Consider the following 55,554-nt stretch of genomic DNA (forward strand, 5'->3'; position numbering starts at 1 on the left):
TCCGCAGAACAAGTACGTGCTCTCCGGTCACCTGTGTGCGGCAGCCCAGGAACTGCCGTTGCGCAGTGAAGAACTGGAAATGTTTGGCCCCACCTCGGAGGAGCTGCTCGATTCCCTGGTGGCCCGTGGTTACCTGCGCCGCCGCCCGGCAGGCTGGTTTTGGACCCACGCCCAGCACGCGGCGGCCATGTTCTCCATCCGCGCCGATGGCGGGGGCCCGGTAAACATCATCGACGCGGAATCCGGCGCGATCCTTGGCACCATGGACTCACCGCAAACCCACTACCAGGCCCACCCCGGCGCGATTTACGTCCACCAGGGTTCCAGCTACTTTGTTGAAGAGCTCGACGAACAGAACCATACCGTCGTTGTCACCCGCGTCAACCCGGACTATTACACCACCGCGCGGGACATCACCACGGTCGCCGTGCAGGGAACCGAGCGCAGCAGCGAGCACCGCGACCTGGCCATCCACTTTGGAGAAGTCATCGTCACCACCCAGGTGGTGTCCTTCCAGCGCAAGTCCGTCTCCTCCAACGAGGTACTCTCCGAGGAGCCGCTGGATCTGGAAGCACGCGAGCTGCACACCAAGTCCATCTGGTTCACGCTCACCGAACAGCGGCTGATCAATGCGGGAATCACCCCCGAATTTTTCCCCGGGGCCCTGCATGCGGCGGAGCACGCGATGATCGGTCTGCTGCCCTTGGTGGCCACCAGCGACCGGTGGGATATTGGAGGAGTCTCCACCGCCTTGCACGTGGACACTGGGCAGCCAACAATCTTCGTCTACGATGCCCAGCCCGGCGGTGCCGGATTCGCCGAGCGGGGTTTTGAACAATTCGTCCGTTGGGTGCGGGCCACCCGTGATGCCATCGACAGCTGCGAATGCACCAACGGCTGCCCCAGCTGCGTCCAGTCCCCCAAGTGCGGCAATAGGAACAATCCGCTAAACAAGGCCGGCGCAATCCTACTGCTCAGCGCAGTGCTGGATGACATCGAGCCGCGGCACTGGCGCTAGGAACTGATCAGTTCCACAGTGGCGGCGGCCCTGCCCGCGCGGTCGCTCGCGCCTGATACACATTCAGGCCTGCGAAGGTAAATCCCACCGGCACGCTCACCGATACCTGCACCACCTGACCGCCTTGCAGGGCGCAATGTTCCACGCCAGCCCCGTTGCTGCCGGCGATCTGCACAGCCACGGCGCACGGTTCACCCTCACGCAGCCCGCGGGCCGTATCCGCCGCGGCGAGCGCCGCTAGATCGGCGGCAGTTCCAGCCCGGGTGGCCGCATGCCCTGCCGATAGGATCAGCGCGATGGCCCCGCAAGCCAATATTCCCACCAGCAGCAGGGCCAAGCCCAGCACCGTGCCGCTGCCGCGTTCCGGATCCTGCCCGAGCGTTGCTGACCTGTTCATTTCTGCTCCCACGACGCATGGGCCTCGCCGCGCAGGGTAACCGTCCCGATCAGGGGCACCTGCAGGATTCGGCTCACCTTCACCTCAGCCAATGACCCGCCGGTGCTAATGCTGAACCGTGCCTTGCCTCCGGCCAGGCGGCTGCCGGTGGCCCGTGCCTGGGCAGGCTCTTCACCGCGCGCCAATTCCCGGGCAACCGCCGAGGCAGCCTGCTGCACCCGGATCTGCTGCATTCCCAGGACTCCCACGCCCAAAGTGAGGCTGAGCATCAGTGCAATGCCCGGCAGCAGCACCGCAAGTTCTGCGGTGCTGCTGCCCCGGTCATCTTTCAGCCCCATAGCTAGAGGCTCAGGGCCCTGCTGATCAGGCCCAGCAGCATGCCGCGCACATCCCCGCTGGACAGGATGCTGATCAATAAACCAGCGAAGGCAACCGCTGCCAGGGTCACCATGGCGAATTCGGCGGTCGTACTGCCGCTCTCATCGTCCCATTCAATCCCGGCAGGCACCCCGGGACGCTCTCGTAGACCCTTGGAACCCATTGCGTTCCTGATCCGTGATTTCATGTCGGTTCCTTTCGAGGGTAATTTTCCGAATCATTTCCGGTTGGTTGGACAAGGTTGGGGATCAACCCTGTCTGCCATCCACCATCACGGCATTACTCCCACCCCTGCAGGGGCGGGTGGCGGATTGGGGATTACCACTGGGGCAGCAACGCGACGATCAGCGGGATGACCCCCAAGGCGATGAACGCCGGTAAAGCGCACAAGCCCAGCGGCAGCACGAGTTTGGTCCCAAACTGGGCACCGACCCGCTGTGCGGTGGCGATCCGCTCGCGCCGTTGCAAGGCCGCCGAGTTGTGCAGCAGCTGGGAGGCGGACGCTCCGGAACTGCGGGTGAAATATAGCGCCCGGCGCAGCGGCGCCAGCCAGGAGGGTGTGCCGTTCCAAGCGTCGTTCCAGTCCATGTTCATCTCCAGGCAACGACACACGGCACGCAACGGCGCACAATCCGGAATGTTGGTGCCCAGGATCTGCAGCACGCGGTTCAACGGCAGCCCCGATTCCAAGAGGCTGGCCGCCAGGTCCAGCACCAGTTCCACCGGCGGATCCTGGGCCGACGGTTTCGTTCTTCGTTTCCCTTCCCGCCCACTGCCGGGCCGCTGCTGGCGGGCTGGCGGACGGAAGGCCAGCATTACGCTGATGGCCAGGGACAGCAGGAACAACGCTCTCACCCCCGGACCGCCTCACGGGTGGAACGCGTTAACAGCAGCCGGCACCAGAGCCGGTTGGCCGCCCAGAGCCCAAGACCCAGCAGGACCGCCACCCGGGCCAGCGCGGATTCTGCCAGCACGGTGAAAATGTCAATGCCAAAGAGCGCCCCGCTCAGCAAACCGAGCAGGGGCAGCCAGGTCAGCAGGCGGGTGGTGGCCCGGGGACCGGCCAGCGCGACATCCAGGGTTCGCCGTGCATCCTGCGCCGCTTCCAGGTCCTCGGCCAAACGCTCCAGCACTTCTGCCAGCGGGGCGCCGCTTTGCTCACAGATCTCAAAACACCAGTGCAGCTGGCGCAACAGGTGCCCGGCCTCCCCGTCCAGGCCGGCAACCGCGCCTGGGGGCTGTGTCCAGCGGGTCTGGCGTTGGACATACAGTGCCGATAGTGCCCGCGCTGCCGGGTTTGTCTCCCCTGCTTCGATCCGCAGCAGCAACTGCATGGCGGCGTCCAACTGTTTACCGCTGCGCAGCAGCCCTGCCAGTTCGCGCACCACCCGTACGCTGGACTCCGCATGCGCGTCCACCGCTGCACCCCGACCCGGGCCGATTCGTTGACCCGGCCAGAAGCGCCGGTGGAGTGTATCCCCGGAATGAAAGCTCGTTGCGTTGCGCAGCAGCGGCCGCCTTCCCAGGTTTGCATTGGGGCCGCCGCGCTGCTGCCGCCGGCGCGTAGGGGAACGCCACAGGGCGGCGGCCGCCACCAGCAGCAGTCCGAAAACCGAGAGCAGGGTCATGTTGCGCTCCCCGGTCGGCGGTACAGCGCCTGGAGGATCGTCTCCACGGTGGCAGAATCGAACCGCTCCTTTAGCCATGATTCCGTGCCAGGCAGCAGCGGGTCGTGCAAGGAGGCGTCAATCAGCGGTTGGGTGCGCATCTGCTGGGTCTCCCCCAGGAACAGGCGACTCAGCTTCACCGGAGCCCGACTCCCGTCAGGACCGCGTGCCATGTGGATGAGCAGGTCCAGTGCGCTGCTGGCCTGCAGCGCGGTGGCCTGCGGATCCCAGCCGGCCAGGGCCCCGAGCGCCGCCAACCGTGCCGGAACCGCCCCGGGTTCATTGGCGTGGATCGTCCCGGCTGCCCCCTGGTGCCCGGTATTCATGGCCGCCAGGAAGTCCCGCACCTCCGCACCGCGGCATTCTCCGACGATAAGCCGGTCCGGGCGCATCCGCAGGGCCTGGATCACCAGGTCGCTTAATCGCACCTCGCCACGGTGCTCCGCGTTTGGAAGGCGCGCCTGCAGCGACACCACATGCTCGTGCTCGACCTGCAATTCGTGGGTGTCCTCCACGATCACCAGCCGCTGGCCCGAATCCACCAGCCCAAGCATGGCCTGCAGCAGGGTCGTCTTTCCCGAGCCGGTGCCCCCGGAGACCAGGAAGTTCTGCTCGGTGCTCACCACCGCCTGAAGCAGCGGCTGCCACCACCGGTGGGCGGCCCCCAGCAATTGGTCCAGCCCACGCCCGGCGGCCTGCTTGACACGGATGGAGATCACCGGGCCCTGCACGGCAACAGGCGGCAGCACCGCGTGGATCCGGTACCCACGCACCGAGACATCCACGAAGGGCATCGCCTCGTCCAAACGTTTGCCGGCCAGGGACGCGAAGTGCACGGCCAGCCGGCGCACCTGCTCGGCGGAGCTGAAGCTGAACCCGGTGAGACGCAGTCCCTGCGCTGAATCGGTCCACACCTGGCCCCGCCCATCCACCAGCACGTCGCTGACACCGGGCAGGGTGGCAAACTGTTCCAGTACCGACAAACCCTGCACCTCATCACGCAGGTTCTGTAGGGTTTGTGCCGAACCGGTCGAACCCCAGGCCGTACCGGCTTCGGTGACCGCTTCGGCCAGCGCGATCGGGTCCAGGTTCCCTCCGCTTTGGATCGCCTTGCGCCGCACCGACTCCAGGATCCTTTGGTCCACCAGCCCCTGCCGGTAGCTGCCGCCCGGCCGCTGGGCGTGCCGCCCGCCGTTCACGATCCACTCTCCTTGAGCGGCAGCAGTGCGCAGTCGGCAATCGCCTGCCGCAGCCTACGTGAGCGCAGTGCCTGCAGCAGTTCACCGCGTTCCGCACAGCGCTGCACACCGCCGTGCTGGGGAAAGAACCCCAGCAGCCCCTCGGGCTGCCCCAGTGGACTCCTGCCGGTGCCGGCACACAGCACGTACCCGTATCCGGTTGCACGCTGGCGGCTTTGCCCCGAACCGGTTAGCACCATGCGGTCCTGAAACTGCCCCAACACCGGGGCCAACGGGTGGATGAATCGACCAGTGTCAATGACCACCAGGTCAAAGGCCTGTCGGGCGGCCGCCAAGACCCGTGCCGCCAGCGGCTCGTCAATCACGAACGTTCCGGGATCCTGCCGCCAGGACAGCACGGCAGTGCCCTCACAGCGCGGCAGCATTTCCCTAAATTGGTGCGGGGCCAGGTGTCCGCGGGATTCGCGCAGCTGCTCCCAGCCAATCCCGCTGACCGGTTGCCAGCTGAGCTTTGGCCACAGCGACCCGGAGTGGGGATCCAGGTCCAGCACCACCGATTCCAGTCCGCTCAGCGTGCCGGCATGGGCGCTGAGGCACGCCAGCGAACTGGTGCCGATCCCTCCGGCGAGCGCGGCGAAGGCCAGGGTGTGCCCGTGCCCGGCCCGCAGCGCCCACTGGCCCAGATACTCCCCCAGCCATCCGGCCGCCTGCGGCAGCACCGCCACCCGGGTTTGCGGCCACGCGCTGGCCGCCAACCACAGCTGCTGCGCGTGTTCATCCCTTCCCACCAGCACCTGGCCGGTCCCCGGCGCGTGCTGCCCAAGCCAACCGCACTGGTCCGCTCCCCACAGCACCGGTCCGTCCACCTTCATCTCCGGCAGCTGCTGCGGGTCTGGACAGTGGCGCAGACGCACGGCGCAGCTCAGGGCAATCATCGCCATCGCATCTATCAGTTCGCGGTCGTTGGTCACCAGCCAACAGCTTGGCTCCCCGGCAACGCTGGCCGCCGGCACCACCGCTGAGCGGCTGGGTGCGGCAGCGTCCCGGACCTGCACCTGCCCGGGGCCGGGGTCCGGAAGCATTTGGGGCGCCGCGATTGGCACAGCGCGGTCGGTGGCCAGCGGCGGGGGCGGGACCGCCACAAAACGCTGATCCACACCAGCCGGTTCACACCGTCGGAGGTTCTCTAGCCATCTCATGCCCCTACCGTGACCGGCCACCCCTGGCCTGGAGGGTCGTAGGCGGCCGAATGGGGAAATCTCGGGCACCAAGGCACAATTAAGCCATGCCCACACTCGCCTTCCTCGCCACCGGCACCGATGAGGCCTTCGCCGTCATTTTGCTGCGCGAGGAAGCCGATGGAAAGCAACTGGCTCCACCGATCACGGTGTCCCGGCAGGACTTTGCCGCCACCGTCCAGCGCCTGGAAGACCGGTACAGCCCACGCTGGGTCATCTCCCGCACCGCGAACTGGATGTCTGCGCTGCTGGAGGCCGACGTGCACCTGGCCAAGGCCCATGTCCTGGACCTGGCCCAGCGGATCCTGCACCGCAGCCCCTTCGTCTCCCAGCGCCTACCCGATGTGGAGCTGGACGAACGTGCCGCCCGTCCCGCCCAGCCGGGTCAGGACACGCTGTTCGCCGAACCCTCCCAGGGTGAGGACCTGCCCGGACTGGAGACCCGCTACCTGCAGCAGCGCCAGGCCCTGCCCATCGACGCGCAACAGCGTCACCGCCTGCAACTGCTGCTGCGTGCCGAGAGCATCGGCGCGGTCATTGCCGCGGAGATGGAGCACGCGGGGTTGGCCTGGGATGCGAACGCGCACCGGGCCCTGCTGCGAGAACAGCTGGGCGCCCGGGTCCCGGAGGGGATGCGAGAACCGAAACTGGCGGAACTGGCCACCGAACTCGGCCAGGCGCTGCACAGCCCGGGACTGAATCCGGATTCGCCCCAGGAGCTGCTGCGCGCCCTGCAGCGGGCCGGGTACCCGGTGGGTTCGGTGCGCGCCTGGGAACTGGAGCAGCACCGTGATCCGGTGATCAACCTGGTGCTGCACTACAAGCACCTCTCCCGGCTGGCCAGCACCCACGGGGATGCCTGGCTGGATCAATGGGTGCGCGACGCGCGCTTCCACCCGCATTACGTGTTGGGCACTGTCGCCTCCGGGCGCTGGGCCGCCACCGGCGGCGGGGCCCTGCAGCTGCCGCACGATATCCGCCAGGTGATCACCGCCCCTGCCGGACGGGTGTTCGTGGTGGCCGACGGACGCCAGCTGGAACCGCGGATCCTCGCAGCCATTTCCGGGGACACTGCACTGCAGCAAGCCGGGCAGGACGCTGACCTGTACCAGGCGTTCGTGGACACCGGGGTCGCCGCCAGCCGGGCGGATGCGAAGCTGGGCATGCTTTCGGCAATCTACGGGGGAAGCTCGGCAATGGCGGCCGGGGTGGTCTCCGCACTGGAGCGCAACTTCCCGCGCGCCATGGAGTATGTCAGCCAGGCCGCCCGGGCCGGGGAACAAGGCCAAGGGGTGCACAGCTGGCTGGGCCGTGGCTGCCCACCGGCCTCCGAGGAATGGGTGAACGCCCAGCGCCACACCGCCGACGCGGCCGCCCAGGCCGCCGCGGATGCCGCTGCCCGCTCCCGGGGCCGGTTCACCCGCAACTTCGTGGTGCAGTCCACCGCCGCCGAATGGGCGCTGGTATGGATGGCGCACACCCGGCATTTGATCTACTCCGCCGGGCTGCACACCCGCTGCCGGCAGGTCTTCTTCGTCCACGATGAGCTGGTCTTCGAGACCGAAGAGGCGCTCGCCGAAGGCTTGAGCCACGCGATCCGCCAGGGCGCCCGGCAGGCCGGGCAAACCCTCTTCGGGCAGCATTCCCCGGACTTCCCGGTCAGTGTGGCAACCGTCAAAAGCTACGCGGACGCCAAATAAGCGGTCCTTGGGGATGCTTAGGCCATCTTGATTTCGCGCGCGGTATCCCAGTGCCGGGTCCAACCCAGTTCATTGAACAGGCGGTCCAGCACGATCGCGGTGAACCCCCAGATGATGCGCCCCTCATAGTCGAACGCGGGGGCGCTGAAGCGCTGCCGGCCACGGCTGACCACGGCGCTGAGCCGGTTGTGCGGGTTGAGCAGTTCGGCCACCGGGGCGCGGAACACGTCCTGGGACTCCCCCGGGTCCACCGGGTAGACCTCGCTCTCCTGCTGCCACCAGCCGATGACGGGGGTGACCAAAAAATTGGTGATCGGCAGTTCGGCGTCCGACAGCTGGCCGAGCACCTGGATCCCGTCGGTGCGCACCCCGGTCTCCTCCTCGGCCTCACGCAGCGCGGCGGCTGCCGGCGAATCGTCTTCCGGGTCGATGCCGCCGCCGGGGAAGGCGATCTGCCCGGCATGGTTGCGCAATGTCGCGGCGCGGGTGACAAACAGCAGGTCCAGTTCATCGGCCGGGCTGTCATCGCGCAGCGGACCGGAATCGTGGTGCCCGAAGAGCATCAGCACCGCCGCGCGGCGGGCGGTCGGAGCGTCCACCTGCTGCATCACCCAGTCCCGGGGCATCGACTGCGGGGCCCCGGCCCGGGTGCGGTGCGTCTTGATGATGGCTTCCAGTTCAGTGCGTGCGCTCATGCTCCCAATCCATATCCCTGACTGCGCAGTTCGCGGCGGGTGGCTCCTGCCCGCATCTTCTCCAGCAGGTCCTCGCGTCCCGGCGCCAGCTCATACTTAAGTAACTTGCGCGCCTTGGCAGGTATTTCCTCCCCGATTCCGTAGGAGGGACACAGCTTGGCCAGCGGGCAGGCCCCGCAGGCGGGGGTGCGGGCGTGGCAGACGCGTCGGCCGTGGAACACCACGTGGTGGCTGAGCATGGTCCAGTCACGCTTTTCAAACAGCGCCCCCACCGCGTGCTCCAGTTTTACCGGGTCGGTTTCGCTGCTCCACCCAAAACGGTTGGCCAGCCTGATGAAGTGGGTGTCCACGGTGATCCCCGGGATCCCGAACGCGTTGCCCAACACCACGTTGGCGGTCTTGCGGCCCACCCCGGGCAGCTTGACCAGCTCCGCCAGTTTGCCCGGCACCTGCCCGTCATGCTGGTCCACCAAGGCGGCGGAAAGCCCCAGCAGGGATTCGGCCTTGGCCCTGAAAAACCCGGTGGGGCGGATCAGCTCCTCCAGTTCGGGCCGCTCGGCCTGGCTCATGGCCTCGGCATCCGGGTAGCGGGCGAACAGTGCCGGGGTGATGGAGTTGACCCGCACGTCGGTGGTCTGCGCGGAGAGCACCGTGGCCACCAGCAGCTCGAAGGGGTTCTCGAAATCAAGTTCCGCGACCGCGTACGGGTAGGTTTCGGCCAGGATCCGGTTCATCTTCCGCGCCCGGCGCTTCAGGGCCAGCGGGGACTCGGTGATACTTTTCATCGACACCCCCTGATCGTGTCACGGCCGGGCTGTTTTTCTGAAGATTACGCACGCTTCGGCGCAGGGCTGCGACCGTTCGGCGCACTTTTCGGGCCTCTGGCGTCCCAAATGGTGGCGCAGTTCACTTTAGCGGCCGCGAAAGGGGTAACTTGGATCACAGGAAACTTTTGTGAATGCCAAGCCGGAAGGGAAGCACACTGATGAGCGAAGCCAAGACCCTGGACAACCTCTCGAACGAGACCCGGTCCTTTGCCCCGAGTGTTGAGTTCGCCGCCAACGCCGTGGCCAACGCCGAACAGTACAAGAGCGCGGACGCGGACCGCCTGGGCTACTGGGCGGACCAGGCGCGCAAGGTGCTGACCTGGGACACCGACTTCACCGAAACCCTGGACTGGTCCGAGGCGCCGGTGGCCAAGTGGTTCGTGGGCGGGAAGCTGAACGCCGCCTACAACGCGCTGGACCGGCACGTGGAGAACGGCCTGGGCGACCGGGTTGCCATCTACTTCGAGGGCGAGCCGGGTGACACCCGCGCCTACACCTATGCGCAGCTGACCGAGGAAGTGAAGAAGGCCGCCAACGCATTTGAATCCCTGGGCGTGGCCAAGGGCGACCGGGTGGCGGTCTACCTGCCGATGATCCCCGAAGCCGTGATCACCATGCTGGCCTGCGCCCGCATCGGCGCGATCCATTCGGTGGTCTTCGGCGGCTTCTCCGCCGACGCGCTGCGCAGCCGCATCGATGATGCTGAGGCCAAGCTGGTGGTCACCGCCGACGGCACCTGGCGCCGCGGCAAGCCCAGCCCGCTGAAGCCGGCCGTGGACGAGGCCCTGGCCGCGCCGGGACACACCGTGCAGAACGTGCTGGTGGTCAAGCGCAACGGCGAAGACGTGGCCTTCGGCGAACTGGACAAGTGGTGGGATGACGTCGTGGGCGCCGCCAGCGCCGAGCACACCGCCCAGGCGCACGACGCCGAGCACCCGCTGTTCGTGCTGTACACCTCCGGCACCACCGGCAAGCCCAAGGGCATTGTGCACACCACCGGCGGCTATCTGGTCCAGGGAGCGGTCACCCACCGTGACACCTTTGACCTGCACCCCGAATCGGACGTGTTCTGGTGCACCGCCGACATCGGCTGGGTGACCGGGCACAGCTACGTCACCTACGCCCCACTGGTCAACGGTGCCACCCAGGTGATGTATGAGGGCACCCCGGACACCCCGCACCAGGGCCGCTGGTGGGAACTGGTGGAAAAGTACGGGGTCACGATCCTGTACACCGCCCCCACCGCGATCCGCACCTTCATGAAGTGGGGCCGGGAAATCCCGGACGGCTACGACCTGTCCTCGCTGCGCGTGCTCGGTTCGGTGGGCGAACCGATCAACCCCGAGGCCTGGATGTGGTACCGGGACGTGATCGGATCAAACAACGGCAAGAACGGGGAGAAGAAGGAACACCCCACCCCGATCGTGGACACCTGGTGGCAGACCGAGACCGGCGCGCACATGATCGCCCCGCTGCCCGGGGTGACCTCCACCAAGCCGGGTTCCGCCCAGGTGGCGGTGCCGGGCATCAGCGTGGACGTGGTCGATGAGGAAGGCAAGTCCGTCGGCAACGGGCAGGGCGGCTTCCTGGTCATTCGTGATCCGTGGCCGGCCATGCTGCGCGGCATCTGGGGCGACATGCAGCGCTACAAGGACACCTACTGGTCGCGCTTCCAGGACATGTACTTCGCCGGGGATGGGGCCAAGAAGGACGATGACGGGGACATTTGGCTGCTGGGCCGCGTGGATGACGTGATGAACGTGTCCGGCCACCGCCTGTCCACCACCGAAATCGAGTCCTCGCTGGTCGCCCACCCGCTGGTGGCCGAGGCTGCGGTGGTTGGCGCGAAGGATGACACCACCGGGGAGGCCGTGGTCGCGTTCGTGATCCTGCAGCGCGAACCGGAGGAAGGCCAGGACGTGGTGGCCACGCTGCGTGACCACGTGGGCAAGGACATCGGCCCGATCGCCAAGCCGCGCCACGTGCTGGTGGTCCCGGAACTGCCCAAGACCCGTTCGGGCAAGATCATGCGCCGCCTGCTCAAGGATGTGGCCGAGGGCCGTGAGGTCGGAGACGCCACCACGCTCTCCGATGCGACGGTGATGACCCAGATCGCGCAGTCAATGCGCAAGTAGCAGCCGAGTCCGGCGCCGCCTGGCGCCGGTGACCTGCCCGGCCCGGAAAGCCAGGAGGAGACATCCTTCCGGTTTTCCGGGCCGGGCGCTTTTTAACGCCGGGTGACCGCTCTTTGACGCCGCCGCAGGCTGGGCGGGACGCCGGTGCAGTAAATTTGGCTCCATGAGCGCAACCGAGAAGAACACCATCCTGCTGGTCAACGGCCCGAACCTGAACCTGTTAGGCACCCGGGAGCCAGCCATCTACGGCCATGACACGCTGGCCGACGTCCAGGCCCTGGCCCGCGACACGGCCGCGGCCCACCAGCTGGAGGTCAAGGCCGTGCAGTCCAACCACGAGGGCGTGCTGATCGATGCGATCCACGAGGCCCGGACGCAGGCAGCCGGGATCGTAATCAACCCGGCGGCGTTCACCCACACCTCGGTGGCCATCGCGGATGCGCTGGCGGGGGTGGATTTGCCGGTGATCGAGGTGCACATCTCCAACGTGCACCAGCGTGAAGCGTTCCGCCACCACTCCTATGTTTCCCCGGTGGCCAGCTCCATCATCATTGGTGCCGGGATCAATGGCTACCGGTTGGCCGTTGAGCAGCTCGCGCACCTGCTCGGCCGCTGACCCCGCGACGCTCCCCCGGGGCCTGCACCGTATGGGGCACCGCGTGCGGCGGTGTTAGTCCTGCAGGCAGCCGCCGGTCTTAATCGACTTGGTGCGGCCGGCCGCTTTGGCCATGGCCTCTTCCAGCTCGTCCAGGCTCTGGGCGAAACCGACCTCCTCGTCGCTGCGCGACTTGGCGAACACCATGCCCACGGCCTGCCCGTCCTCGTTGACCAGCGGCCCGCCCGAGTTGCCCTGGGACACTTCGGCGGTGAGCTGGTAGACGGACAGCGGCCCGGTCCTCTGCTCGTAGATGTCGGCAATGGTCACGGTCGCCTCGGAGGCGACCACCGCGCCACGGATCTGCAGCGGACCGCCGGCCGGGTGGCCAATGAAGGCCGCCTCGTCCCCGCGCACCAGATCCTGGCCGGCCATCGGCAGCGTCTCGGCCTGCAGTCCGGGAACGTTGAGCACCGCGATGTCCGCGGCCGGGTCAAAGTACACCACCTTGGCGCGCAGCAGCTCCTGGTCCGGCACCTCGACGGTCGCGGCGCTGACCCCGGCCACCACGTGGGCGTTGGTCATCACCATTTCCGGGGCCACCACGAAGCCGGAACCGGTCAGGTTCACGCCGCACTGGGCGGCGGTGCCGGAGATCTTCGCCACCGAATCCTCGACATCCAGCTGTGCCTGGCTGGGGGCCCAACCGGTCTCCTCCACCGGCTCCACGACCGGGGCGAAGGGCTCCATGATGGCCGGAAGGGTTTGGGCCATGACCGCTGAACGCGCCGAGGAGATGGCCGAGGTGACGAACTGCGGGGTGGCGTTGCGGATCGTGGCGATCATCGAGGACTGGGCGATCTCGGTGGACAGGCGCGGGATGCCCATTGAGGAGGTGGAAAAGGCCAGCGCGCCGATGACGGTCGCGGTGATCAGCACCGACAATGCGCCGCCCATGAGGCGGTCAAAGACCCGCACCACATCAAAGTTCAGCCGCCGCCGGATGCCAGTGGCAATCACCCGGCCCAGTGCCTGGCCCAGCAGGATCAGCACCGCGGCCGCGCCAACCATCAGGCCAACCCGGCCCCACGGGTTGGACACCCAGGTGGAAACCAGCGGGATGGCGAAGAACGCGGCAATACCGCCGGCCACCAGCCCCAGCATGTCCCCGACGGTGAGCATGAAGCCGCGCCGAACCCCGGCAATGAAAAAAGAAAGGAGAACGATGCAGATGGCAATGTCCAGCCAGTTGAAAGCTGCGAGCAACGAGACTCCACTTCGTTCTAATGATCCTTCGGCCTTTCCAAGGTACCCTTTTTACCTGATGGATTTCTGCGAGTTCTTTTGCTCCCTCAGCCGTATTCGGCGTGATTAATAGCATTTTCTTGGCAAAACCACGTGTGGAAACTGTCACATTGTTACCGGATGCGGCACAATGAAATTAGCGCTCACTACTGTTGACAGGAGATTTAATGGATATCGAGGTTTTGCGCCGCGCGCCGCTATTCGCATCTTTGGGTGATGACGTCTTCACCACCCTGACCGAAGAGCTGACCGAAGTTGATCTCTCTCGCGGTGCATCAGTGTTCCGTGAGGGCGACCAGGGCGACCAGCTGTACTTCATCGTTTCCGGCAAGATCAAGCTGGGGCGCACCTCGGCCGACGGCCGCGAGAACCTGATTGCAGTGCTCGGCCCGGGTGAACTCTTCGGCGAAATGGCCCTATTCGACCCCCACCCGCGCAACGCCACCGCCACCGCAGTCTCCGAGACCCGCCTGGCTGGTCTGCGCCACGAGAACCTGCGCAAGGCGATCCTGAACTCCCCCGAGGTTTCCATCCAGCTGCTCCAGGCCCTGGCTGCCCGCCTGCGCCGCACCAACGAGTCGCTGGCGGACCTGGTCTTCTCGGACGTTCCGGGTCGCGTTGCCAAGGCCCTGCTGGACCTGGCTGACCGTTTCGGCCGCCCGGCCACCGACGGCATCCTGGTCGCCCACGAGTTGACCCAGGAAGAGCTGGCCCAGCTGGTTGGCGCTTCGCGTGAGACCGTGAACAAGGCCCTGGCCGAGTTCGTGCAGCGTGGCTGGCTGCGCCTGGAAGCACGCGCCGTCGTGATTCTGGACATCCAGCGCCTGCGCCAGCGTTCGCGCTAAAACTGCGAAGCCCCGGACGGCCGGCCTCCACCGTGTGTGAAGACCGGCAGTCCGGGGCTTTTTGCTGTCCGAAATTAGACGGGGCAGGATCCAGCGCCTAGCGCCAGTCGTCCAGGTCCCCGTCATCGCTGGTGACCACTTCCAGCAGGTAGCGTTCCTCACGCTCCAGCAGGTTCGGGTGCTGGGCCTGCAGGGAACGCAGCCTTGCCAGATAGGCGATCGCCCCGTTCGATTCGGCCAGTTGCTCCATGATCATTTCCACGGCCGGGTAGGTGATCTGGCTGAACGGCAGCTCGCGGGTGTCGGGCTGGTCCACCAGGTCCCCCAACCAGCTGCCGTGGCGCTGGGCGATGACCTCCCGCGCATTGCACCATTGGGCCCACCGGCCCTTGGCCCGCAGCAGGCTGGCGCTCTGGCCCTGGGGCACGGCGGCACTGAAGTACCAGGTGTCAAAGCGGCGCAGCGCAAAGTTCGGGCTGACCCAGTGCGCGACCGGACGCAGCAGGTCGGTGCGCACCCCCAGGCCGCGACGGGCCAGGAAGCTGCTGAACTGCAGGTCCTGTCCGGCAATGGCCTCGCGCGCCGCCATCCATTCCTCGGATTCGCCGGCCTCGGCCACCGTTTGTTCATCGGCGCCGGCCAGCAGGATCCCGGTTTCCTCAAAAAGTTCACGAATCGCGCACACCACGTGCGCGCGGACCAGCCGCTGGTCCAGGACCCCCATCTTCGCCGACCACGCGCCCAGCGAGGGGCCAAACCACTGCAGCTCGCTGAAGTCATCGGCTTCAACACTGCCACCGGGGAACGCGACGGTTCCCAGGGGCGACTCCCCCGCACGGTAGCTGAGGTAGGTTTGCAACCCGTCGTTGTCGTCGCGGACCAGGCACACCGAGGAGGCGCGCCTGGCCTTGCGCGGGGTGCGGGAGCCGAAGGTCACCCAGTTCTCGGCCGCCGAGACCTGGGATGGCGGCAACGGGAAAACGCGTCGTTGCACGCCGGTGCGCGGGACGGGAGGAATCTTTCCCCCGACCCGCGCACCACGTTCCGGAATCCGGCTACTCAAATTCGGCGATAACCTCGACCTCGACCGGGGCATCCAGCGGCAAGGCGGCGACGCCGACCGCCGAGCGGGCGTGCAGCCCGGCATCCCCGAAGACCTCACCGAAGAATTCCGAGGCCCCGTTGATGACGCCCGGCTGAGCGGTGAATGCCGGGTCCGAGGACACGAAACCCACGACCTTCACGATGCGCTTGATGCGATCCAGGTCACCAATTTCCGCTTTGATGGCCGCCAATGCGTTCAGCGCGCAGACCTGTGCCTGCTGGGCAGCGACCTCGGTGGAAACCTCGGCGCCGACCTTTCCAGCAACTGTGAGTTCTCCCTTAATTAGCGGAAGCTGCCCTGAGGTGTAGACGTAGTTGCCGGAGGTCACAGCCGGCAGGTAAGCGGCCACCGGCTTGGCGACGGCGGGAAGCTCATGGCCCAGCTCGGCCAGCCGTGCTTCGACACGCGAAGAATTCGCTTCTTGCATGGGGTTTTGCTCCTTTATCGTTTAGGCTTTCGGACGCTTCATGTAGGCGACCGGAGAGGTTCCGTTGGGGCCTGGCACAACGGCGACCAGCTCCCAGCCGTCATCCCCCCACTGGTCCAAGATCTGCTTGGTCGCGTGGATTACTAGTGGCAATGTTGCGTACTCCCATTTAGTCATACTCGCTACGTTAGCGCGTCCTTGTAAACTAGTACGCATGGCAGCTAAGAAGTCCCCCTTTTTTGACACAGCTACCACTCTTGGCAAGATCGTTGCATTCCTTGGAATCAGTGCCTTGTGTGGTGTGCTCGCGGCCGGCATGTTAGTGCCCGCTGCGGCAATCGCGAAAACCGGTATGACCACCGGATCCAACATCGTTAACTCGCTTCCGGCGTCGTTTGAAAAGCTGCCGATTCCGCAGCCCTCCCAGATGTTGGACCGCAATGGGAAGGTCATTGCCACCTTCTACGAGCAGAACCGTGACCCGGTGAAGCTTGAGGACATCTCCCCGTACATGCGCAAGGCCATCGTCTCGGTTGAGGATGAGCGCTTCTACGAGCACAACGGTGTTGACCCCAAGGGCATGCTGCGCGCTGCTGTCTCGAACCTGACTTCTTCTTCGCGCCAGGGTGCCTCGACCCTGACCCAGCAGTACGTGAACAACCTGCTGGTGAACAACCAGTACCTGACCGGTGACAAGGACACCACCGTGTCGGGTCAGAAGGACTACGCGGACAAGATCCGCGAAGTCCGTTACTCGGTGGCAATCGAGAACGAGATGTCCAAGGACGAAATCCTCGAAGGCTACCTGAACCTGGTGCTCTTCTCCGGGCGTGAATACGGTGTGCAGGCTGCCGCACAGCGTTTCTTCTCGGTGGATGCCAAGGACCTGAACCTGCAGCAGTCCGCGATGCTCGCGGGCATGGTGCAGCTGCCTAACGTGTACAACCCGATTGACAATCCGGAACGGGCCAAGGACCGCCGCGACAAGGTCCTGGGCAACATGTACCGCACCGGGGCGATCACCAAGAAGGAATACGACAAGGCCGTGGCCTCCAAGCTGGAGACCAACCCGAGTTCTTCCAAATCAGGTTGCATGGCCGCCGGCGACAACGCCTATTTCTGCGACTACGCAACCCAGGTGCTCTCCAAGGACGAGGCGTTCGGTAAGACCAAGGAAGACCGCGTCAACCTGCTCTACCGTGGCGGGTTGACCATCAAGACCACCCTGGATGCGAGCCTGAACAAGAAGGCCGCCAAGGATGCCCGTAAGGCTATCGACCCGAAGGCAAAGTCCAACAAGGACATCTACTCCTCACTCGTGTCGATTGAGCCCGGTACCGGCGGCATCCTCACGATGGCTCAGAACACTACCTACACCCCTGAAAAGGGCCTTGGTCAAACTACGTTTAACTTCGCCGTTCCCCGTTCAATGGGCGGCGCCGGCGGCTTCCAGGGCGGTTCGACCATGAAGCCGTACACGACTCTGGCCTGGCTCCACGAGGGTCACCACATGTACGACAAAATCAATGCCAAGCGGCCCTACTACAGCCCAACCTCAAAGTGGCGGGCATCCTGCCTTCCCGGCGGAACGACCGTGACTGGCGGCAGTGAGCCTTGGTCACCTGCGAACGCCTCGAGGGGCTTTTACCGGACCATGACTGTTGATTACGGTTTGATGTGGTCCATTAACTCCGCGACCGTCGCAGAAGCCGCAAAGGTAGACCTATGCACGATTACGGACTACACGACCAAGCTAGGCGTACTGGACCAGGACGCAGGTGAAAACGGTGGCCCCGGGCCGATCAGCCCGAAAACTCCATCGTTCATCATCGGTTCGGCGAACATTACCCCCATGTCTCAGGCTGCAGCATTTGCTGCCTTCGCCAACAAGGGCGAATACTGCGAGCCCCGTGCGCTAACCTCCGTGGTGGACAGTGAAGGCAACAAGTACAACGTTCCGAAACAAGACTGCAAGCAGGTCGTCGACGAGCAGTACATCGCCGACTTGAACGGGACCCTGCAGAAAATCGCTACAAAGCGTGTCTCCAAGGGCCGAGTCTCCGGGCCGATTGCTGGCAAGACCGGTACCAACAACTACGCAAGCTCCACTTGGTTCGTGGGCTACAGCACCGGGATTTCCACTGCTGCTTGGGTTGGACGCCTGAACGGCAAGGCCGGTGAAAAGAAGAACTCGCTGCACGGGGCGCTCATCAACGATGTTCGTGCGCCACGGATGGTTGACTCCTCGACCTACGCCGCCCCGCTGTGGGTCGACTTCATGGAGGAAGCAGTCCACGAGTTCGACCAGGGCTCCTTCGGCTCGGCTCGTTCGGCTCCCAAGCCGAAGCCGCAGCCTAAGGAGGATTCGGATTCCAGCGATTCGAGCGACTCCAACGACTCGAGCGACTCGAGCGACTCGAGCGACTCGAACAAGTCGGATTCGGAAGATTCCAAGGATTCGAAGGACAAGAAGGAAAAGAGCGAGAACAAGTCCAAGGGCGAAAATAAGTCCAAGGACAAGGGCGAAGACAAGAAGGAAAAGAAGTCCAAGCCTGAACCGACAAAGTCGGGTTCGCCGAACGACTCCGACGAGGACTAAACTGAAGGCCGTGGCCACCTTGGTGGCCGCGGCCTTCCTTTATCCGCAACTACGATGGTTTCGCATTCCAACCAGCACTTTTCGTTGAAAGGACACTGACGGTCCACCTATGACTTCACAGAAGGATTTTTCAACGGCCTTGGCCTCAGCCGCTCGCCGCACCGCCTTGCTGGCAGGCGGCGCCCTGGCCCTGGGCACGGCGGCTATCGGTTATGGAATGTATGAAACTCAGCAGTTCCAGCTGCGCCGCGAAACCCTTCCGGTTCTGCCGGTGGGCGCCACCGACATTCGCATCCTGCATCTGTCGGACATCCACATGGTGCCTGGCCAGCAGCTCAAGCGGCGCTGGCTGCACCAGTTGGCCGAGTTGCGCCCCGACTTCGTGATCAACACCGGCGATAATCTTTCGCACCAGAATGGCGTGCCGGCCCTGATCGACGCGCTGGAGCCGCTGATGCAGTTCCCCGGCGCCTTCGTTCCCGGGTCCAACTGCTACTTTGCCCCGCAACTGAAAAACCCCCTGCGCTACCTCAAGCGCAGCCGCGGCGTGCCGAACAACTCCAGCCGCAACGCGCTGCCGCACGAGGAGATGCACCGGCACTTCGGCGCCGCTGGTTGGCTGAATATGGCCAACCGCAACCAGTCGGTTCCCATGAAGGGGATCCGCATGGATCTAAGCGGTGTGGATGACGCGCACATCAACCGCGACACCTTCGCCGGGTGGCCGGCCGGCTCGGTGAACTCGGCGCGCTCCCCGCACGTGAAGATCGCGTTGGCCCACGCGCCCTACCAGCGGGTGCTGGATGAGTTCACGCGCACCGGCGCCGACGTCATCTTCGCCGGGCACACCCACGGCGGCCAGATTTGCATTCCCGGATACGGTGCCGTGGTGACCAACTGCGATTTGCCTACCTGGCGCGCCCGGGGACTGACCAACTGGGAGCTGGACGGACGCAGCGTCCCGCTGAATGTGTCTGCCGGCATCGGCAATTCCCGCTTCGTCCCGGTACGCATCGCCTGCCGGCCCGAAGCCGTGCTGGTGACCCTGACCTCCAAGTAGGCATCGGCCCGCACCGATACTGCTAACGCTTCGCCTCCCGCGCCACCGGTGCGGGAGGCGAAGTTGTTCTTGCCACCGCACTGCCATGATTTGGAAGTCCGCCCTTCAAGCCGGGCCGCAGGACGATTGAATATTCTCAACCACAACCGGTAGCCTGTGTGGTGGATCAAATCACACTTCCCAGAACGAAGGTAAAACGGTGCCGCGGCAAAGCAAAACATCAGGCGACAGCCCGGATACTTCCCTTCGAGCCACGCTGCGGCGTCTGGCCCCCTTCGTCAAACCCATCATGCCCCGGCTGATCGCCGGGTTCTTCTGTGCCCTGGGCGCCGGCATTGTCGCCCTGGTGATCCCCCAGGTCCTGGCCTGGCTGGTCAACAACGTGCTGGGCAGCGACGCCTCGTCCTCCCAGATCTGGGTGGCGGTGGCCATAGTGGCCGGGCTGGGCTTCCTGGAGGCGTTCTTCATCTTCCTGCGCCGCCAGTTCGTTCTCACCCCGGCCGCCGGGCTAGAGAACCAGATGCGCGTGCGCTTCTACAAGCACCTGCAGCGCCTGCCGGTGGCCTTCCATGAGCGCTGGGGCTCGGGCCAGCTGCTCTCGCGGTCCATGTCGGACCTGTCGTTGCTGCGCCGCTGGCTGGCGTTCGGCGCCATGATGCTGGTGGTGGAGACCGTCACCGTCATCACCGGCCTGGTCCTGATGTTCACCCACTCCTGGATCCTGGGCCTGCTCTATCTGGCCGGCTCGGTGCCGATCATGATCAAGGCCTACCGCTTCCGCAACGACTACCGCGCGGCCAGTCGGCTTAGCCAGGACCAGGCCGGTGACCTGGCCACGGCTGTGGAGGAATCGGTGCACGGCATCCGGGTCATCAAGGCCTTCGGCCGCGGGCCGGACATGTACGACGGCTTCAACGAGCAGGCCAAGTCCCTGCAGGAGACCGAGATCAGCAAGGCGAATACGCTGGCCAGCTTCCTGCTGGCCGTGGTCGCCATTCCCGAAACCATTCTCGGGGTGGGCCTGATCATCGGCGTTTCCCTGGTGGCCAGCGGCAACCTCAGCGTCGGCTCGCTGGTCGCCTACTTCGCGATTGCCGCGGTCATTGCCGGGCCCGTGGAGGGCATGGGCATGCTGCTGGGCATGACCCTGAGCACCAAGACCGCACTGGACCGCCACTTCGAGGTCATGGACACCGTCAATGACCTGACTTCCCCGCAGCACCCCTCCCGCCCGGAAACGCTCAGCGGAGAGGTGGAGCTGCGCCATGTGCGCTTCACCTACCCCGGTGCCGGCGGGCAGGCCCGCCCCATCCTGGCCGGCATCGACCTGAAGATCCGGCCCGGGGAGACCATGGCCCTGGTGGGGATCACCGGTTCGGGCAAGTCGACCTTGTTGAACCTGGTGCCGCGGCTGCACGACGTGGATGCCGGGCAGGTGCTGGTGCACGGCCAGGACGTGCGCGAATGGGACCTGCAGCAGCTGCGCACCGAGGTCGCGGTGGCGTTCGAGGACACCACACTGTTCTCCACCTCGGTCCGTGAAAACGTGCTGCTCGGCGCGCCGGAGGGCCTGGACGAGCGGCAGCTGGAGGCACTGCTGGCCGAGTCCCTGGAAGTGGCCCAGGCACACTTCGCCTACGAGCTGCCCGAGGGGGTGGACACCCTGATCGGCGAGGAGGGCCTGTCGCTATCCGGCGGCCAGCGCCAACGCCTGGCCCTGGCCCGCGCGATCGCCGCCCGGCCGCGGATCCTGGTGCTCGATGACCCGCTCTCGGCCCTGGATGTGCGCACCGAGGAGGCGGTGACCGCCAGGCTGCGCCAGGTGCTGGAGGGCACCACCACGCTGGTGGTGGCCCACCGCCCCTCCACGGTGATGCTCGCCGACCGGGTGGCGCTGCTGCGCGATGGCCACATTGACGCAGTGGGCAGCCACACCCACCTGCTCAGCACCAATGAACACTACCGTTTCGTAATCGCCAGCCTGGATGATGACGAGACCCTGATCAGCGCGGAGGCCGGCCAGTGAGCATCCAATCAGGTGTGGCGAACGAAGACGCCATCAAGCTCAGCGCCGCCGAACGCAAGGTCGTTCGCCAGCGCTCCTTCAGGCTGCTGGCCGCCCTGGCGGTCCCGCAGAAGAAGCTGTTCATCCTCACCGTGGTCCTGGTGCTGGTTTCCAATGCGGCCCGCGTGGCGCTGCCGATGATCATCGCCCTGGCGATCGACTGGACCCTGCCGCAGGTGCGCCAGGGCAACTGGTCCTCGCTGGGGGTCTCCGGCGGCGCGTACATCGTCTGTGCGCTGCTGGCCGGGTTCCTGTTGGCCTGGTACATCCGCTGCGCCGCCCGGATCTCCCAGGCGATGCTGTTGGATCTGCGCCAGCAGGTCTTCCGTCACACCCAGCGCCTGAGCCTGGAATTCCATGAGCACTACACCTCCGGGCGCATCATCTCCCGGCAGACCTCGGACCTGGAGACGCTGCGCGAGCTGCTGGACCAGGGGGTTTCGGAACTGGCCTCCTCCTTCGTGTTCGTGGTGTTCACCCTGATTTCAATCTTCGTGCTGGACTGGCGCAGCGGCCTGGTGGTCTGCGTGGCCGCCATCCCGGTGGGGATCCTCTTCTTCTGGTACCAGCGCCGCTCCGAGGTGCTCTACCGGGAATCACGGGTCGTCTCGGCCCGGGTGATCTCCACGTTCGTGGAGACCATGACCGGCATCCGGGCGGTCAAGGCGTTCCGCCGGGAGAAGGCCAACGACCAGAACTATGCGGCCGTTGCCGCCCAGTACCGGGACAACTCGGTGCGTTCCTTCAACCTGTTCGGTGTGCTGCAGCCTGGTCTGGTGATGATCGGCAACCTGACCGTGGCCGCGCTGCTGGCCTACGGCGGGTTCCGCATCATTGACGGCTCCCTGGCGGTGGGCGTGATGGTCGCGCTGCTGTTGGCCTCCAAGCGGGTTTTCCAGCCGGTGCAGCAGATCGCCATGTTCTACTCCTCGCTGCAGTCCGCCACCGCCGCCCTGGAGAAGGTGTCCGGGCTGCTGGAGGAGGAGCCCACGGTGCGTGAACCGCAGCAGCCGCGCAGCATCGAGCGGGTCAAGGGCGAGATCGACTTCAGTGACGCGGTGTTCGGCTACGGCCAGGGACCGGTGGTGATGGACAAGTTCGACCTGCACATCCCGGCCGGCCAGGTCGTCGCGGTGGTTGGGCAGACCGGGGCGGGCAAGTCCACCCTGGCCAAGCTGATCGCCCGCTTCTATGACCTGCGCTCGGGCAGCCTGGAGCTGGACGGGGTGCCGATCAAGGAGCTGTCCAACAAGGAGCTGCGCCGTCACGTGGTGATGGTGACCCAGGAGGCGTTCCTGTTCTCCGGCTCGGTGGCCGAGAACATCGCGCTGGGCCGGCCCGGCGCCTCCCTGGCCGAAATCCAGGACGCGGCCCGCGCCGTGGGCGCCCACGACTTCATCCTGGGGTTGCCCGAGGGCTATGACACGGATGTGAACAAGCGCGGCGGCCGGGTGTCGGCCGGGCAGCGCCAGCTGATTTCCTTTGCCCGCGCCTTCCTGGCCGACCCGGCGGTGCTGATCCTGGATGAGGCGACCAGTTCCATGGACATCCCCTCGGAGCGGGCGGTGCAGCGGGGCCTGCAGAAGCTCTTGGGCGACCGCACCGCGTTGATCATTGCCCACCGCCTGTCCACGGTGCAGATCGCCGACCGGGTGCTGGTGGTGCACGATGGGAAGATCATCGAGGACGGTTCCCCGCAGGAACTGATCGCCGCCAATGGACGCTTCGCCGCCCTGCATCGGGCCTGGAGGGATTCGCTGGTCTAACCGGGCGCGCGGCATCGCTGCCCACGACGGCAAGGAGCCCCGAACCAGCAGTCTGGTTCGGGGCTCCTTGCCGTCATGGGCCTGCCGGGAGGCTACGCGCTGAAGTCCTGCCCGGTCAGCCGCTCATAGGCCTCGATGTACCGGGCGCGGGTCTTGGCGACGATGTCCTCGGGCAGCGCCGGGGGCTGCTGGCCGGAGGCCTTGTCCCACCCGGAGGCGTTGGAGGTCAGCCAGTCGCGCACGAACTGCTTGTCGAAGCTGGCCTGGGACTTGCCCGGGGCGTAGTCCTTGGCGTCCCAGAAGCGGGAGGAGTCCGGGGTGAGCACCTCATCGCCCAGGGTGATCTGCCCGGTGGACGGGTCCGCGCCGAATTCGACCTTTGTGTCCGCCAGGATGATCCCGCGCTCGCGGGCAATCTTTTCGGCCTGCTCGTAGAGCGCCACCGTCTTCTGCCGCAGCGCCTCGGCGACCTCCAGCCCGACCCGTTCCACGGTTTGTTCGAAAGAGATGTTCTCGTCGTGCTCCCCCACCTCGGCCTTCGCCGAGGGGGTGAACAGTGCCGGGCTCAGCCGGGACCCGTCGACCAGGCCCTCGGGCAGCGGCAGTTCGCATACGGTGCCCGATGCCTTGTACTCAACCAGCCCGGAGCCGGTCAGGTAGCCGCGGGCGATGCACTCGATCGGGTACATGTCCAGCTTCTTGCACACCATCGCGCGCCCGGCCACCTGCTCGGGCACGTCGGTGGAGATCACGTGGTTGGCGAAGTCGCCCAGCTGTTCAAACCACCACAGGCTCAGCTGGGTGAGCACCTTGCCCTTGTCCGGGATTTCGGTGGAGAGCACAAAGTCGTAGGCGCTGATCCTGTCGGAGGCGACCACCAGCACGCGGTCGGTGTCCGCGAAGGACACCCCGGCCGGGACGTAGAGGTCGCGCACCTTGCCGGAGTAGAAGTGGTCCCAGCCGGGAAGCTGCAGCACTTCGGTCTTGAATCCTGCCATGCCTACTTAGCCTCCGTGTTCACGATGATCTGTCCCCGCTCGGCCTTCAGGCCGATGTCGGTGCGGTACTGGGCGCCGGACCAGGAGATCTTGGCTACCCCCTGGTAGGCGGCCTTCCGGGCGGCGGCCAGGTCATCGCCCAGGGCCACCACGGCCAGCACCCGGCCACCGGCGACCACGGTGTTGCCCGCGGCATCCAGCGCGGTGCCGGCGTGCACCACGTGCACCTGCTCCACCGCGTTGGCCTCCTCCAGGCCCTGGATGACGGCACCCTTGACCGGGGTGTCCGGATAGTTCTCGGCGGCGATCACCACGTCCACGGCGGTGGCGTGGTGCCAGTGCAGCTGTTCGGCGTCATCCAGTTCGCCCTTCGCCGCGGCCAGCAGCAGTGCCCCCAGCGGGCTCTTCAGCCGGGCCAGCACGGCCTGGGTTTCCGGGTCGCCGAAGCGGGCGTTGAATTCAATGACCCGCATGCCGCGGCTGGTCAGGGCCAGGCCGCAGTACAGCACGCCGGTGAAGGGGGTGCCGCGGCGTTCCATTTCGCGCAGGGTCGGGTAGGCGACGCGCTGCATGACTTCCTCGGTGAATCCCTCCGGCAGCCACGGCAACGGCGAATAGGCGCCCATGCCCCCGGTGTTCGGACCCTGGTCTCCGTCGAAGATGCGCTTGAAGTCCTGGGCCGGCGAGAGCGGCACCGCATGCTTGCCGTCGCAAATCACGAACAGGGAAACTTCCGGGCCGTCCAGGAACTCCTCGATGACCACGCTGCCGCCGGCGGCGAAGCAGGCCTCGGCGTGGGCCAGGGCCTCTTCGCGGTCGGAGGTGACCACTACGCCCTTGCCGGCGGCCAGGCCGTCGTCCTTGACCACGTGCGGGGCGCCGAACGCGTCCAGGGCGGCTTCTGCCTCCTGCCGGTTGGTGGCCACCCGCGCCATTGCGGTGGGCACCTCGGCCTCGGCCATCACGTCCTTGGCGAAGGCCTTGGAGGCCTCCAGCTGGGCGGCGGCCCGGCTGGGGCCAAAGACCGGGATCCCGGCCTCGGTGAGCACATCGGCCACCCCTGCGGCCAGTGGGGCCTCTGGACCGATCACCACCAGGTCGCTGGCCAGTTCCCGGGCCAGGGCCAGGACCGCTTCCGGGTCCTGGGCGTCGATGGCGTGCACCGGCACCTCACCGGCAATGCCGGCGTTGCCGGGGGCGCAATGCACCTGTTCAACGTAGGGGTCTTCGTTCAGTGCACGGACAATTGCATGTTCACGGCCGCCGGGGCCAATAACCAGTACCTTCACAGGCCTAGAGTTTACCGGACGGGGCACCGCCGCCGGGGGTGTGTGACCCGCTGATGAAACCGGCCGATCGCGGCGCTAGACTTGGCTCTGCGCGACGGGCGGCGGCCCGCGGCGCGGTGGAGGGCACGGCGAAAGGCGGCAGATGGCCATCAAGCGCAGAATCGATCCGGTCAACGGCAGGCAGGCGCTGAACCAGTGGGTGGCGGCCCAGCCGGAGGCGACGGATGCCGCCCAGCAGCCCCCGCTGCCCCGCCCGGTCCGGGCAATGGCGGTGCGCTTTGCGCTGGAGGAACTGGCCAGCCGGGCGGAGGGGAACTCGGTGGAGGTGCGGGTTCCGCCCTTTGGTGTGACCCAATGCATCCCCGGCCCCCGACACACCCGCGGCACTCCCCCGAATGTGGTGCAAATGGACGCCGAGGCGTTCTTATCCCTAGTCACGGGGCGGCTTTCCTGGCCGCAGGCGGTGGCCGACGCCCGGGTGGAGGCTTCCGGGCTGCGCGCGGACCTGTCTGCGCATCTACCGCTCTTTGAGTACGCTTAAGGGCATGGAGCAAAACCCCTCTCGTCCCCACGGCTCGGCGCAGCGCCCGGGGAAGTCCTTTGAAGTCGAAGTGAAGTCCTCCCCCAAGTTGTGGCCGATCCTCGCCACCGGCGGGGTCGCCGGCGCCCTGGCCGGCACCATCATCGCCCTGCTGGGAGATCCCTCCCCGAACTACACCGTGGCCGCCACCGTCGGTTTCTTCGCCGCCTTCTGTGCCGCCATCGGCCTGGCCGTGGCCGCCGTTGTCTACCTGGTGCTGGACCGGGTCAGCGCCCGCCATACGGTCCGCCGCCTGGCCGTGCCGGTGCAGCAGGACGAACCGTCCCACACCGAGACCCCACACCGCGAACACCCCTAGAACACCGGGCAGATCCGGTGAACTGCGTAGATCCGGGCAGCCTGTAACGAACCACACTTTTGGCCGACCCCGGCCCGGATACATGAGAGAATACTGACATGGCGCGTGGCGATGGAAAACTGAATCATGACCTCCTTTCAAGCGACAAGGGACCGCAGGACGAGTGCGGTGTCTTTGGTGTGTGGGCACCGGGCGAGGAAGTAGCGAAACTGACCTACTACGGTCTGTACTCCCTGCAGCACCGTGGGCAGGAGTCCGCGGGCATCGCCACCTCCGACGGGGAACGCATCAACGTCTACAAGGACATGGGCCTGGTCTCCCAGGTCTTTGACGAGAACACCCTGAACTCCATGAGCGGGCACCTGGCCATCGGCCACTGCCGCTACTCCACCACCGGCTCCAGCCACTGGGCCAACGCCCAGCCGACCCTGGGCCCGACCAAGTCCGGCACCGTGGCCCTGGCCCACAACGGCAACCTGACCAACTCAGCGGACCTGGCCGACATGGTACGCGCCAAGATCGACGCCGAGGGCGGGAAGATCACCGGCGAAATCGCCCAGGGCAACACCACCGACACCGCGCTGGTCACCTCCCTGCTGGGCGGCTCCGAGGGCCAGACCCTGGAGGAAACGGCGCTGGGGCTGCTGCCGAAGATCGAGGGCGCGTTCTGCTTCGTGTTCATGGACGAAAACACGCTCTACGCCGCCCGCGACCCGCACGGCGTGCGCCCGCTGGTGCTCGGGCGCCTGGACCGCGGCTGGGTGGTGGCCTCCGAGCAGCCGGCCCTGGCCACCGTGGGTGCGTCCTTCATCCGTGAAATCGAACCGGGTGAGCTGATCGCCATCGACGAGGCCGGGGTCCGTTCCCAGCGCTTCGCCCAGGCCAACCCGAAGGGCTGCGTATTCGAATACGTCTACCTGGCCCGCCCCGACGCCTCCATCGCCGGGCGCTCGGTCTACGAATCCCGCGTGGAGATGGGCCGCCAGCTGGCCCGCGAGAACACCGCGGTGGCCGACATCGTGATCCCGGTTCCCGAATCCGGCACCCCGGCGGCCATCGGCTACGCCGAGGAATCCGGGATCCCCTTCACCCACGGCTTCGTGAAGAACTCCTACGTGGGGCGCACCTTCATCCAGCCCAGCCAGACCCTGCGCCAGCTGGGGATCAAGCTCAAGCTCAACGCCCTGGAATCGGTGCTCAAGGGCAAGCGCGTGGTGGTGGTGGACGACTCGATCGTGCGCGGCAACACCCAGCGCGCCGTGGTGCGCATGCTGCGTGAGGCCGGCGCCGCCGAGGTGCATGTGAAGATCTCCTCCCCGCCGGTGAAGTGGCCGTGCTTCTACGGCATTGACTTCGCCACCCGCGCCGAACTGATCGCCAACGGCGCCGCCGTGGATGAGATCGCCAAGTCGATCGGCGCGGACTCCCTGGCCTACATCTCCGAGGACGGGATGATCTCGGCCACGAACCAGCCGCGCGAACGGCTGTGCACCGCCTGCTTCACCGGCGAGTACCCGATCAAGCTGCCGGACTCCTCCCGGCGCGGCAAGAACCTGCTGGAGCGCACCGCCCAGGCCGGCTGCGAGCCGGGCCCGGACGCCGAGTTCGACGCCGTCAGCTAGTCCCCCCGCGGCGCGGGCACCCGCCGCTGCGCCGCCCACGTTCCACGTTCCCGATTCTTCCGCGCGCAGCTGCGCGGGTGTTCACGACAGAAAAGGACCGATCTGCCATGAGCGGCAAAGAGCAGCCCACCTCCATCACCTATGCCGGCGCCGGCGTCGACGTCGAGGCCGGTGACCGCGCCGTCGAGCTGATGAAGGGTGCGATCAAGGCCACCCACACCCAGAACGTGATCGGCGGGGTCGGCGGCTTTGCCGGGCTGTTCGACGTCTCCTTCCTCACCGGGTACCGCAAGCCGTACCTGGCCACCTCCACCGACGGGGTGGGCACCAAGGTCGCCATCGCCCAGGCCCTGGACATCCACCACACCATCGGCCAGGACCTGGTGGGCATGGTCGTGGACGACATTGTGGTGGTGGGCGCCAAGCCGCTGTTCATGACCGACTACATCGCCTGCGGGAAGGTCATCCCCGAGCGCATCGCCGACATTGTTCGCGGCATCGCCGAGGGCTGCAAGCTGGCCGGCACCGCACTGGTCGGCGGGGAAACCGCCGAGCACCCGGGCCTGCTGGGCGAGGACGAATACGACGTGGCCGGCGCGGCCACCGGGGTCATCGAGGCCGACGCGCTGCTCGGCCCGGAGCGCGTGCAGGCCGGTGACGTGGTCATCGGCATGGCCTCCTCCGGCATCCACTCCAACGGCTACTCGCTGGTGCGCCGGGTGATTGCGCACGCCAAGTGGGAACTGACCCGCGAGGTGCCCGAATTCGGACGCACCCTGGGCGAGGAGCTGCTGGAGCCCACCCGCATCTACACCTCCGCATGTCTTGACCTGGTCAACGAACTGAACGGCGCGGACCGCTTCGGCGTGCACGGATTCAGCCACGTGACCGGAGGCGGGCTGGCCGCCAACCTGGCCCGCGTGCTGCCCCAGGGCCTGATGGCCCGTGTGGATCGCTCCACCTGGGCGCTGCCGGCCGTGTTCCGCACCATCGGCGAACTGGGCAACGTCCCGCAGGCGGACCTGGAGCGCACCTTGAACCTGGGCGTGGGCATGGTCGCGGTGGTGGACGCCGCAGTGGCCGACCGGGCCGTGGAGCTGCTGAACGCATTGAACATGGGCGCCTGGGTCATGGGCCAAGTTGAGAAGCTGGATGAGTCGGCCTCCGCCGCCGGCGCCGACTTCGTGCAGGGCGCCAAGGGCGTGGACGGCGGCGCCGTGCTGCTGACCGGCGCCTACGCCTCCTAGTCCCCGGCACACCGGCAACGGCCGCTGCGCTTCCCCCTGAGGGAAGGCGCAGCGGCCGTTGCCGTATGCAGGCTCGCCGGCCGGCGAACTAGGAAAGCCGCTCCAGTGAGTCGCTCAGCGGCGCCTGCCAGCGCCAGGTCGCCTTCTGCTCGCCGCGCACGTGCCCGTTGGTCAGCAGCGCCACCGGCAGCTGGCGCTGCACGAAGTTCAGCAGGATTCGGTAGCCGCTCATCACCGCCAGCGAGGAGCCCAACACCAGCAGGGAGCTGGAACGGTGCTCCATGTCGTTGATGGCCTGCTTGCGGGCGGCGGGCACGCTCTCACCGAAGTACACCACGTCCGGCTTCAAGGCCATGGAACCGCAGCGCAGGCAGGGAACCATCACAAATTCCTTGACCAGGTACTCGGGCAGCTGCACGTCCCCGTCCGGGTTCACGGCCGAGGGGTCCAGGTCGACCTTCTGCGCGTAGCCCGGGTTCGCCTTTTGCAGGCGGGCATCCAGGTGTTCGCGGTCCTCCCGGTAGCCGCAGTCCAGGCAGATGACCACGGACAGGTCCCCGTGCACAGGCACCACGTTGTGTGACCCGGCCTCCTGGTGCAGGCCATCCACGTTCTGGGTGACTATCCCGCTGATCCGGCCCTCCTGTTCCCAGCGGACCAGGCGGCGGTGGATCTGGTTGGGCTGGGCCTTGAACATGTGGCGCCAGCCAATGTAGCTGCGCGCCCAGTAGCGCTGCCGGGCGTCGGGGCGGTAGCGGAATTCCTGGTAGGTCATGGGCCGGTGGCGCTGCAGCGAGCCGTTGGGGCCGCGGTAGTCCGGGATGCCGGAATCGGTGGAAACTCCGGCCCCGGTGACCACCATGACATTGCCGTGATCCAGCATCCGCTGCACCCCGGCGGCCGCTTCGGCCGGGTCGCTGGGCGGTGCGGTCTGCTCCACGATGCGCTGCATGGAACGGATCGCCGAACGGTGGGCCATGTTGATTGACAGCGCGTGGTTTTCTTCCAAAATCGGCCTTCCGCTAGGGGTTGCGGACACGACAAACGCCGCAACGAGCTAGGGCTAAATTTAGCCTAGTTGTTGCGGCTTGTCGTGTGATGTGTACTGATAGAGTCGGACTCCTCCAACGACTGTCGTGAAACCGGGGCCATCACTTCCCGGTACCGCCGGGCCTAATGCCGGGCGTCGCTCTCTTCGTCGTCAGAGTATTTCTTGGCCAAATCGTCATAGTCCGAATAGTCGTCACTATAGGACGATTCGGCATGCTCAGGTGCCTGGGTATGGCGCTCACGGCGCACGCCCAGTTCACGCTCCAGTGCGGTCAGATCAGTGGCGGGCGAGTAGTACTTGATGTCTCGCGCCTGACGCTGTGCTTTAGCCTTTTGACGGCCGCGCCCCATGGCGTGACCCCCTCTTTTCAGTAGAGTCGGGAGGTGGTCCACCAATTAGCCGGTGGAGGCCCCCGAATATGTGATCAGTTCTTTCGTAATTCAAGGTTAACATGATTCCCCGGCGAGCGCTCATCGCAACACGTGCACAAACCGTTAGACTAACGACAAGTGCCGTGATCATTTGGCTCAACGCCAAATCCATGTGAAGGAGTTCACATCGGTGATCGATGATAACCTGCCCGAGCCCCAGGCGGCCCTGCCGCCCCTGCGGCCCGAACCCGAGCCAGAAAAGAAGCGCACGGGACAGTGGATCCTGCTGGTGATCGCCTTCCTTGCCCTGGCCGCGGCGGCTGTCTTCGTGGTGTTGCGCTTCGTCTCCCCCACCCAGGCTCCGCTGCAGGCCGAGGTTGACCGCAACCCGGATCCGGGGCTGGACGGGGTCATCGCCGAGGCGATGCCCCCGGAGCAGCTGAAGGTCGGCGAGTGCCTGCGCGGCTTCACCTCCCCGCTGGAACCGCAGACCGTGGTGACCTGCGAGTCGGCGCACAACGCCCAGCTGATCGGCACCTTCGAGGTGGAAGGCAGCGAGTTCCCGGGGGCCTCGCAGCTGCTGACCGAGGCCGAGGACCTGTGCAAGTCGGTTCCGCTGGATCCGACCTCCCCACTGGACTCAAGCTGGACCTACCATTTCTCCCGCCCCAGCCAGGGCACCTGGAACCAGGGCGACCGGCTGATCTCCTGCTTCCTGTCACTGAGCGAAGGCAGCGTGCGCAGCTCGCTGCTGCCGCCGGACACCGCCAGCTAGGCCGGTCACGTTCACCCGCCCGCGCGGCGCACCATCACTGGGATGGTGCGCCGCGCTGCTGGTTTCACCGGGCTGTCGCTGCCGCCGGGCCTAGGCCGGGCTGAGGGTCAGCCCGTTGGCCTCCACATCCACGCCCACCTTGACGGTGTCCCCGTCGTGGATCGTTCCGGCCAGCAGTTCGCGGGCCAGCTTGTCCCCGATCTCGCGCTGCACCAGCCGGCGCAGCGGGCGGGCACCGTAGGCCGGGTCGTACCCGGTCAGGGCCAGCCAATCGCGGGCTGCGGAGTCCACCTCCAGGGTGAGCCGGCGCTCTGCCAGCCGTTCGGCCAGGTTCGCGATCTGCAGCTCGACAATGTGGCCCAGCTGCTGGACGCTGAGGGCGTCGAACATGATCACGTCATCCAGCCGGTTCAGGAACTCCGGCTTGAACGAGGCATTGACCACGTTCATGACCGCCTCGTGCCGTGCGGCCAGATCCATCTCCTGGTCGACCAGGAACTGGCTGCCCAGGTTGGAGGTCAGGATCAGGATCGTGTTGCGGAAGTCCACGGTGCGTCCCTGCCCGTCGGTCAACCGCCCGTCATCGAGCACCTGCAGCAGGATGTCGAACACTTCCGGGTGCGCCTTCTCGACCTCGTCGAGCAGGATCACCGAGTAGGGCCGGCGGCGCACCGCTTCGGTGAGCTGGCCGCCTTCCTCGTAGCCGACGTAGCCCGGAGGGGCACCGACCAGCCGGGCCACCGCATGCTTCTCCGAGTACTCGGACATGTCGATGCGCACCATGGCCCGGGCGTCATCGAACAGGAAGTCCGCCAACGCCTTGGCCAGCTCGGTCTTGCCCACGCCGGTGGGGCCCAGGAACAGGAACGAACCGGTGGGCCGGTCCGGGTCCGCGATCCCGGCCCGGGAACGGCGTACCGCATCGGAGACGGCTGCCACCGCCTGGGTCTGGCCGATCAGCCGCTGGCCGATCACCTTTTCCATGTCCAGCAGTTTCTGGCTTTCACCCTGCAGCATCCGCCCGGCCGGGATCCCGGTCCAGGCCGAGATCACCTCGGCGATGTCATCGGCGGTGACCTCCTCGGCGACCATCAGCTCCCGATCCGCGTCGCTGGCCTCGGCCGCGGCGGCCGCGTCCAGCTCCTGCTGCAGCGCCGGGATCTCCCCGTAGAGCAGCCGCGAGGCCTTCTCCAGGTCGCCTTCGCGCTGGTACTTCTCCGCCTGGCTGCGCAGCTCGTCAAGCTGGGCCTTCAGGTCACCGACCCGGTTCAGCCCGGCCTTCTCCGCCTCCCAGCGGGAGTTCAGCGCGTCAAGCTGCTCCTTCTTGTCCGCCATGTCCTTGCGCAGCGCCTCCAGACGCTCCACCGAGGCCGGGTCGGTCTCCGTGGACAGGGCCAACTCCTCCATGGTCAGCCGGTCCACCTCACGGCGCAGCTCGTCGATCTCCTCGGGGGCCGAGTCGATCTCCATGCGCAGCCGGCTGGCGGCCTCGTCGACCAGGTCGATGGCCTTGTCCGGCAGCTGGCGTCCGGAGATGTAGCGGTTGGACAGGGCGGCGGCGGCCACCAAGGCACTGTCGGCGATGGCAACCTTGTGGTGCGCCTCGTAGCGTTCCTTCAGCCCACGCAGGATCGCGATGGTGTCATCAACGCTCGGCTCGCCCACGTACACCTGGGCGAAGCGGCGTTCCAGGGCCGGGTCCTTCTCAATGTTCTCGCGGTACTCATCCAGCGTGGTGGCGCCGATCAGGCGCAGTTCCCCGCGGGCGAGCATCGGCTTGAGCATGTTCCCGGCGTCCATCGCGCCTTCCGAGGCACCGGCACCCACGACGGTGTGGATCTCGTCAATGAAGGTCACGATCTGCCCGTCGGAGGCCTTGATTTCCTCCAGGACGGCCTTCAGGCGCTCCTCAAACTCACCGCGGTACTTCGCGCCGGCCACCATGGCACCCAGGTCCAGGGAAATCAGGGTCTTGCCGCGCAGCGATTCGGGTACGTCCCCGGCGACCATGCGCTGGGCCAGGCCCTCCACCACGGCGGTCTTGCCGACGCCCGGGTCACCGATGAGCACCGGGTTGTTCTTGGTGCGCCGCGAAAGCACCTGCACCACACGCCGGATTTCCTTGTCGCGCCCGATCACCGGGTCGAGCTTGCCGGAGCGGGCCAGTGCGGTCATGTCGGTGCCGAACTTCTCCAGCGACTGGAACGTGCCTTCCGGATCCGGGCTGTCGACCTTGCGGTCCCCGCGGATGGAGGGCAGGGTGGCGCTGAGCAGTTCGCGCGTCGCTCCAACCTCGCGCATCGCTTCCCCGGCCTTGGTGACATCCGAGGCCAGCCCGATGAGCAGGTGTTCGGTGGAGACATAGGTGTCCCCCAGTTCACCGGCCAGTTCCTGGGCCGCGTTGACAGTCTGCAGCAGCTGGCGCGAGAACTGGGCCTGCGCCACGGAGGAGCCCGAGCCGGCGGGCAGGGCCTTGATGACCGAGCTGGTCTTGACCGAGAGCCCATCGACGTCGATGCCTGCGGTCTTCAGCAGCGCCACGGCCACCGAGTCACGCTGGTCAAGCAGCGCCTTGAGCAGGTGCGCCGGTTCAATCTGCGGGTTGCCCGCGGTCGAGGCATTCATCCCGGCCGCGGACAGAGCCTCCTGGCTCTTGGTGGTGAGTTTGGTGTCCATTCGAGTCCTTCCTCTCAGACCTACACCTCATAAACTTGAGTCTACTTAACTCAACTTCCTTTGGGGAGATCCTATTCCGGACTTTACGGAAAATTTTCGTTGTTTTCCCGGCCCTTCCACGCCTCGGCGGCCGGCGCCGCCCGCGCGGGCTTCGGCGTCCCCTTAAACGCAAAAGGCGAGCACCTCACCAAGAAGCACTCGCGTTTCGCGGCAGCGGTTCGGGCCGGGTCAGCGGCGGATGGAACCGATGAAGTAGTCCGAGGGAACGATCGTCTTGCCCAGCGGCATCAGCGAAATCGGGATCATCTTCAGGTTGGCAATGCCCAGCGGGATTCCAACGATCGAGATGAACATCGGGATGGCCGTCAGCACATGGCCGATCGCGATCCAGATCCCGGCCACAATCACCCAGATGATATTGCCCAGGGTCGAGAACGCGCCGACCGGTCCGCGGTCAACGACGGTACGCCCAAAGGGCCACAACGCATACCCGGCAATCCGGAAGGAAGCGATGCCAAAGGGAATGGTGACGATCAACAGGCAGCAAATGATGCCGGCCAGCACGTAGCCCAGGGCCAGCCACAGCCCGCCGCAGACCAGCCAAATGATATTCAGTACCGCACGCAATAGACTCATGGCTTTATTCTGCCCCAACCCGGCCCGCTGGGACATCGGGGAAAACCCGGATCAGCCCCGGATTCCTGCCGAACGTGCGCAATCTCCCGGCCTTCCTGCTCCCGGTGCGGCCGGCGGCTCCGATAGGATTAGGCATCATGAGCGACCGTAGCGCAGATTCGATTCCCTCCCCCGAAACCGGCACCCGCGACCCGGAACTGTTCCGCAAGGAACCGTTTTCCTTCGTTCGCCGTGGCAACCGGCTGCAGGGACGTCGCGCCCGAGCCTGGGAACGCAATGCCGACCGCTACGTGATCGAACCGGAACGCAAGCAGACCGACACCTCCGTTGCCGAGGATCAGCAGCTGGACCTGCAGCAAACCTTCGAACGCACCGCTCCGCTGATCGTGGAGATCGGCACCGGGTTGGGCGAATGCATCGCCAACGCGGCCAAGGACGACGCGGAGCGCAACTACCTGGCGGTGGAGGTCTACCGCCCCGGCTTGGCCCAGCTGATGCTGAAGGTCGAGTCCTTTGGGCTGCAGAATGTACGCGCGATTCAGGCCAACGCGCCCGAGGTGCTCGATGTCATGCTGCCTGCGTCCAGCGCCGATGAAATCTGGATCTTCTTCTCCGACCCCTGGCACAAGACCCGCCACCACAAGCGCCGCCTGATCAAGACCGAATTCCTGGACAAGGTCGCGCGCGTACTCAAGCCCGGCGGCACCCTGCGACTGGCCACCGACTGGTCCAACTACGCGGAGCAGATGCGCGAGCTGCTGGAGGCACACCCTCAGTTCACCAACCAGCATCCGGGCAATCTGGCCGGCAAGCACAGCGAACTGACCAGGGTGCGTCGTGAGGGGCTGGAAGGCCATGACTCCGAGCCAACCTTTACCGATGAGCTGGGCGGCTGGGCCCCGCGCTTTGAGCGTCGCATCCTGACCAGTTTTGAAAGCAAGGCGTTGAAGGCCGGACGCCGCGTGTTTGACCTGGCCTACACGCGCAACTAGACGCTGGGTGCCCGGCGGCGCGGCGGAAGTATTTTCGCCCTCGTCCCACCCGGATGGGGCAGCCGGAGGGCTGTGGCGCTAAGGTTCAACCATGGATTTGTCGTCGTGTCCCACCCTGGAGTTTGCCCAGACCCGCTTGGAGCAGCTGGCTTCATCCCACATGAACGATCTGGCCGCGGTCGTCGCCGAAGAGGGCATGCAGGAGTTGTGGTTTACCTCGATCCCGGCCCCCACCGCAGTGGGTTCTGAGATTGAACGACGTCTGGAACTCCAGGATCAGGGGCTGATGGCGCCGTACGCGATCATCGATGCCCGTGCGGGACGCGCCGTGGGCGCCACAACGTTGATGAATATTGATGCGGTGAACCGACGGGTCGAAATCGGTTCCACGTTCCTGGCACCCTCGGCCCAGGGAACGGGAATCAACCCGGCGGCCAAGTTCATGCTGCTGAGCCGGGCGTTCGAGGATCTGAAGTGCATCGCGGTTGAATTCCGCACGCATTGGCACAATCAGGCCAGCCGGGCCGCCATCTCCCGGCTGGGCGCAAAGCAGGACGGTGTGCTGCGCAGCCACATGTATGACCCGGCAACCCAGTCGCTGCGCGACACCGTGGTCTTCTCGATCCTGCCCCACGAGTGGCCGGCGGTGCGCGCCAACCTTCTGGCCCGCCTGCGCAGGCACGGGCTGATCGGCTAGGGACCGATCGCGCGCCGGGTAGTGAACAGTGTGACCTGTGGTTCGCGGCGCTGCGGGCGGGTGCCGCGGCTGAGCGTGACAATGTCCCCGGCCATGGTGCCTGCGGCAAACACGCGGCTCTGGTTGCTGCGCAACTCATAGACCTCCTCCTGCAGGGATCCAACCTGCCGGCGCAGCTGGTCCACCTCGGCCTCAAGCTGCAGAATGCGCCGGATGCCTTCGAGCGAAACGCCTTCCTTGCTCAGCTGCTGGACCTGGCGCAGCAGCTGCACATCGCGCTGCGAGTAGCGCCGCTGCTTGCCGGCCTGCCTGCTGGGAGAGACCAGGCCCATGCGGTCGTACTGGCGCAGGGTCTGTGGATGCATGTCAGCCAGCTGCGCGGCAACCGAAATGACAAATACCGGTCGTATGTAATCCCCGGTCACTTTCACCTACCACCTTTTCGGTTCGGGCAGCCCCACTCGGTGCCCGAACATGTACGTGCGGCCGGCAACCCGTCAGCGGATGGGTTGCCGGCCCCTTGCTATAGCCGTGCCCGGGCCGCCAGATCGGCCCGCGGGTCATCCCCGGCCGTGGCCGCGGCGAACTGCTCGATGGCCTTCTTGGCTTCATCGCTCAGGTTCTGCGGCACCATCACGTCCAGGACGATCATCAGGTCACCGGAGGCCTTGGAAGTCTTCACTCCCCGGCCCTTCAGGCGCAGCGTTCGTCCCGAGCTGGAACCGGCGGGCACCTTGACGGTGACTTCTTCGCCGTTCAGCGTCGGCACCTGGATCTTGGCCCCCAGGGCAGCTTCATCGAAGCTGACCGGAACGTGGATGCGGATGTTGTTCCCGTCGCGCTTGAAGAACGGGTGTTCACTGACCTTGACCTTCACCAGCAGGTCCCCGTTGCCCGCCGGGCCGGGCTGCCCCTTGCCGCGCACGCGCACGGACTGCCCGTCGCGGATGCCGGCGGGAATGCGCACGTCGATTACTTCGCCGCTGGGTTCACGCAGCCCGATGGTCGTGCCGTTGATCGAGCCGGCGAAGGAGATGGTGGTGCTGGCGTTGCGGTCCGCGCCCTTGCGCGGCGGTGCCTGCCGGCCGAAGCCGCCGCCAAATCCGCCGCCGCCGAAACCGCCGCCACCGCCAAAGAGGTCCGCGAACTCCGGGGGAACCTGTCCACCGCCGCGTGCCCCGCCGCCGCCCCCGAAGAGGTTGGAGAAGATGTCCTCGAAACCTGCCCCCTGGGCCCCGGCGCCGGCGCCGGAGGTGAAGCGTGCCCCGGACCCCATGGCGCGGATGGCATCGTACTGCTGGCGCTGTTCCGGGTCGGACAGTACCGAGTTCGCCTCGGAGATGTCCTTGAATTTCTGTTCGGCCGCCGCGTCCCCGGGGTTCGTATCCGGGTGGTACTTGCGTGCCAGCTTGCGGTAGGCCTTCTTGATTTCCGCGTCGTCGGCATCCTTCGAGACGCCGAGGATCGCGTAAAAGTCCTTTTCGATCCAATCCTGACTTGCCATCAGGCCTCCAACCTTTCGTCAGCCGGTTCGACACTGCCCACTGTCGATTCTCGGCAGTGGGCAGTGTCGATGTGTTATTTGTCGGCGACTACTCGCCGGTGGATACCATCACCTGGGCGGCGCGCAGGATGCGCTCCCCCTTCTTGTATCCAATACGCAGGATCTGTCCCACATGGTCGGCGTCGATCCCCTCAACCGGCTGACGCAGCAGCGCCTCGTGGACGTTCGGGTCGAACTCCACACCCGCCTGGTCGATACGCTCCAGTCCGTGAGACTGCAGTACCGCATCGAGCTTGTTCGCGATGGCCGCGAACGGCCCATCGGTCAAGTCCCCGTGCTTGCGTGCGGCGTCCACGTCGTCGAGCACGGGCAACAGGGTTGCCAGCACCGACTGCACCGCCTGGTCGCGCACGGCTTCACGGTCGCGCTCCACGCGCTTGCGGTAGTTCACGTACTCGGCCTGCAGCCGCAGCAGGTCGTTGCGCAGCTCGGTGACAACCTCGCCCACTTCGTCCTGCTCCGACTGTTCAGCCGATACGCCTGCCTCGTTCAGGATCGCCTCGGCCTGACCCAAAGCGTCGGCGCTCGGCTGCGCCTCGGCAGCCTCCTGCTGGTTCTCCGGCTGCTGGCCGGAGTTGGCGTTCTGGTCCTGTGCCTCGGACATATTCCCTTACTCCCTACTTCTTGTCGTCTTCGTCTTCGTCAATGACCTCGGCGTCGACGATGTCTTCCTCGGCGTTGGGAGCTTCGCCCTCGCCTGCGGCTGCGGACTCGGCCTGGGTGTTGGCGTAGATGGCCTCGCCCAGCTTGGTCTGCGAAGCCTGCAGCTTCTCAAACGCGGCCTTGACCTCGTCGTCGTTGTCCTGCTTCTCCAGGGCGGCCTTCAGTGCGTCCACATCGGCCTGGACTTCGGTCTTGACCTCTTCGGGCAGCTTGTCCTCGTTGTCCTTGATCAGCTTGTCCACCGAGTAGGCGGCCTGCTCGGCGGCGTTGCGGGTCTCGGCAGCTTCACGACGCTTCTTGTCCTCGGCTGCGTGCTCCTCGGCTTCGCGCACCATGCGCTCGATGTCATCCTTGGACAGCGAGGTGCCGCCGGTGATGGTCATCGACTGCTCGGTGCCGGTGCCCTTGTCCTTGGCCGAAACGTGCACGATGCCGTTGGCGTCGATGTCGAAGGTGACCTCGACCTGCGGGATGCCGCGCGGAGCCGGGGCGATGCCGGTCAGCTCGAAGGTACCCAGTGCCTGGTTGTCGCGGGTGAACTCGCGCTCGCCCTGGAACACCTGGATGGACACCGAAGGCTGGTTGTCCTCGGCGGTGGTGAAGGTTTCCGAGCGCTTGGTCGGGATCGCGGTGTTGCGTTCGATGAGCTTGGTCATCACGCCACCCTTGGTCTCGATGCCCAGCGACAGCGGGGTCACGTCGATCAGCAGCACGTCCTTGCGTTCGCCCTTGAGCACGCCGGCCTGCAGGGCGGCGCCCACGGCCACGACCTCATCCGGGTTCACACCCTTGTTAGCTTCCTTGCCGGCCATTTCCTTGACCAGTTCTGCCACGGCTGGCATACGGGTCGAACCACCCACCAGGATCACGTGGGCAATGTCCGACACCTTCACGCCGGCCTCGCGGATGACGTCCTGGAACGGCTTCTTGGTGCGCTCCAGCAGGTCCGCGGTCAGTTCCTGGAACTTGGCGCGCGAGAGGTGCTCATCCAGGTGCACCGGACCGTCGGCGGTCACCGACAGGTACTGCAGCGAGATGTTGGTACTGGTGGCCGAGGACAGCTCCTTCTTGGCCTGCTCAGCGGCTTCCTTCAGGCGCTGCAGGGCGATCTTGTCCTTGGACAGGTCAGCACCCTTGCTCTTGGCCTGGGCCAGCAGCCAGTCAACGATGCGCTGGTCCCAGTCGTCGCCGCCCAGGCGGTTGTCACCGGCGGTGGCGCGAACCTGAATGGTCGAGAAGTCGTCCTCGTCCTTGCCAACTTCCAGCAGCGAGACGTCGAAGGTACCGCCACCCAGGTCGAAGACCAGGATCAGTTCATCTTCCTTGCCCTTGTCCAGGCCGTAGGCCAGGGCCGCGGCGGTCGGCTCGTTGACGATGCGCAGCACGTTCAGGCCAGCGATTTCACCGGCTTCCTTGGTGGCCTGGCGCTCGGCGTCGTTGAAGTAGGCCGGAACGGTGATGACCGCGTCGGTCACCTTTTCACCCAGGTAGGACTCGGCGTCGTTCTTCAGCTTCATCAGCGTACGGGCCGAGATTTCCTGCGGGGTGTACTTCTTGTCATCGATCTCGATGGTCCAGTCGGTGCCCATGTGGCGCTTGACCGAGGCGATGGTGCGATCGATGTTGTTCACGGCCTGGCGCTTGGCGATGTCACCGACCAGGACTTCGCCGCTCTTGGAGAAGGCGACGATCGAGGGGGTGGTGCGGTTGCCTTCAGCGTTGGCGATAACGGTCGGCTCGCCGCCTTCCAAAACGGAAACGACGGAGTTGGTGGTTCCGAGGTCGATACCTACGGCACGCGACATAATGGCTCTCCTTTGCCTTGGTTAAAACTGACTAACGCTGGGGCGTTTTACCCCGGTTGAGCGTTCCGCACTCAAGTTTACTCTCGAGCGTTTCGCTGTCAAATCAAACTTGAGTGATAGTGACTCAACTTTGCGTTCTGTCATGTTCAACGGGCCCGGAGCCACAATCATTCCCGTGGCGAAAGATTTTTTGGAAATTTTTTTGCCAGGCCCGTCCCCGGCTCGTTTCTCCGCCCAGCCTGCGGCCTGCCGCCTGCCCACCTACCGGCGGGTCATGGGAAGCAGCACTGCACGGCACAATGGAGGGCAGGGCATTGGGTAATGCGATTGTGCAAGAAAACCAAGAAGGGAAGCCATCGATGAAATCGAAGAACCGCTGGAAGGATCTCTCCCCCGCCCGGCGTGCGGCGCTGGTTGGCCTGGCCGCCGTACAGCTGCTGCTCCAGGGAATCGCGTTGCGCGATCTGGCCGCGCGCGGTCAGCACCGGATCAACGGCTCGAAGAAGCTGTGGGTGGCCGCAACCTTTATCAACTTCGCCGGCCCGCTCGCCTACCTGCGCTGGGGGCGCAAGCAGCCCTGAGCCGCTCGGCGGCCCAATCCGGCTCCTGCGGGGATGGCAAAGCCCGGCAACGCGATGGCGTTGCCGGGCTTTGGCGGCTGTGGTCCCAGCCGTGGATCTTCGGTTGTGCGCTGCGCCGGACCCATCTGGACCTGGCGCGTGCGGCCGGTGAACTACCGGGAATTAGTGGCCGGGCTGGTGGCGCGACGGGGACGACGCGAGCGACTGCGGTTCGCCCCGGCGGCCGGGCGGGATTCGCTGGCCCCGCGGGTGTTGCGGTTGCGCCCGCCGTCCTTGGGTGCGGACTTCTCACGGTTCGCACCGGCTTCGGGGCGTCCGGCGCCGGAGCGGCGGGTGCCCGAGGCGCGGGAGGACTCGGTCTTGCCGCGGCGGTTGCCGCCGCGGGCGCCCTGCGCCGTCTTGGGGCTCTGGCGCTTGGGCTGCTGCTTCACCGGCGCCTCGTAGGCCACCAGTTCGGCCACTTCCCCAACGACCTCGGCCACGGCCGGCGAATTGCGGTCCACCTTCTCAAAGGGAACCTTCAGTCCGGCCTGCTTGAGCAGCTGGGCCACATCCCCCTGCTGGTCGGTGGTGGCGATGGTGACCACGGTGCCGTCGGAGCCGGCACGGGCGGTGCGTCCCGAGCGGTGCAGGTAGGCCTTGTGCTCTGCCGGCGGGTCAATGTGCACCACCAGCTCCACCCCGTCCACGTGCACGCCGCGGGCGGCGACGTCGGTGGCCACCAGCACCTTGGCCGAGCCGTCGGAGAAGGCGGCCAGGTTGCGGTCCCGGGCGTTCTGGCTCAGGTTGCCGTGCAGGTCCACGGCCGGGATGCCGGCCTTGGAAAGCCACAGCGCCATCTTCTTGGCGTGGTGCTTGGTGCGCATGAACATGATGCGCCGGCCCACACCGCTGGCCAGGGTACGCACCGTCTCCTTCTTTTCCTCCGGATCCACCACGAAGACGCGGTGCTCCATGGTGTTCACGGCGGCCTTCGGCGCATCGACCGAATGCACGGTGGGGTTGTGCAGGTAGCGCTTGACCACCTTGTCCACCCCGTTGTCCAGGGTGGCGGAGAACAGCAGGTGCTGGATGCCCTGCGGGGTGCGGTCCAGGATGCGGCGCACCACCGGCAGGAAACCCATGTCGGCCATGTGGTCGGCCTCGTCGAGCACCGAGACCTCGACCTCGGACAGGTCCACGATCTTCTGCCCCATCAGGTCATCAAGGCGTCCGGGGCAGGCGATGACAATGTCCACGCCCTCATTCATGGCCTTTTCCTGGCGCGACTGGGCGACCCCTCCGTAGATGACGGTGGTGCGCAGCCCGGCGGCGGCGGCCAGCGGGTCAATGGTCTTGGAAATCTGGGTGGCCAGCTCGCGGGTGGGGGCCATGATCAGGGCGCGCGGGAAACGCGCGCGGCGGCGGCGCGGCTGGGCGGCCAGGCGGGCCACCACCGGCAGGGAGAAGGCCAGGGTCTTGCCCGAACCGGTCTGTCCGCGGCCCAGCACGTCCCCACCGGCCAGGGTGGAGGGCAGGGTGGCTTCCTGGATCGGGAACGGGGAGTCGATGCCCTGCTGCTGCAGGACCGAAACCAGGTTCTGGGGCACACCAAGGGCGCTGAAGGATGCTGTCATGAGACGAACTTTCTCTAGAACTCGCTGATGCGCCGCCTGTGCGGCGCACGGGATCGCCGAAAGCAGGAGAAAGTCCGCAGCCGCGAGGTGCAAAGCCGGCGGAGGGCCGGGTTCACGACGCGTGGCCGCGCGGGCGGATTCGCCCCGGGACCAGTGGGAAATCTAATCAATCGACGCATGCGCCGCGCGGGGCAACCCGGACGATTTCCGGGGCCGGCCGCCAGGGGCGCACAACGTTCAATCCTACCAGCGCCGCCTCGCCCAGACCGTGGTCTACGGCATACCACCGGCTTCCAGGACCGAGATGTGTACCACGTCGGCCCCGGAAGCCGGGCGCCTACTTCGCCCCGTGGCGCAGCCGGCTGGGCCACCAGATGACGCGCCCGAACTCGTGGACCAGCGCCGGGACGAGCAGGGAACGCACCACCAGGGTGTCCAGCAGCACGCCGAAGGCCACGATGAAGCCCAGCTGGGCCAGGAACATGATCGGGATGACCCCCAGTGCTGCGAAGGTGGCGGCCAGCACCACTCCGGCGGAGGTGATCACCCCGCCGGTCACGGTCAGTCCGCGGCGCACGCCCTCCAGGGTGCCGTGGTGCAGGGCCTCTTCACGCACTCGGGTCATCAGGAAGATGTTGTAGTCCACGCCCAGGGCCACCAGGAACACAAAGCCGAACAGCGGCACCGCCGGGTCGGCCCCGGAGAAGTTGAACACGTGGTTGAACACCAGGGCGCTGACGCCCATGGCCGTGCCGTAGGAGAGCACCGTGGTGAGGATCAGCAGCACCGGGGCGATGATCGAGCGCAGCAGCAGCATCAGGATCACCAGGATCGCGGCCAGGATCAGCGGGATGATCTTGAACAGGTCCGCGGTGGCGGTCGCGTTCGTGTCCATCTGGGTGGCGGTGGTGCCGCCAACCAGCCCGTCCGGGTCCTGCTGGTGCACGGTGTCGCGCACCAGCTGCACGGTGTCCTTGGCCTGATCGGAGTCCGCCGCGTCGGCCAGGGTGATGGAGATCAGGGAGCGGCCCTCAACCACCTGCGGCTCGGCGCCGCGCTCGGCCATGGCCGGGCCGCCGTCCTCGGCCTGCAGGTAGGCCGAATCCACGCCGTCCAGGGCGCTCACATCCTTCAGGATGGCCTCGGCATCGGCTTCCTCCACGATGGCCACCGCCGGGGAGCCGCTGCCGCCCGGGAAGTGCCGGCCGAGCACCTCCTGGCCGTCGCGGGCCTCGGACTGGGAGGTGACGAGGTCACTTTGCGGCACCCCGCTGGCCTGGAGCTGGGTCATGCCCAACGCGCCGGCCAGCAGCACCACGCTGGTCACGATCCACACAACGCGGCTGCGCCGGTCAACGAAGGAGGCGATGCGCGCCCAAAGTCCACCGCTGCTCTTGGCGTGCTGGGCGTGGCCGGCCGGCTTGGGGGCGAAGGGCCAGTAGGCGGCCCGGCCCAGCAGGCCCAGGGCCGCGGGCAGGAAGCTGAGGGCGGCAATGATGGAGAAGATGATGCCGCTGGCGGCGATCGGCCCCAGCGCCTTGTTGGAGTTCAGGTCGGAGAACAGCAGGCACAGCAGGCCCACGGTGACCGTACCGCCCGAGGCGATGATCGGTTCCAGGCAGCCGCGCCAGGCGGTGGCCACCGCCTGCCAGCGCGACTGGCCCTGGCTCAGCGCCTCCTTGTGCCGCGCCACCAGCAGCAGCGAGTAGTCGGTGGCCGCGCCGATCACCAGGATGGAGAGGATGCCCTGGGACTGACCATCCAGCCGAATCCAGCCGGCGTCGGCCATGTAGTAGACCACCACAATCGCCGCGCACAGGGCGACCATGGCGGTCAGCAGCACGGTGAAGGGCAGCAGCACGGAACGATAGACCAGCAGCAGGATCACCAGCACCGCGCTGAGCGCCACGCCCAGCAGCACGCCGTCGATCCCGCCGAACGCCTCGATCAGGTCGGCATTGAACCCGGCCGGGCCGGTGACGTAGCCCTCGGCGCCCTGGGGCAGATGCTCGTTGAGCAGCGCCCGCAGGCTCTCCACTCCGTCGTCGGCCTTGACCTCACTGGAGATCGGCACCAGCAGTTCCACCGCCTTGCCGTCCTCGGCCAGGAACGGCCCGGTCACCTCCCCGTCGAGGTATTCAAAGGACTTCAGCTCATCGGCCAGGGCCGCGCCCTCCTTGGCGTCCAGCCCGTTCTGGTTGGCCATGACCACCACGGCAGGGATGGCGTCACTGGTGCGGAACTTCTCCTGCCATTCCAGGGCCCGGGTGGCCTCCGCACTGGCTGGCAGGAATGCGGCCTGGTCGTTGCTTTGCACGTCGGACAGCTTGCCAAAGGTCGGCCCGCCGATGCCGGCGACGGCCAGCCAGATAATGACCAGCACCGCGGCCAGCAGGGCGCGCAGTCCGTTTTTGGGTTTGCCGTTTGCAGGTGGTGCGCCGGTTCTCGAGGATGCCATGGCCGGTTTCCTTCGGGTCGAGGCCGCGCCGCGCCCGGTGCGCGGGGCGTGTGCCGTAGGGGTCAAACTAATTCCATCATCGAACTATATCATTGGTTATAGAATGTGCCTATGGACCCCACCCCTTCCTATGAACTCGTCCTGCAGCTGCAGCAGTTCGCCCAGGCCTCGGACCGCTACGTGGAGTCCACCGCCAGCGCCCACAGCTCGCACCGCACCGACATGAACGCGCTGGGCGTAATCATGCGCTACCAGCGCGCCGGGTCGCTGCCCTCACCCCGGGATCTGTCCCGGGAACTACAGCTGAGCGCACCGGCCACGACCGCCATGCTCGACCGGCTGGAGCGGCTGGGCTACATTGAGCGCCGGCGCACCGATGCCGACCGGCGGGTGATCCGCATCGCCATGACCGAGCTCGCCCAATCCAGCGGGCAGGAAATGTTCGCCCCGCTGGCCCGCAAGCTGCACCAGGTCATCCAGGGATATCCCAGCGAGCAGGTCGAACTGATCACCCAATTCCTGCGCGAGGCCACCGCCGGGGTGGACGAGGTGCGCGAGGCCACCGCGTCACAAATCCCCACACGAAAACGCGCCTAATCGCTCCGGCGATTATGCTGTTTCGGTGACTCTTCCCCTCTGGTTCTCCCTACTGGGTGCCGCGGTGGTCATCAGCTTCACCCCGGGCGCCGGGGCCATCAACACCATGAGCAACTCGATTCGGGTGGGCTGGCGCCGCTCGCTGTGGGGCATCATCGGCCAACAGCTGGCCCTGCTGATCCACGTGGCCCTCGTGGCGGCCGGGGTGGGGCTGCTGGTCAGCCGTTCTCAGGTGCTCTTTGAGGTCATCCGCTATGCCGGTGCCGGCTACCTGGTCTACCTCGGGGTGCGCATGCTGCTGGCTCGTCCGCAACCGGAACAGCTGCAGGACTCAGCGCCTGCCGGGCGGCTGTACATGGTGCGCCAAGGCCTGCTGGTGAATCTGCTCAATCCCAAGGCGATCGTGTTTTTCCTGGCGCTGACCCCGCAGTTCATCCGGCCCGATGCGCCCCAGCTGCCCCAGTACCTGGTGTTCATGGCCACCATTGTCCTGGTGGATGTGCTGGTGATGTTCCTGTTCTTCGCCGCCATGGCCCGCACCTTCCAACGATTTACGGCCACCGTGCGCGGCGCGCGAATCCAGAACATTGTCTTTGGCACGCTGTTCATCTTCGTTGCGGTGCTGCTGGTGCTGGCGCGCTAGTGAATTGTTGTCGATTCGTTGCGCGCGCATCGGGGCGTCACCCTCGAATGTGTTGGCCAATTCACCCTAGACTTGTCTCATGTTCCGGATAATGACGGTGTGCACGGGCAACATCTGCCGCTCGCCCATGGCCGAATTCATGCTCAAGAACGCCCTGGAGGACGCGGGGATCGGCGACGTCGAGGTGTTCTCCCGCGCCGTGACCGACGGGGAGATCGGCAACCCCATTGACCAGCGCGCCGAAGCGACGCTGCGTTCCCACGGCCTGAGCGGTGAGGGACATGTGGCCAGCCAGCTCACGGCCGAGGAACTGGGGTCGGTGGACCTGATCCTGGCGCTGGACACGGACCATTTTGAGGCGCTGGTCCCGGATTTGTCGAACATCGCCCAGGAACGGCGTCCGCAGCTGCGGATGCTGCGTTCCTTTGACCCGCAATCCGCCGCACAGCCCCACGACGCGCAGGGCATCTATGACCCCTGGTACGGGGACGCCGCGGACTTTCGTGAAACCTGGAAGATGATTGCCGCCAGCCTGCCGGCGCTGGTTGACTACGTTCGGAGCAACACCGCCTCCCGTGGAAACCGTTAAACCACTGATTATCGCCCTGGACGGGCGCTCCGGGGCGGGCAAGAGCTCACTGGCTGCGGCCCTGGCCGCGGCCTGGGGACCCGAACGGGTTTCCATCCTGCACCTGGAGGACCTGTACTACGGCTGGGATTCGTTGCAGGAAACCTGCACGCGCTATGCCGTGCTGCTGCGCCGGATCCGCGCGGGCCAGCCGGTGAGCTGGCCGCGTTGGGACTGGCAGGCCAACGCCCCGGCGGCCGAACACATCCACTTCACCCCCAGCGAGATTGTGCTCGTCGAAGGGGTGGGGGCCCTGTGCGCCGAAGCGGTACCGGAGATTGACCTGGGCATCTGGCTGCAGGCCGGGGCCACGGTACGCCGGGAACGCGCGCTGCGCCGCGACGGGGAGGTCTTCGCCCGGCACTGGGCGCGGTGGGCCGATCAGGAGCAGGAGTACCTCAGCGCCGCAGACCCGGCGGCCACCGCCAACGTGCACCTGCGCTCCGATGCCCCCGACGAGGATGCTGCCCTGCACCAGCTGCGCCGGCTGGCGCGGTTCCTGCCCGCCCGGGTACGGGTCAAGCTGCCCGCCACCTGGCTGCGGGCCGCGGTGCGCCATGAGCGTGAGCTGCCGGTGCCCCGGGATGTGGCCGCCGTCTTTGAGTCGCTGGCCGAGCACTGCCGGCAGGCGGCACTGCTGGAATCCACCAGCCACCGGCTGCAGGACCCGTTGGGCCGCAACCGCTATACGGTGCTGGCCCTGGCCCAGGAACCGGAGGCAGCGCTGCTTTCGGCCACCGCGCAGGGCACCGAGCTGCGTTCGGGCAACGCGATGCTCCGGCTGGGCCCCGAGTTCTTTGCCGCCCTGGGCGGGATCTGGCCCTCGGAGACCGGGCCCGGGGCGGAGCCTGACCCCGCGGCGGAGCCGCCGGCCCCGGACCCGCAGTGGGTGGGCTACCTGGGCTATGAGCTCAAGCGCGAGGTGGGTGCGGCGGATGTGGCGGCCCGGCTGCCCGATGGTTCGCTGCGCCCGGACGCGCAGTTCTTTGAACCGGACACCGTGCTGATTGTTGATCACCTGCGCGCCCGGCTGACCGTGCGCGCCCCAGGCCACCTGCTGGAGCCGACCCTGGCCCGTCTGCAGCGGCTGCAGCTCAAGGTGCGGGAGCCCGGGCCGCTGCCGGTGCCGGTGTTCAGCTGCCGCGACACCCCCGAGCAGTACCGGGACAAGGTGCGCCGGGCGCAGCACGAAATCTGGCAGGGCAACAGCTATGAGGTGTGCCTGACCACCGAACTGCACGCCACCGTGGAGCATTTCTCCGCCTTCGAGGCGTATAGCCGGTTGCGTGAATCCTCCCCGGCCCCGTTTGCGCACTACCTGCGCCTGGGCTCCCTGGAGGTGGCCAGCATCTCCCCGGAACGCTTCGTGAGCATCTCGGGCACCGGCAAGCTGCGCGCCGAACCGATCAAGGGCACCCGTCCGCGCGGCCAGGATCCCTCCAGCGATGCGGCGCTGCGTGAGGATTTGGCCTCCCATCCCAAGGACCGGGCCGAGAACATCATGATCGTGGACCTGCTGCGCAACGACCTGTCCCACCATGCGGTGCCCGGCACGCTGTCGGTCACCCGCTTGTGCGCCATCGAAAGCTACGCCACGGTGCACCAGATGGTCTCCACCATCGACGCGCAGCTGCGAGAACCGGCGCTGGCCGCCGCGGCGCTGCGCGAGGCCTTCCCGCCCGGGTCCATGACCGGGGCACCAAAACTGTCGACCATGCACATCCTGGACCGGCTGGAGGAAAACCGGGCGCGGGGACTGTACTCCGGGGCGGTGGGCTACCTGGGCGCAGATGGCGGCGCCGACCTGGCGGTGGTGATCCGCACCCTGGTCTGCGACCGGCTTGGGGACGGGTCCTGGCAGCTGAGTCTGGGGTTGGGCGGGGCGATTACCGCGGACTCGGATCCGCAGGAGGAATGGGATGAGGTGCGCACCAAGTCGGTGGGCGTGCTCAGCGCCTTGGGGGCGCGCTTCCCGTACTAAGGGCGGTGCCGCTCCTACTGCAGGGTGGCGGTCAGCCGGGCGGCGTTGTCCACCCAGCGCTGCAGCCGCGGACGCTTCTCCCACTCCTCCAGGGTCAGTTCCTTGGAGATGCTGCGGTAGTGGGCCTGCACCTGGTTGACCTGGTCCACCGTCTGCGCGCCGAGCAGCATGACCGAGATCTCCATGTTCAGGCTGAAGGAGCGCATGTCCATATTCGAGGATCCCACGACCGCGACCTCGTCATCGACGGTGAAGCACTTGGCGTGCAGCACCATCGGGGCCGGGTACAGGTAGATGCGCACCCCGGCCTCCAGCAGCACCTGGTAATAGGACTGCTGGGCGTGGTGCACCAGGAACTGGTCCCCGGACTCGCATACGAACAAATCCACCTCAATGCCGCGCTGCGCCGCGGTGGTGATGGCGTAGAGCATTGAATCATCGGGCACAAAATAGGGGCTGGTGATCTTCAGGCGTTCGGAGGCCGAATAGATCAGCGTGTTGAACAGGCGCAGGTTGTTCTCATCCTCATACCCCGGCCCGCTGGGCACCACCTGTCCCACGGTCTCCCCCGGCACATCGCTGGCCGGCAACGGGTAGCGGGCGTCGGTCAGGTCCTGCAGCACGTCATCGGTGTCGGCCTCCTGCCACCAGTCGGTGGCGAAGACCACGTCCAGGGAACGCACCAGCGGGCCGCGCACCTGGATCATCAGCTCCACCCATTCACGCCCCACCTTGTGCGAGCTGAGCCGCTTGTAGCCCGGCTCGATCAGGTTTTGGCTGCCGGTGAAGGCCACTTCCCCGTCCACCACCAGGATCTTGCGGTGATTGCGCAGATCCGGGCGGCGCCAGCGGCGCCGGAACGGGGCCACCGGCAGCATCCGCTTCCATTCGATGCCCGAATCCTTCAGCCGCCGCTTCAGCTGCCCGTACCCGGCCACCCGGGCGGTGCCCAGGTGGTCAAACAGCAGGCGCACCACCACCCCGCGCTTGACCGCGGCCTCCAGGGAATCCAGGACCGGGCCGACGAAGTCCGGGTCATCGCCCATGATGTAGAACTGGATGTGCACGAATGTCGTGGCCTTGTCGATCTCCCGGCGCATCGCCTCCAGCGAGGCACGGTAATCGGAGATCACCTCCACCTCGTTCCCGCCCTCCAGCGGCAGCGCCCCCAGGGTGCGGTTGAGCACCGCGGCGGACTCAATCCATTCCTCATCACTGTGGAATTCGACCGGCGAATCCATGTGCGAGGTGGCCTGCAGGATTGCCTCATTGGCGCGGCGCTGCTTCTCCAGGCGCCGGCGGGAGAGGCGCGGGTTGGCAAAGAGCAGGTAGAGGATCAGCCCCACGACCGGGATGAAGAAGATCGCCAGCAGCCAGGCCATGGCGGTGGTGGGCCGGCGGTTGCCCGGAACCACTCCGATCATCACGATACGCACCACGATGTCGAAGGTCACCGCCAGCGCCCAGACCGTCGGGCCCAGCTCCCGCAGGAAGTTCTCACCTAGCATCATGCGGCCAACTCCTGCCCTCGTGCTTTCCACCGGGGTGTCTTTCCCGCGGTCATCGTGCGTTTTGCCTATCGCTAGACTACCCAATTCCCCGGTTCAAGGCGGTGTCGGTTGCGGCGAGTTATCCGAAGCACCGGCGGGATTCGATAATCTAGTACCTATGAGTTCATTGGTTTTCCTCGATCCGTCCTATCCGGCCGGTCGACTGGCGGACATTTACGCGCCGCAACTGCCCGTGACCGCCCAGGGTGTTTCCCGTGGTGACGGTATCTTCGAATCGATGCTCTACAAGCACCAGAGCGTGCGCAAGATCGACGCGCACCTGGCCCGCCTGCAGTCCTCGGCCCAGCTGTGCGACCTGGAGATCCCCGACGAGATCCAGTGGCGTGCGGCCATTGACACCGCCATCGCGGACTTTGATGCCACCGGCGGGGCCGATGAGGCCGTGGTGAAGCTGGTGGCCGCCCGCGGGGACGCGGACAGCGACCCGGCCCTGTGCTGGGTGACCGTCACCCCGGCCCCGACGCTGGGCCAGGCCCAGCGGGATTCGGGTGTGGACGTGCTGCTGCTGGATCGCGGCTATGATTCGAAAATCGCCGAACGCGCGCCCTGGCTGCTGATGGGAGCCAAGACGCTGTCCTACGCGGTGAACATGGCGGCCCTGCGCTATGCGCGGGCCCACGGTGCCCATGATGTCATCTTCACCTCCTCCGACGGTGCGGTGCTGGAGGGCCCGACCTCCACCGTGCTGATGGCCCAGCGAGATGGGCAGACCAAGCGCCTGCTCACCCCGCTGCTGGAAACCGGGATCCTGCCGGGCACCACCCAGGCGGCGATCTTCGCTGCCGCCGCGGAGGCCGGCTGGGAGTTGGGGTATGGTCCGCTGCGTCCCGAGGACCTCTACCAGGCCGACGTGCTGTGGCTGGTTTCCTCGGTGCGCCTGCTCACCCCGGTGAATTCGCTGGACGCCAAGCCGCTGCGCTTCGACGCCGAACTGCACGCGGAGCTGAGCGAACTGGCCGATCACCTGGCCTAACCGAGCACGCAAAACGGGGGGAGCAGTCCATGGACTGCTCCCCCCGTTCTTGGTGCGCTATCCCCAGACCAGGCTCCAGGTCCCGGCCAGCACGGCGGCGGCCACCGCCAGCGCCCCCACCCCGAGCCCGGCACCGATCACCAGCACGTCACGCCCCCCGAAGTCCGGGGTGCGCAGCCAGCTGCGCCGCCCGGCGCCGAAGCCCTTGGCTTCCATGGTGATGGCCAGTCGCCCGGCCCGTCGGATCGCCTGCACCAGCAGGGCCAGCACCTGCCCCAGGTTCGCGCGCAGGCGCTGGGCCGGGGACCCGAAGTTCCCCACCCCGCGCGCCCGGCGGGCCAGGGTCAGGGTGGTGAACTCCTCCACCAGCAGGCCCAGCAGCCGCATTCCGGCCAGCGCCCCGAGCACGAAGCGGTGCGGCACGCGCAGCTGCTGGGACAGGGCCGAGCCCAGGTCGGAGGGGTTGGTGGTGCTCAGCAGCAGCACCATCGGCACGGCCATCGCCATGGCGCGCATGCCGGTGGCGATGCCGCCGGCCAGGGAGCCCTCGGTGATGGTGAAGACCCCCAGGTCCAGCAGCAGCGCCCCGGAGTCCTCCCCGACCAGGCTGATCCCCCAGGCGGCGGTCAGCCCGGCCAGCAGCAGCGGCCAGGCGCGCAGCAGGAAACGTGGGATGCTCAGCCGCGCCAGCGGCAGCATCAGCAGGGTCGCGGTGATCACCACCAGGCCCGAGACCCAGTCAATGGTGGCCACCAGCGGGATGGTGGTGGCCACGATCGCCGCCAGCTTCGCCAGCGGGTTGCGCCGGGCCAGCCAGCTGTCGCCCACCGCGGATCCCAGCAGCGGGTCCGGTCCGGAGGCCTCGGCCCGCGGGGCGGGGGCCTGCAGCTCAAGTTCCCGGGCGCCCAACGCCCGGGCGAAGTGCCCGTCATGGGTCACCGCGATCACGGCGGTGCCCTGCTCGATCACCTCGATGAGCAGCTCGGCCACCTCCCGCCAGGTGTTCGCGTCCTGCCCGAAGGTCGGCTCATCCAGGATCAGCACGTCCGGGCTGGCGGCCAACACCGTGGCCACCGAGAGCCGGCGCTTCTCCCCGCCCGAGAGCGTGTACGGGTTCGCCTCGGCCAGGTGGTCCAACCGCAGCCGGGTCAGCAGCGCGGCGGTGCGTTCGGCGATCTGCTGTTCATCAAGCCCGGTGCCGTCCTGCCCATCCCGTTCCCCCTTCGCCCGGCGCGGCCCGTAGGCCAGCTCGTCGGCAACGCTCTGGGTGACAAACTGGTGTTCGGGTTCCTGGAAGACCGTGCCGATGCGGGCCACCAGCTGCCCGGCCCGCCAGAGGAACGGCTTGTCCCCCGCCTCACCGGCCAACAGTTCAGTGGCGTGCAGCCGGCCGCTGGCCGGCTGCAGCAGCCCGCCCAGGGTCAGCGCCAGGGTCGACTTGCCCACCCCGTTCGCGCCGCGGATCACCAGTGCGCCGCCGGCGGGCAGTTCCAGGTCCACCGCCGCGGTCAACGGGGCCTTCTTTGAACGCCTGGCCTGCAGCTCGCTGGCCCGCAGCAGTTCACCGCCCGGGCTGGTGCGTGGGGTACGGGTGTGCGGGACGTAGCCGGGCACCCAGATCCCGGCCTCGGCCAGCTCCCGGCGCAGCGGCTGGTCGCTCAACAGCGCCTGCGGGGCCACGTCATGGCTGATCCCGCCGCCGGGCTCCAGCACCAGCACCCGGTCCACGTGTTCCACCCAGGTATCCACCCGGTGCTCGACCACGATCAGGGTCGCTGCCGTGCGCGCGGCGGCGTTGAGCACCGCGTCGCGTACCCCCAACGCGCCCTCCGGGTCAATGTTGGCGGTGGGTTCATCCAGCAGCATCAGCCCCGGGCGCATGGCCAGGATCCCGGCCAGGGCCAGGCGCTGCTTCTGTCCCCCGGACAGCTGCTGGGTGGGGTGTTCCGGCGCCAGCTGGCCCAACCCGACCGCCTCCAGGGCCAGGGGAATGCGCCGGGAAATCTCCTGCGGGTCCACCCCGAGGTTTTCCGCCCCGAAGGCCACGTCGTCTTCCACCCGGGCCTGCACGATCTGGGTTTCCGGGTCCTGCTGCATCAGGCCCACACCCTGGCGCGGCCCGAACGCGTCCTGCTCCCCCACCAGCAGCTGCCCGGTGCACCCGGCCAGCTCGGAAACGTCCAGGACCCCGGCCATGGCGTGCAGCAGCGTGGATTTGCCCGCGCCGCTGGGTCCCAGCAGCAGCACCCGCTGCCCGGCCGGAACCTCCAGATCCAGGGCGTGCAGGGCCGGTTGCTGCCGGTCGGCGTGCTTCCAGCCGAACCCGCGCGCGCTCACGGACAGGGCACCGGATTCCAGCTGGGGCAGCGCGGCGTGGTTCGTGATGCCGGCGGTCATTGCTTCGCCCGCCCAAAGACCGGTTCACGGTTCGCCCTGCGGCTGGGCAGCGCGGAAAGCGCCCCGGTGGCCGCCAGCGCGCGGGTGGCGAAGTAGGACAGGATGCCGGCAATCACCAGGCCGGAGAGGCTCATCGCCGCCACGTGGAAAAGCTTCATGCCCGCGGTGTATTCCGCATAGTAGGCCATCAGGTAGGCCTCGCTTAGCGCACCGAACAGTCCGGCGCCCAGCCCCGCCAGCATCGCCACCCCAAGGCTCCACACCCGGTAGCGGAAGAGCGCGAACACCACCTCGGCGCCCAGCCCCTGGACAATGCCGGAAACCAGCACGGTGATGCCCCACTGCGAGCCCAGCAGCGCGGAGATCACCGCGGCCAGCAGTTCACAGTACAGGGCGGCGCCGGGCTTGCGGATGATCAGGGCCCCGAGCACTGCCGGGAAGAGCCACATCCCGGCCACGAAGGCGCTAGCCGGCGGGAAGGCCACAAAGGCCAGGGAAATGAAGCCGTAACCGGCGTTCCAGCCCCAGAACACCACGCCCGAAGCCACGGCGATCACCGAGGCGACGACGATGTCGGCGACCTTCCACGAGCTGCTGGCCCGCAACGGTGTTGTTGTCACTTGAATATCCTCCTGAATCAGGAGGGGAGCATGTATGCGAACCGGGGCGCGTCCCCGGGGGCATACCTGAGATTCTCGACTTCCTTCGCCGGTACTAGCCGGGGCAGGTTCGAGGGTCTGCGATCTATCGCACTCTCAGCGTCTTTTACCCTTACGCCTGCCGTGACGCGCCTGGCGGCACGGCAGCGGGCTGGTATGACGCTCCCCTGTCGGTTTATGTCTGCGTTGCCACCATACCCCAGGATGCCGGTCGGGCAGAACCCGCACCGGCGACCGGTTTGAGGCGGACGTCATATTGCTCTTGCTCCGGCCGCCAGGCGCCGCCTAGCGGGAGCGGGTGAGCACCGGTTCCCGGTGGGCCCGACGGCTGGGCAGGGAGGCCAAGGCACCGGTGTTGGCCAGCATGCGGGTGAGGAAGAACGAGCAGATCCCGGCGATCAGCAACCCGGAGACGCTCATCGCCGCCACATGGAACAGCTTCATCCCGGCGGTATAGTGCACGAAGTGGGCGGTGATGTAGGCACCGTTGAGGGCGCTGAGGAAGCCGGAGCAGAAACCGGCCAGCATGGCGGCGAACAGGTTCCACACCCGGTAACGCAAGAGCGCGAACACCAGCTCGGCGCCCAGCCCCTGCAGCAGCCCGGAGACCAGCACCGTCAGTCCCCAGTGGGTGCCCAGCAGGGCCTCGATGATGGCGGCCAGCAGTTCGCAGTACAGTGCCGCACCGGGCTTGCGAATGATCAACGCCCCGAGGACCGCGGGGAACAGCCACATGCCCGAGAGCAGCGCGCTGGCCGGCGGGAACGCGGCGAAGGCCAGCGTCACGAAACCGTAACTGGCGCTCCACGCCCAGAACACCACGCCCGAAGCCACGGCGATGACCGAGGCGATCACGATGTCCGCGACCTTCCATGAGGTGCCGCCGGTTCGCTTGGTTGTTGCCATTTTCTTCCATCCTCCTGGTTCAGGAGGGGAGCACATGCGGATGCGCAGGGAGCTGTCCCTGCCGCACATCTGAGATTCTCGACTTCCTTCGCCGGTACTAGCCGGAGCAGGTTCGAGGGTCTGCGATCTATCGCACTCTCAGCGTCTTCCACCGGTCCCCGGCCACCGGCGTTTGCTGCGCGGTGAGCCTCGGGGACGGTATGACGCTCCCCTGTCGTTTCTTGTCAGCAGATTGCCC

At 66.7% G+C, this 55,554-nt stretch carries 51 protein-coding genes and 2 riboswitches (1 of these 53 running past the window's edge); of the genes, 22 read left to right on the forward strand and 29 right to left on the reverse strand.

The genetic code is table 11. The features are described from left to right. A protein-coding gene (locus AC6I21_RS11615) for a DEAD/DEAH box helicase (RefSeq protein ID WP_421014096.1) crosses the window boundary here: on the forward strand, positions 1-1,018 show its 3' end. The gene continues 1,316 nt to the left of window position 1, outside the view; only the last 1,018 of its 2,334 coding nucleotides appear in the window; its start codon lies beyond the left edge, outside the window; its stop codon occupies positions 1,016-1,018. Positions 1,019-1,025: 7 nt separating this feature from the next. Here the strand turns inward: AC6I21_RS11615 and AC6I21_RS11620 are convergent, their stop codons facing one another. From AC6I21_RS11620 to AC6I21_RS11650, 7 genes are all read right to left on the reverse strand, one after another. Next, complete coding sequence (locus AC6I21_RS11620) at positions 1,026-1,415, reverse strand: Rv3654c family TadE-like protein (protein WP_138926663.1); 390 nt, start codon at positions 1,413-1,415, stop codon at positions 1,026-1,028. Continuing rightward, positions 1,412-1,753, reverse strand: a complete 342-nt coding sequence (locus AC6I21_RS11625) for a TadE family type IV pilus minor pilin (protein WP_497762415.1) — start codon at positions 1,751-1,753, stop codon at positions 1,412-1,414. The genes AC6I21_RS11620 and AC6I21_RS11625 overlap by 4 nt, the downstream gene beginning before the upstream one ends. A gap of 2 nt (positions 1,754-1,755) precedes the next feature. Then, a complete protein-coding gene (locus tag AC6I21_RS11630; RefSeq protein ID WP_497762416.1) occupies positions 1,756-1,980 on the reverse strand; it encodes a DUF4244 domain-containing protein in 225 nt (74 codons plus the stop codon). Between the two features lie 131 nt (positions 1,981-2,111). Next, positions 2,112-2,648: a type II secretion system F family protein gene (locus AC6I21_RS11635; RefSeq protein ID WP_497762417.1), complete on the reverse strand. Its 537-nt coding sequence runs from the start codon at positions 2,646-2,648 to the stop codon at positions 2,112-2,114. Further along, the gene (locus AC6I21_RS11640; protein ID WP_497762418.1) at positions 2,645-3,421 is read right to left on the reverse strand and encodes a type II secretion system F family protein; all 777 of its coding nucleotides are present in this window, start codon (positions 3,419-3,421) and stop codon (positions 2,645-2,647) included. The genes AC6I21_RS11635 and AC6I21_RS11640 overlap by 4 nt, the downstream gene beginning before the upstream one ends. Continuing rightward, complete coding sequence (locus tag AC6I21_RS11645; RefSeq protein ID WP_396277073.1) at positions 3,418-4,659, reverse strand: TadA family conjugal transfer-associated ATPase; 1,242 nt, start codon at positions 4,657-4,659, stop codon at positions 3,418-3,420. Before AC6I21_RS11645 ends, AC6I21_RS11640 begins: the two co-directional genes overlap by 4 nt. Further along, a complete protein-coding gene (locus tag AC6I21_RS11650; protein ID WP_497762419.1) occupies positions 4,656-5,816 on the reverse strand; it encodes a CpaE-like family protein in 1,161 nt (386 codons plus the stop codon). Before AC6I21_RS11650 ends, AC6I21_RS11645 begins: the two co-directional genes overlap by 4 nt. 128 nt (positions 5,817-5,944) lie before the next feature. Here AC6I21_RS11650 and AC6I21_RS11655 point away from each other — a divergent pair, with 128 nt between their 5' ends. After that, positions 5,945-7,597, forward strand: a complete 1,653-nt coding sequence (locus AC6I21_RS11655; protein WP_497762420.1) for a bifunctional 3'-5' exonuclease/DNA polymerase — start codon at positions 5,945-5,947, stop codon at positions 7,595-7,597. Between the two features lie 17 nt (positions 7,598-7,614). On the opposite strand, the gene AC6I21_RS11660 is transcribed toward AC6I21_RS11655, so the two are convergent. Both AC6I21_RS11660 and nth read right to left on the reverse strand, forming a co-directional pair. Beyond that, the gene (locus tag AC6I21_RS11660; RefSeq protein ID WP_138176850.1) at positions 7,615-8,292 is read right to left on the reverse strand and encodes an NUDIX hydrolase; all 678 of its coding nucleotides are present in this window, start codon (positions 8,290-8,292) and stop codon (positions 7,615-7,617) included. Then, positions 8,289-9,077: an endonuclease III gene (nth, locus tag AC6I21_RS11665; RefSeq protein ID WP_343831958.1), complete on the reverse strand. Its 789-nt coding sequence runs from the start codon at positions 9,075-9,077 to the stop codon at positions 8,289-8,291. Before nth ends, AC6I21_RS11660 begins: the two co-directional genes overlap by 4 nt. Positions 9,078-9,277: 200 nt before the next feature. Here nth and acs point away from each other — a divergent pair, with 200 nt between their 5' ends. Both acs and aroQ read left to right on the forward strand, forming a co-directional pair. Beyond that, a complete protein-coding gene (acs, locus tag AC6I21_RS11670) occupies positions 9,278-11,254 on the forward strand; it encodes an acetate--CoA ligase (protein WP_446754271.1) in 1,977 nt (658 codons plus the stop codon). A 163-nt stretch (positions 11,255-11,417) separates the two neighbouring features. Further along, positions 11,418-11,870, forward strand: a complete 453-nt coding sequence (aroQ, locus tag AC6I21_RS11675) for a type II 3-dehydroquinate dehydratase (RefSeq protein WP_497762421.1) — start codon at positions 11,418-11,420, stop codon at positions 11,868-11,870. Between the two features lie 54 nt (positions 11,871-11,924). Here the strand turns inward: aroQ and AC6I21_RS11680 are convergent, their stop codons facing one another. Next, entirely contained in the window at positions 11,925-13,115 is a 1,191-nt protein-coding gene (locus tag AC6I21_RS11680; protein ID WP_497762422.1) for a MarP family serine protease, read from the reverse strand. A gap of 206 nt (positions 13,116-13,321) precedes the next feature. Between AC6I21_RS11680 and AC6I21_RS11685 the strand changes: the two genes are divergently transcribed. After that, on the forward strand, positions 13,322-13,999 hold the full coding sequence (locus tag AC6I21_RS11685) for a Crp/Fnr family transcriptional regulator (RefSeq protein ID WP_054820866.1): 678 nt from the start codon (positions 13,322-13,324) through the stop codon (positions 13,997-13,999). A 97-nt stretch (positions 14,000-14,096) separates the two neighbouring features. Here AC6I21_RS11685 and AC6I21_RS11690 read toward each other — a convergent pair whose 3' ends face one another. From AC6I21_RS11690 to sp36, 3 genes are all read right to left on the reverse strand, one after another. Beyond that, a complete protein-coding gene (locus AC6I21_RS11690; RefSeq protein WP_497762423.1) occupies positions 14,097-14,972 on the reverse strand; it encodes an NUDIX hydrolase in 876 nt (291 codons plus the stop codon). Between the two features lie 82 nt (positions 14,973-15,054). Next, a complete protein-coding gene (locus AC6I21_RS11695; RefSeq protein WP_343831962.1) occupies positions 15,055-15,531 on the reverse strand; it encodes a RidA family protein in 477 nt (158 codons plus the stop codon). Between the two features lie 21 nt (positions 15,532-15,552). Then, positions 15,553-15,708 carry a Sp36 family protein gene (gene sp36 / locus AC6I21_RS11700; protein WP_246049554.1) on the reverse strand — a complete coding sequence of 52 codons (156 nt, stop codon included), beginning with the start codon at positions 15,706-15,708 and terminating at the stop codon, positions 15,553-15,555. 175 nt (positions 15,709-15,883) lie between these two features. On the opposite strand from sp36, the gene AC6I21_RS11705 reads away from it, so the two are divergent. The 4 genes from AC6I21_RS11705 (at position 15,884) to AC6I21_RS11720 (ending at position 23,021) form a co-directional block, all read left to right on the forward strand. Next, positions 15,884-18,130 (forward strand): transglycosylase domain-containing protein, encoded by a 2,247-nt coding sequence (locus AC6I21_RS11705; protein ID WP_497762424.1) that lies wholly within the window; start codon positions 15,884-15,886, stop codon positions 18,128-18,130. A gap of 109 nt (positions 18,131-18,239) precedes the next feature. Beyond that, entirely contained in the window at positions 18,240-19,190 is a 951-nt protein-coding gene (locus AC6I21_RS11710) for a metallophosphoesterase (RefSeq protein WP_497762425.1), read from the forward strand. A 289-nt stretch (positions 19,191-19,479) separates the two neighbouring features. After that, the gene (locus AC6I21_RS11715) at positions 19,480-21,216 is read left to right on the forward strand and encodes an ABC transporter ATP-binding protein (RefSeq protein WP_497762426.1); all 1,737 of its coding nucleotides are present in this window, start codon (positions 19,480-19,482) and stop codon (positions 21,214-21,216) included. After that, the gene (locus tag AC6I21_RS11720) at positions 21,213-23,021 is read left to right on the forward strand and encodes an ABC transporter ATP-binding protein (RefSeq protein WP_497762427.1); all 1,809 of its coding nucleotides are present in this window, start codon (positions 21,213-21,215) and stop codon (positions 23,019-23,021) included. Before AC6I21_RS11715 ends, AC6I21_RS11720 begins: the two co-directional genes overlap by 4 nt. A 92-nt stretch (positions 23,022-23,113) precedes the next feature. Here the strand turns inward: AC6I21_RS11720 and AC6I21_RS11725 are convergent, their stop codons facing one another. Both AC6I21_RS11725 and purD read right to left on the reverse strand, forming a co-directional pair. Continuing rightward, a complete protein-coding gene (locus AC6I21_RS11725; protein ID WP_497762428.1) occupies positions 23,114-24,019 on the reverse strand; it encodes a phosphoribosylaminoimidazolesuccinocarboxamide synthase in 906 nt (301 codons plus the stop codon). A gap of 2 nt (positions 24,020-24,021) precedes the next feature. Next, a complete protein-coding gene (gene purD, locus AC6I21_RS11730; RefSeq protein ID WP_497762429.1) occupies positions 24,022-25,308 on the reverse strand; it encodes a phosphoribosylamine--glycine ligase in 1,287 nt (428 codons plus the stop codon). A gap of 142 nt (positions 25,309-25,450) precedes the next feature. Between purD and AC6I21_RS11735 the strand changes: the two genes are divergently transcribed. From AC6I21_RS11735 to purM, 4 genes are all read left to right on the forward strand, one after another. Continuing rightward, positions 25,451-25,849: a sterol carrier family protein gene (locus tag AC6I21_RS11735; RefSeq protein ID WP_497762430.1), complete on the forward strand. Its 399-nt coding sequence runs from the start codon at positions 25,451-25,453 to the stop codon at positions 25,847-25,849. Between the two features lie 4 nt (positions 25,850-25,853). Then, positions 25,854-26,207 carry a hypothetical protein gene (locus AC6I21_RS11740; protein ID WP_138176807.1) on the forward strand — a complete coding sequence of 118 codons (354 nt, stop codon included), beginning with the start codon at positions 25,854-25,856 and terminating at the stop codon, positions 26,205-26,207. Positions 26,208-26,305: 98 nt separating this feature from the next. Beyond that, positions 26,306-27,829: an amidophosphoribosyltransferase gene (gene purF, locus AC6I21_RS11745; RefSeq protein WP_138176804.1), complete on the forward strand. Its 1,524-nt coding sequence runs from the start codon at positions 26,306-26,308 to the stop codon at positions 27,827-27,829. Positions 27,830-27,936: 107 nt separating this feature from the next. Continuing rightward, positions 27,937-29,076, forward strand: a complete 1,140-nt coding sequence (purM, locus tag AC6I21_RS11750; RefSeq protein ID WP_497762431.1) for a phosphoribosylformylglycinamidine cyclo-ligase — start codon at positions 27,937-27,939, stop codon at positions 29,074-29,076. An 88-nt stretch (positions 29,077-29,164) separates the two neighbouring features. On the opposite strand, the gene AC6I21_RS11755 is transcribed toward purM, so the two are convergent. Continuing rightward, positions 29,165-30,055, reverse strand: coding sequence for a Sir2 family NAD-dependent protein deacetylase (locus AC6I21_RS11755; protein WP_391495643.1), 891 nt, complete (start codon positions 30,053-30,055; stop codon positions 29,165-29,167). Positions 30,056-30,249: 194 nt separating this feature from the next. Beyond that, the gene (locus AC6I21_RS11760) at positions 30,250-30,477 is read right to left on the reverse strand and encodes a DUF3073 family protein (RefSeq protein ID WP_054821086.1); all 228 of its coding nucleotides are present in this window, start codon (positions 30,475-30,477) and stop codon (positions 30,250-30,252) included. A gap of 211 nt (positions 30,478-30,688) precedes the next feature. Here AC6I21_RS11760 and AC6I21_RS11765 point away from each other — a divergent pair, with 211 nt between their 5' ends. Then, positions 30,689-31,273 carry a hypothetical protein gene (locus AC6I21_RS11765; protein ID WP_346922826.1) on the forward strand — a complete coding sequence of 195 codons (585 nt, stop codon included), beginning with the start codon at positions 30,689-30,691 and terminating at the stop codon, positions 31,271-31,273. 90 nt (positions 31,274-31,363) lie between these two features. Here the strand turns inward: AC6I21_RS11765 and clpB are convergent, their stop codons facing one another. Then, positions 31,364-33,949, reverse strand: a complete 2,586-nt coding sequence (gene clpB, locus AC6I21_RS11770; protein ID WP_138176794.1) for an ATP-dependent chaperone ClpB — start codon at positions 33,947-33,949, stop codon at positions 31,364-31,366. Positions 33,950-34,177: 228 nt separating this feature from the next. Beyond that, entirely contained in the window at positions 34,178-34,585 is a 408-nt protein-coding gene (locus AC6I21_RS11775) for a YccF domain-containing protein (RefSeq protein WP_497762432.1), read from the reverse strand. A 137-nt stretch (positions 34,586-34,722) separates the two neighbouring features. On the opposite strand from AC6I21_RS11775, the gene trmB reads away from it, so the two are divergent. Then, positions 34,723-35,577: a tRNA (guanosine(46)-N7)-methyltransferase TrmB gene (gene trmB, locus AC6I21_RS11780; protein WP_497762433.1), complete on the forward strand. Its 855-nt coding sequence runs from the start codon at positions 34,723-34,725 to the stop codon at positions 35,575-35,577. Positions 35,578-35,668: 91 nt separating this feature from the next. Beyond that, a complete protein-coding gene (locus tag AC6I21_RS11785; protein WP_497762434.1) occupies positions 35,669-36,274 on the forward strand; it encodes a GNAT family N-acetyltransferase in 606 nt (201 codons plus the stop codon). On the opposite strand, the gene AC6I21_RS11790 is transcribed toward AC6I21_RS11785, so the two are convergent. From AC6I21_RS11790 to dnaK, 4 genes are all read right to left on the reverse strand, one after another. Then, the gene (locus AC6I21_RS11790; RefSeq protein ID WP_343831978.1) at positions 36,271-36,699 is read right to left on the reverse strand and encodes a heat shock protein transcriptional repressor HspR; all 429 of its coding nucleotides are present in this window, start codon (positions 36,697-36,699) and stop codon (positions 36,271-36,273) included. The genes AC6I21_RS11785 and AC6I21_RS11790 overlap by 4 nt on opposite strands. Positions 36,700-36,797: 98 nt before the next feature. Then, the gene (locus tag AC6I21_RS11795; RefSeq protein ID WP_138176782.1) at positions 36,798-37,778 is read right to left on the reverse strand and encodes a DnaJ C-terminal domain-containing protein; all 981 of its coding nucleotides are present in this window, start codon (positions 37,776-37,778) and stop codon (positions 36,798-36,800) included. Between the two features lie 88 nt (positions 37,779-37,866). Beyond that, positions 37,867-38,442 carry a nucleotide exchange factor GrpE gene (locus AC6I21_RS11800; protein WP_497762435.1) on the reverse strand — a complete coding sequence of 192 codons (576 nt, stop codon included), beginning with the start codon at positions 38,440-38,442 and terminating at the stop codon, positions 37,867-37,869. A gap of 13 nt (positions 38,443-38,455) precedes the next feature. Further along, positions 38,456-40,306 carry a molecular chaperone DnaK gene (dnaK, locus tag AC6I21_RS11805; protein WP_138926681.1) on the reverse strand — a complete coding sequence of 617 codons (1,851 nt, stop codon included), beginning with the start codon at positions 40,304-40,306 and terminating at the stop codon, positions 38,456-38,458. Between the two features lie 359 nt (positions 40,307-40,665). Here dnaK and AC6I21_RS11810 point away from each other — a divergent pair, with 359 nt between their 5' ends. Then, positions 40,666-40,887 carry a hypothetical protein gene (locus AC6I21_RS11810; RefSeq protein ID WP_497762436.1) on the forward strand — a complete coding sequence of 74 codons (222 nt, stop codon included), beginning with the start codon at positions 40,666-40,668 and terminating at the stop codon, positions 40,885-40,887. A gap of 152 nt (positions 40,888-41,039) precedes the next feature. On the opposite strand, the gene AC6I21_RS11815 is transcribed toward AC6I21_RS11810, so the two are convergent. Further along, entirely contained in the window at positions 41,040-42,503 is a 1,464-nt protein-coding gene (locus AC6I21_RS11815) for a DEAD/DEAH box helicase (RefSeq protein WP_138176770.1), read from the reverse strand. Between the two features lie 337 nt (positions 42,504-42,840). Further along, a complete protein-coding gene (locus AC6I21_RS11820; protein ID WP_497762437.1) occupies positions 42,841-44,961 on the reverse strand; it encodes an MMPL family transporter in 2,121 nt (706 codons plus the stop codon). Between the two features lie 111 nt (positions 44,962-45,072). On the opposite strand from AC6I21_RS11820, the gene AC6I21_RS11825 reads away from it, so the two are divergent. The 4 genes from AC6I21_RS11825 to AC6I21_RS11840 all read left to right on the forward strand — a co-directional run bounded on the left by AC6I21_RS11825 (position 45,073) and on the right by AC6I21_RS11840 (position 48,810). Further along, the gene (locus AC6I21_RS11825) at positions 45,073-45,558 is read left to right on the forward strand and encodes a MarR family winged helix-turn-helix transcriptional regulator (RefSeq protein WP_138176764.1); all 486 of its coding nucleotides are present in this window, start codon (positions 45,073-45,075) and stop codon (positions 45,556-45,558) included. A 25-nt stretch (positions 45,559-45,583) separates the two neighbouring features. Continuing rightward, entirely contained in the window at positions 45,584-46,201 is a 618-nt protein-coding gene (locus tag AC6I21_RS11830; protein WP_497762438.1) for a LysE family transporter, read from the forward strand. Positions 46,202-46,280: 79 nt separating this feature from the next. Continuing rightward, positions 46,281-46,790, forward strand: a complete 510-nt coding sequence (locus AC6I21_RS11835; RefSeq protein WP_138926686.1) for a low molecular weight protein-tyrosine-phosphatase — start codon at positions 46,281-46,283, stop codon at positions 46,788-46,790. Next, complete coding sequence (locus tag AC6I21_RS11840) at positions 46,777-48,810, forward strand: chorismate-binding protein (RefSeq protein WP_497762439.1); 2,034 nt, start codon at positions 46,777-46,779, stop codon at positions 48,808-48,810. Before AC6I21_RS11835 ends, AC6I21_RS11840 begins: the two co-directional genes overlap by 14 nt. Before the next feature lie 14 nt (positions 48,811-48,824). Here AC6I21_RS11840 and cls read toward each other — a convergent pair whose 3' ends face one another. Further along, positions 48,825-50,318, reverse strand: a complete 1,494-nt coding sequence (cls, locus tag AC6I21_RS11845) for a cardiolipin synthase (RefSeq protein ID WP_391495644.1) — start codon at positions 50,316-50,318, stop codon at positions 48,825-48,827. 160 nt (positions 50,319-50,478) lie between these two features. On the opposite strand from cls, the gene AC6I21_RS11850 reads away from it, so the two are divergent. Beyond that, positions 50,479-51,354 carry an aminodeoxychorismate lyase gene (locus AC6I21_RS11850; protein ID WP_138176752.1) on the forward strand — a complete coding sequence of 292 codons (876 nt, stop codon included), beginning with the start codon at positions 50,479-50,481 and terminating at the stop codon, positions 51,352-51,354. Between the two features lie 57 nt (positions 51,355-51,411). Here the strand turns inward: AC6I21_RS11850 and AC6I21_RS11855 are convergent, their stop codons facing one another. From AC6I21_RS11855 to AC6I21_RS11865, 3 genes are all read right to left on the reverse strand, one after another. Beyond that, positions 51,412-53,751: an ATP-binding cassette domain-containing protein gene (locus AC6I21_RS11855; protein WP_497762440.1), complete on the reverse strand. Its 2,340-nt coding sequence runs from the start codon at positions 53,749-53,751 to the stop codon at positions 51,412-51,414. Continuing rightward, the gene (locus AC6I21_RS11860; protein WP_138176746.1) at positions 53,748-54,371 is read right to left on the reverse strand and encodes an ECF transporter S component; all 624 of its coding nucleotides are present in this window, start codon (positions 54,369-54,371) and stop codon (positions 53,748-53,750) included. The genes AC6I21_RS11855 and AC6I21_RS11860 overlap by 4 nt, the downstream gene beginning before the upstream one ends. 63 nt (positions 54,372-54,434) lie before the next feature. Continuing rightward, positions 54,435-54,589, reverse strand: a riboswitch (TPP riboswitch). Positions 54,590-54,695: 106 nt separating this feature from the next. Further along, positions 54,696-55,316, reverse strand: coding sequence for an ECF transporter S component (locus tag AC6I21_RS11865; RefSeq protein ID WP_497762441.1), 621 nt, complete (start codon positions 55,314-55,316; stop codon positions 54,696-54,698). Positions 55,317-55,382: 66 nt separating this feature from the next. After that, a riboswitch (TPP riboswitch) is annotated at positions 55,383-55,539 on the reverse strand. Positions 55,540-55,554 lie beyond the last annotated feature (15 nt).

This window comes from Glutamicibacter sp. St.4D3, assembly GCF_059728615.1.

What these genes read in the sequence shown, in the direction of transcription:
- AC6I21_RS11620 (WP_138926663.1), bottom strand. Translation starts at nt 1,415, where the DNA reads ATGAACAGGTCAGCAACGCTCGGGCAGGATCCGGAACGCGGCAGCGGC.
- AC6I21_RS11625 (WP_497762415.1), bottom strand. Translation starts at nt 1,753, where the DNA reads ATGGGGCTGAAAGATGACCGGGGCAGCAGCACCGCAGAACTTGCGGTG.
- AC6I21_RS11630 (WP_497762416.1), bottom strand. Translation starts at nt 1,980, where the DNA reads ATGAAATCACGGATCAGGAACGCAATGGGTTCCAAGGGTCTACGAGAG.
- AC6I21_RS11640 (WP_497762418.1), bottom strand. Translation starts at nt 3,421, where the DNA reads ATGACCCTGCTCTCGGTTTTCGGACTGCTGCTGGTGGCGGCCGCCGCC.
- AC6I21_RS11655 (WP_497762420.1), top strand. Translation starts at nt 5,945, where the DNA reads ATGCCCACACTCGCCTTCCTCGCCACCGGCACCGATGAGGCCTTCGCC.
- AC6I21_RS11660 (WP_138176850.1), bottom strand. Translation starts at nt 8,292, where the DNA reads ATGAGCGCACGCACTGAACTGGAAGCCATCATCAAGACGCACCGCACC.
- nth (WP_343831958.1), bottom strand. Translation starts at nt 9,077, where the DNA reads ATGAAAAGTATCACCGAGTCCCCGCTGGCCCTGAAGCGCCGGGCGCGG.
- acs (WP_446754271.1), top strand. Translation starts at nt 9,278, where the DNA reads ATGAGCGAAGCCAAGACCCTGGACAACCTCTCGAACGAGACCCGGTCC.
- aroQ (WP_497762421.1), top strand. Translation starts at nt 11,418, where the DNA reads ATGAGCGCAACCGAGAAGAACACCATCCTGCTGGTCAACGGCCCGAAC.
- AC6I21_RS11685 (WP_054820866.1), top strand. Translation starts at nt 13,322, where the DNA reads ATGGATATCGAGGTTTTGCGCCGCGCGCCGCTATTCGCATCTTTGGGT.
- AC6I21_RS11695 (WP_343831962.1), bottom strand. Translation starts at nt 15,531, where the DNA reads ATGCAAGAAGCGAATTCTTCGCGTGTCGAAGCACGGCTGGCCGAGCTG.
- sp36 (WP_246049554.1), bottom strand. Translation starts at nt 15,708, where the DNA reads ATGACTAAATGGGAGTACGCAACATTGCCACTAGTAATCCACGCGACC.
- AC6I21_RS11705 (WP_497762424.1), top strand. Translation starts at nt 15,884, where the DNA reads ATGACCACCGGATCCAACATCGTTAACTCGCTTCCGGCGTCGTTTGAA.
- AC6I21_RS11710 (WP_497762425.1), top strand. Translation starts at nt 18,240, where the DNA reads ATGACTTCACAGAAGGATTTTTCAACGGCCTTGGCCTCAGCCGCTCGC.
- AC6I21_RS11715 (WP_497762426.1), top strand. Translation starts at nt 19,480, where the DNA reads ATGCCCCGGCTGATCGCCGGGTTCTTCTGTGCCCTGGGCGCCGGCATT.
- AC6I21_RS11725 (WP_497762428.1), bottom strand. Translation starts at nt 24,019, where the DNA reads ATGGCAGGATTCAAGACCGAAGTGCTGCAGCTTCCCGGCTGGGACCAC.
- AC6I21_RS11735 (WP_497762430.1), top strand. Translation starts at nt 25,451, where the DNA reads ATGGCCATCAAGCGCAGAATCGATCCGGTCAACGGCAGGCAGGCGCTG.
- AC6I21_RS11740 (WP_138176807.1), top strand. Translation starts at nt 25,854, where the DNA reads ATGGAGCAAAACCCCTCTCGTCCCCACGGCTCGGCGCAGCGCCCGGGG.
- purF (WP_138176804.1), top strand. Translation starts at nt 26,306, where the DNA reads ATGGCGCGTGGCGATGGAAAACTGAATCATGACCTCCTTTCAAGCGAC.
- purM (WP_497762431.1), top strand. Translation starts at nt 27,937, where the DNA reads ATGAGCGGCAAAGAGCAGCCCACCTCCATCACCTATGCCGGCGCCGGC.
- AC6I21_RS11755 (WP_391495643.1), bottom strand. Translation starts at nt 30,055, where the DNA reads ATGGCCCACCGTTCGGCGATCCGTTCCATGCAGCGCATCGTGGAGCAG.
- AC6I21_RS11760 (WP_054821086.1), bottom strand. Translation starts at nt 30,477, where the DNA reads ATGGGGCGCGGCCGTCAAAAGGCTAAAGCACAGCGTCAGGCGCGAGAC.
- clpB (WP_138176794.1), bottom strand. Translation starts at nt 33,949, where the DNA reads ATGGACACCAAACTCACCACCAAGAGCCAGGAGGCTCTGTCCGCGGCC.
- AC6I21_RS11775 (WP_497762432.1), bottom strand. Translation starts at nt 34,585, where the DNA reads ATGAGTCTATTGCGTGCGGTACTGAATATCATTTGGCTGGTCTGCGGC.
- trmB (WP_497762433.1), top strand. Translation starts at nt 34,723, where the DNA reads ATGAGCGACCGTAGCGCAGATTCGATTCCCTCCCCCGAAACCGGCACC.
- AC6I21_RS11785 (WP_497762434.1), top strand. Translation starts at nt 35,669, where the DNA reads ATGGATTTGTCGTCGTGTCCCACCCTGGAGTTTGCCCAGACCCGCTTG.
- AC6I21_RS11795 (WP_138176782.1), bottom strand. Translation starts at nt 37,778, where the DNA reads ATGGCAAGTCAGGATTGGATCGAAAAGGACTTTTACGCGATCCTCGGC.
- AC6I21_RS11800 (WP_497762435.1), bottom strand. Translation starts at nt 38,442, where the DNA reads ATGTCCGAGGCACAGGACCAGAACGCCAACTCCGGCCAGCAGCCGGAG.
- dnaK (WP_138926681.1), bottom strand. Translation starts at nt 40,306, where the DNA reads ATGTCGCGTGCCGTAGGTATCGACCTCGGAACCACCAACTCCGTCGTT.
- AC6I21_RS11810 (WP_497762436.1), top strand. Translation starts at nt 40,666, where the DNA reads ATGAAATCGAAGAACCGCTGGAAGGATCTCTCCCCCGCCCGGCGTGCG.
- AC6I21_RS11815 (WP_138176770.1), bottom strand. Translation starts at nt 42,503, where the DNA reads ATGACAGCATCCTTCAGCGCCCTTGGTGTGCCCCAGAACCTGGTTTCG.
- AC6I21_RS11820 (WP_497762437.1), bottom strand. Translation starts at nt 44,961, where the DNA reads ATGGCATCCTCGAGAACCGGCGCACCACCTGCAAACGGCAAACCCAAA.
- AC6I21_RS11825 (WP_138176764.1), top strand. Translation starts at nt 45,073, where the DNA reads ATGGACCCCACCCCTTCCTATGAACTCGTCCTGCAGCTGCAGCAGTTC.
- AC6I21_RS11835 (WP_138926686.1), top strand. Translation starts at nt 46,281, where the DNA reads ATGTTCCGGATAATGACGGTGTGCACGGGCAACATCTGCCGCTCGCCC.
- cls (WP_391495644.1), bottom strand. Translation starts at nt 50,318, where the DNA reads ATGCTAGGTGAGAACTTCCTGCGGGAGCTGGGCCCGACGGTCTGGGCG.
- AC6I21_RS11850 (WP_138176752.1), top strand. Translation starts at nt 50,479, where the DNA reads ATGAGTTCATTGGTTTTCCTCGATCCGTCCTATCCGGCCGGTCGACTG.
- AC6I21_RS11855 (WP_497762440.1), bottom strand. Translation starts at nt 53,751, where the DNA reads ATGACCGCCGGCATCACGAACCACGCCGCGCTGCCCCAGCTGGAATCC.
- AC6I21_RS11865 (WP_497762441.1), bottom strand. Translation starts at nt 55,316, where the DNA reads ATGGCAACAACCAAGCGAACCGGCGGCACCTCATGGAAGGTCGCGGAC.